Source organism: Streptomyces sp. NPDC051662, assembly GCF_040681655.1.
In the GTDB taxonomy this organism is placed as follows: domain Bacteria; phylum Actinomycetota; class Actinomycetes; order Streptomycetales; family Streptomycetaceae; genus Streptomyces.
Genome location: NZ_JBFAZD010000010.1, coordinates 1 through 55,736 on the forward strand (window position 1 = coordinate 1; position 55,736 = coordinate 55,736).

Consider the following 55,736-nt stretch of genomic DNA (forward strand, 5'->3'; position numbering starts at 1 on the left):
CGGGGGCGGACGCGGCCCTCCTGGTCGCCGTGTGCTGGTCGCACGTCGCGCTGACGCACCACTCCGTCACCCAGACCGTGGCTGGCGTATCCGCGGCCGCCGCCTAGAGCGGCCACCGCCGCGGCGTTCCTCCGGCACCGGACTACGGGGTGTGCATCATCTGCGCCCACTCGGGGAGCTGCGTCGGTGCGCCGAGGGCGGAGTCGAGCAGGAGCGGGTTCCCGATCGAGACGCGCACCGGCCGGAGCGCCATCTTGTACCGGCCTGCAATGACATCCCCCACCCACGAGGGCAGGCCCTGTTCGGTAACGCCCTCGCCTACCGAAACATAGGGCACGGCCTCTTCGGGCAGAGGCTCCAACACCACGCACACCCGGGCCTGAGCGCCGAAGGACCCCGTCGGCGAGGCCGCGGCAACCCAGTCGTCCGAGACCCGCAACGGAGCACCGAGCATCCGCCCGTGCGGAGCAAAGCACCCCAGCTCGTTCTCCTGAACGTGCAACGCCACCGGCAACGGCAAATTCGCGATGTCGTCCTGGGTGTCAGCCGCGAAGATCAGGACCGCGTTGTCGGTGTCCGAGCCGGAACGCTCCGCAGGCACGACAGCGGTTGTGAAGTGGATTCCCATGCACGGACCCTATCCACCGCCTCCGACAGGGCCGGGGTGTGGCCGCACCACCGAGGGCGGCGCACGTGCGCGGCGGCGGCACGGATGGACTCGGCGTGGCCGACAGACGGCACGACGCGGACGGCACGGCGTCGCGGGGGCGGGTCCTCGCGCAACCCGCCGCGACGGGCTGGACTGCCGGAGCAGCAGGCCCCGTACGTCCCGGGGCGTCGATCAGGTCGCCCGGACGCTGTGGGAGGCCGGTTCATGGAGTCCTGCACTGTGCTCCGGTTGGCCGGACAGCAGCGGCCCGACCAACCGGAGGCTTACTCGGACTCTCCGCCGATGAGCGGGATCTGCATGTGAGCCTGCGTGACGCTGATGCCGACCTTCTTCAGGCGGTCAGCGGCCCACGCCACGGCGTCCTCCAGGTGCGGCGCCTCCACCGCGCAGGGGAAGACCACGTTCTCCCTGCCGCCTCTGGTCTCCCACCCGATCTCGCCACTGGCGAGATCGTCGCAGCGGTCGAACGCGTCGGACTGCTCCTCAGTCGGCCGCTCCTCGGGAAAGAGCACGAACGTCCACTCGGGGTCACTCGCAACTGCTGTGTCGGCGGGTGAACTCATTGACCTTCCTCGCTTCTGTTCCGGTGCTCTTGGGAGTACACCAGACCTTCAAATCGTCCTTGCACGGACAGCAGATGACGTAACCCCACCTGTGGCCATTTTGGTCTCGCTTCACCTTCAGACCAGCGGCCTCGGCCTTCCTTAACGCCGCCTCGATGTCCGACTTGGGGTGCCTGTCGCCCTTCAAGCGCTCTCCTCCGGGTGTCATTCGGGCTGCACCGTAGCGACTACGACGCCCTCCCGCACCGCTTTCCCCCGATCTCCACCCCATCCGTCACTCTTGCCCCGGAAACGCGAAGTATCGCTATCGAACGCGCTCTTCGTGATGCACCGCGAACAACCACGGGCCCGCCAAGGAGCCGGCATGCGGGCGAGGCACGACGCTGGCGACGGCACGACCGGACGGCGGCGGAGCTGCGGTCGCCGCGGGCCGCGGCGGCGCGGGGCGGCACGGGCGGCCGGACGGCGCCGGGGCGCGGCCGGCGGCACGGCGGAGGGGCCGGACGGTTCTGGACACACGCGGACGGCGGAGGCGAGACGGGCGGCGGCCGGGCTGGGACCACGGGCGACGCGGACGGACGCGCACGGTGCAACGGCGGGCGGCGGGGCGCAGGACGACGGTGCGGCGCACCTCTGCCTCCAGCAGAGCCTGGGCGACACCCCGTCGCCCAGCGGTTCGACGGCGCGGACAGCGAACTCGGTGTCGATGACGAAGCCCCCATGGCCCTGGCCGCCGCACTGCGGGCCGCCGCCGAACTGCCCACGGCACTCGCGGCGTGCATGGCCGGGTACGGCATCGATGCCTTCCTGCTGCTGACGGCCGCCGCGACCGGACCCGTGATCTCCGTACGAGTCGACGAGCCCAAACGGCATGCGGCATCCTTCGGCCATCTACCACCAGGCCGTGCCGGTGCTGCTGCACCTGACCGCCAATGGAGCCCGCCGTCCGCTCCGCCCGGCAGCGGCCCGGTCGTCTACCGGGCCGCCGATCGCCCGCTCGTGCACGACCGCCTTCAGACCATGCTGACCACGCTGGACGGTCTCGCCCCGCCCCTGGGCGGATACGATGAGTCCCCCTGGCCGCAGCCCGTGGCGGATGCCTGGCACGCCGTCAACTCCGGTACCCCGGCGCCCGATGCGGCCCTCCAGCTGTGGCCGCACTACCTGCGCCGTGTCCGCGGATGGCTCGCCAGCGGACAGCACGCACGTCACCACCCGGCAGCGGGCCCGGATGCTCGCCGCCTCGCACGCCCGTCTGTACACCGCCCTCATCCCAGCAGGAGATTCGCGATGACCGCTGCCCCCACCTCTGGTTTCAGTGCATTCGCCTTGGAGCCGTTCGGCGAACTCCAGCCCGGCGATGATCTGGCGACCGCCATCACCGACGTCCTCACGCGCACCGGCACCGATCTCCAGGACGGGGATATCGTGGTGGTGGCCAGCAAATTGGTGTCCACCGCAGAGAAGCGATACGTCGACCTGGCCAGCATCACCCCCTCACCCGAGGCCGTGGAACTGTCCGCGAAGACGGGTAAGCCCGCCGAGGTCGTGCAGCTCATCCTCGACGCGTCGAACGGGCACTTCCTGGCCACCGAGCGGGGCCCGATCATCGCCCGACACCACCTGGGCCTACAGCTCACCTCTGCCGGGATCGACCGCGCCGGAACCGAAGGCGCATGGCTGCTGCCGGTAGACCCGGACGCCTCCGCCCGCGCTCTGCGCGATGCCCTGATCACCTACACCGGCGCACACGTGGCGGTCGTCATCGCCGACTCCGACGGCCGCGCCGACCGGCGCGGGGCCACCTGCATCTCCATCGGTGCTGCCGGGGTGGCACCCCTGCGGATCACCGAGCACGGTGACAAGCAACAGGAAGAGACTCTCACCGACATGATCGCCGCCGCCGCCGGGATCATCCTGGGCCAGCGAGGCCGCGGCGCCCCGGTCGCCGCCCTGCGCGGCATCGCCTACGCGTACAGCGATGAAGGCGTGGCCGCGATGCTCCACCACACCCCCCGCCCATGAGCGACAGGGAGTAAGCACCTCCGCTCCACGAACGAGTCCACAGCCGCACCGCGCAGCTGCTGGGAGTGCGGCGTGGCGTCCATGTCCGGCACACTTGAGTGGCTCCGCGTACGGCGGATGTGGCTTGACGTCGATCGCGGTCGCAGCGGCGGGAGCGGACCTCGGGGGTAGCGTGCGCGGGCCCGGCGGGGCGGCACGAGTCAGCTCAGGGACACCGCCTCGGGCGGCACGGACCGTCCCTCTTCGGTAGCGTCCGCGTACGTGGTGGCACACGACAGCTCGCCCGGGTTGTCGATCCACGTCACGACACGGCGCGCCCGCTCACGCCAACCCGGTACGGCCTTCACCTGGTCGCCCCACCGGCTGCGGCCTTCCGCGCAGACCGTGCACTTCAACCGGCCGCTGATCTCCCACACCTCCGGGTCGGTAGTGAAGCACGTCGGGCAGCACCCTTCGGACCAAGCCGGGGGGTGGCACGGCTTGGTCGCCCAGGCCGTGATGATGATGTGGCCGCAGTACGCGCACTCGATGCCGTACAGGGCGTTCCGGTCGCAGCGGGGGCAGTGCTTGCCAACCGGGATCTCCGCCGGAGTTTCGGTGTCCTCGGAACTCTTCGTCGAGGCAGGCTCGACAGCATGGGCGGGCTCCGTCGGAGGGTCGGCGGGCTCGGCAGCCAGCATGCGACCGCCCTCCGACTCCCATTCCTCGACCGGGTCAGCGGACGTGGTCACCATGTCGAACAGGCCGTCGGACGCGAACTGCGGGGCGACGACCTCGACCTCGGCGTTCCCCCCGTGCCCAGTGGTGACGAAGGCGTGCGCGTGCTTCCGGCCATGGACGAGCGGCAGGCACACCGCCTCGTCACGCCGTGCCCGGCGGCCGCCGACCGTGGCCACCACAACCGCCGAGGTCTCGCCGCGACCGCCGTTCCAGCTCCCGGACCGGACGCGGTTCGCCCAGATCTGCCCGGTGTACGCGACTCCGTCCGCGGTCCATGCCAGCATCACGCCCGGGGCGTAGCCGACCGGCTCGAATTCCTTGAACTCCTGCGGCTCACACGTCCACATAGCCACCGGACGCTCGCTCCACTGCGGCGCGCCCGCACCGCGCTCTTCCACTTCACCGGCCAGCTCCCGCGCGAGCGCCTCGAAACCGTCCCTCGCTCCCTGGTGCGCGTCGTCCGGCACCGTGGGCAGCGTGTATGTCATACGGCCGTCCGCCGACTCGATCCGCATCCGGGTGCCGCTCCCGGTCACGTACACGCGCCCAGTGTCGTTCGCTCCTATCAGCCAGCGCGCATTCTGCGGGGTGCCCTCCGGCGCGGTCTCCGGCGTCTGCACCGGGGCCAGGGCCGGGTGACTGTCGTGGTAGTCCATTGCGATGCCTTCCATGCACGCGGCCCAGCCGTTGCGCTCGCCGATCCGGACCCCGGCCCGGGTAGTGACTGCCTCGTGAATCTGCTCGACCTTCATCGCACCTCCCGATACTCGACGACCGGTTCCGCTACCAATAGAGCTAATTTAATCTCAACAGCTTTCGATGTCCAATATTACATGTCAATTGCCGAAGAGGACCCGCGCCTCACACGCGACCGGACGAGGGCGACGGGCGACAACTAGACCGGCGGCGGGGCGGGCGGAGGCGCGACGGCGGGACGGACCAGGGATGGCGAGGCCGCGCGCTGCACCCGGGGCCCGGCAAGGCGGCCGGGACCCGGGCCGATGAGCGCGGACCGAGCCCGCCACTGCGCGACCGACAGACGGCGGACACGCCGGCACAACGGACGAAGCGACGCCCCCCAGAGGGCCGGGCGCAGCGACGGACCTGCGAGCGGCGCGCAACGGGCAACGGACGGGACTCGGATCGAACGGGGCAGATTCCAGGGCCCGTCGTGCCGCGATCAGGCAGCGGCGGCCAGGGCCGCGATCACCAGCGCCCCGAGGTGGGCGGCCTGGTCGACGGTGGCCGTACCGCCGATCTTCACGTACTCCCTCTGGCCGGTGTGCTCCATCCACCACACGATCGGCCAACGGCGGTCGATAACCGCGTGGGAGCACCCCAACCAGGCCACCACCGCAGCAATCGTCGACGGGGTCAACTGGAGGTCCAGAACGACGACACCCGCGCCCAGCGCGACTGCGGACACCAGGACGTGGATTCCGGCGTGTGCCAGGTTGTAGATCCACCCGGCGGTCGTCCGGTCGGCTTTGTGATCTGCGATTTTGTCTGTCTGCAAGGGGTAGTCCGCAAAAATGTGCGCGACGTAGAGCAGCACGAAAACGGACGCGAACATGGCTGACCTCCTGGTCAGGGGATGCGGGTTGAAGGCGCCGGCCGCGCACCGTGCCTTCACTGTTTCGCAGGCGTACGGCGGCTTCTGCTCCCGGAGCGCACACCGGCCGTGACGCGGGTCTCACTGTTCCGCGGACGTACGGAGGCTTCCGCCTCGCCCTGTGCACACCGGCCGTGACGCGGGTCTCACAGGGCGCAGCGGGGGCGGCCGATACCGGGGCGAATCGGCTCACATGGAAACGGAGTTGGAACCGGCCGAAGCGGACAGGGGCGGGGCAGCAGCGGGCGAGCAGCAGCCGGGCCGCGTGCCACCTCTCCCGGCCGGGTGGTGGCCGGTCCCCTGGCCGACCGGCGCCCCTGGTTCAGCGGGGCGCCGCGGCAAGGCCCCGGGAGATGTCGCTCGCGAGCTCAAGGTGTTCACGGATCCGGTCCGCTCCGGCGGGCCCGTAGGTGTCCAGCAGGTCACGGTAGGCGGCATTGGCGCGCCGCAGGTACTCGCTGCCCAGGTCCACGCCCAGGCGCGGGGGCATGTCGCCGAGCACGGAGACGAGAAACCCCATGGCGGCGCGCAGGCTGTCGGCGCTGGCATCGAGCAAGGGGCGGACCTGCGGGTCGTCCCCAAGCTCGCCGGTCAGAACGGTGAACTCGCCAGCGAGCTGGTCGGCCAGCTCGTGGAACTGCTCGTGGAGCGGGACCTCCTGCGCTAGGTAGTGGCGTTGGGCGCGTTCGAGGCGCGCGGAGCTTTCGGGGGCGCCGCAGGTCACCCAGCAGGCCAGCCCGTAGGCGGCCCAGAGGCAGGAGGCAGCGACGTCCAGCCGCGGACGGGCCTGAGCATCGTCGAAGATGCTTGCGGTCAACTTGCGGCAGAGAGCGCGGACTTCGGTCAGAACCTCGACGCTCGTGTCCTTCGGTGGCTGCGGCATCCGCTCTTCTCCTTCGGGGGGACCTCTAGGGACAATACTGGCGGCACGGGTCGGCCAGGACGGCCACCCTGATTCGGAAATCACCGGTCACGGACGAACGGCGCAGAGGCGGGCCGGGCGCCCGACAAAGGGGGCCAGCACGGCGGGCAGGTCCGGCCGTACGCCATGGGCGGCCCCGGCTACACCACGAAGAGCGCGATGCCGAGGAACAGGACACCCATCGCGAGTTCGTAGTTGAGCTCACTCTGTCCGCTCAACCATCTGAACAGCCCTTTCCAGCGGGCCCGGTCCTGGCCCCAGCGCTCACGCCGGGACCAGGTGAGCCAGGCTTGCCCGAAGAAGCAGACCCCGAGTACGGCGAAGATCACCATTAGGTTGTCGCTGGACACGAGCAGCCACGCCTCCTCGGGGTGTGGGTTGAGCAAGGACGGTACTTCAACGCCCTGACACCGCCGACCGGTCCCGCCCCGGACGGACGGCGCGATGCGGCGGCGCAGCGCGGTGGGACGCTGAATCAGTACTTCGCGAACAGTTCCTCAAGGGAGTCGGGCCACTCGCACTCGTTCTCGCACAGCTCGAAGAATCGGCCACAAGGGCACTTGGGGGCACGGGAGGTGATTTCGACCCTGGTGAAAGCGTGCCGGTCCATGTTGTCGCCACCGCCGAAGTCAACGCGGGTGCCCTGAAGCATGTAGTCACTCTCGGCGCAGCGGACGGGGCCGTAGACCGTGCCGGTGATGTCGCCGGGGAAGCGGAAACGGTCTCCCATCATCAGGTCCTTGATGAATGTGTCCCGATCGTTGACGATCATCTTTATCGTGCCTCCCGTGCTCGCCACCCGCTCCGCATTAAGATGCTAATTTACACGCACATGCGCCATGTTGTCAAATAATACATGCCAATTGGGTTGTTCCGCATACGCGGCGTACGGACAGCCGAGAGGCCGCCCGTACGGTGTTGCGGAACGAGCACGCGACACCGTACGGGCGGCCCGAAACCGACAGAGCTGGGCGTACGGACGCAGGCTCCAGGCATGCGGCCGGGAGCCCAGGTCAGGAACGGCCGTGCTCGGGGTGGTCGGGGTGATCGCGGTAGCGGGAGCGGGCAGCGAACTTCATCACGACGGCGAGGAGCGGTCCGATCATCGGGCCGGTCGTGGTCGTCGCAGTGGTCCAGCAGGTCGACGAGCTCCGCCAGGGCGTCGAGCTCGACCAGGGTATGGAGGGGCTGAGTGCGCACCATATGCAGCGCGACAACATGGTCGGCCCAGGGGCCGCGGCCGGTGCAGACCGCGGCAAGGGGCGCACCTGCGGCCCGCACGCCGAGTTGGGTACCCGGCTCGGTGAAATCCCACGGATGCGCGTGGTCGCCGCCGGGGGCGAGAGCAGCGCCCTCGGTCGCCCACCGTTCCTCGGCGATCCGGGCCCGCAGGAAATCACAGAAGATCGCCCCTCGCACACAGCCGTCGCGCCGACCGTCTTGTTCGTACGGGTGCCGAGCGCTCCGGACAGGTACGTCCACCGCGCAGCTACCACCTCAAACATCCCCGGCCCAGAGCGTCCTTCACACCACGCGCAGCAGCGGTACGGGCGAAGGGAAAGCAGAGGTAGTCGGCGGTGCACGCACCGCCGACTACCTCTCCTACTGACGTAGCAGTCCTCGTCTACTTGGGAATCGAAGGCTTGGGTGCCGGGTTCGTGCCGTACGGGTTCGCGCAGTCGTACAGCATGTATCCGTGGACCTTCTTGCCGTCGGACGCACGAGTGACCGTTCCGCGCGTGTAGAAGGTTTTTTCCGACTTCTTGTACACCCACTGGTCGTACGTCACCTTGTCGTGGCGGTAACCAATGCCGACCGCCGGCGAGCTCTTGGCCGGCGACTTGTGGATCTTCGCGGCACTGCACGAAATCGTGGTGTGCCCTGTTGAGGAAGCCTGGGCCATCGGCGCGATAGCAACGGCCGAGCCGGCGATGGACAGGCCGAGGACTCCGATGGCAGCGGCGCGGCCAAGTCGGCGAGATATAGGCATGCTTGCTTCCTTTCCGTGAGCGGGCTACCGAGGCGAAGCCCGACGTCAGGACGCTAAGCCGGTTGGCCTGTGGACATTTTCTCGCGGACGGGCTGACCACGAAGACGAATCCACCGACCCGATAACTCGGCCTATACAGCCCAAACGGTGAATGAGAGGCAAACAGCCCCAGACCACAACAAGGAACGCCCCTGTAACGACCAGCCCCTCAGCCCTCGGCAGCCGCCGGGGGCTTCTTCGTGCTGCCCCGGGAGGCCAGCGTGCCCACCTTCGAGACCCTCCCCCGTTTCGCCGTCGACCTCCAGCGCCTCACGTCTGGCCAGCGTCAGCGCTTCCACCACGTCGTCCTCGACTCCTTCGTCCCCGATCTGCGTACCGGCTCCCCTTACCGGTTCCGGGCCGGCTTACGTGTAAAGGGTGTACGCGTCGCCCCCGGCGTGTACGAAATGACCTGGGCGCCGGACGGACGCGCGACGTGGTCGTACGGCCGAGAACGGATTCCAGGGAACTGCCACATCGTGTGGCACCGGATCGGCACCCACTCCGTCCTCACCCGCCCCTGACGAAAACCACCCCCCAGAGGCGCGGCACCGCCGAAGGAGGAGCGAAGGCGGAGGGGCGAACGGGCGCCCTGGGCCGAGCTGACCGGACGTCGGGGCGCTGCAGGGGCGGTCGAGCCGGGAGCGGACGGCGACGAGCGAGGGGAGGGCGAGCAGGCGCGAGTAGCGCGGGCGCGGTGGCGGCCGGAGAGACTCTTGGGGTTGAGTAGAGGGCTCTTGGTGCGTCTGCGACACACGATCTTCGGGTTGCTCTAGAGTCGGGACGACCTTCCCGGTGGCGTCCCGCTGCCGGGATTTCGTGTTCTCCGGGCGGAGTTGGATCTTGCGTAAGGCGCGGCCGCACGATCGGAATCCAGCGGGACCCGTCCCACGGATCAGCTGGGCGGCCCGGGTCCGGGAGGCAGGCGCTCCACTCGCCATCAGGCCATACCGGCTGCACTTCACCGCCCGTCTGCTTTCCTGGACCGGCTCGGCCGTGGCGCCAATCGGTCTGGCCTTCGCCGTCCTCAAGATCGGCGGCGGGCCCGGCGCGCTGGGCGCGGTCCTCGCGGCGAGCGTGGTGCCGCAGATCCTGCTCCTGCTCGTCGGCGGGGTCGTCGCGGACCGGCTGTCCAGGGCCCGCGTCATGGTGTGGTCCAACGTCGTCTGTGCGGTCGCGGAGGCGGCGGCGGTGCTGTTGCTGGTCTCGGGCACGGCCCGGGTCTGGCATCTGGTGGCGATGTCGGCCGGCTGCGGGGCGGCGGGAGCCTTCTTCACCCCGGCGGCCGGGGGCATCGTCGTGGAGGTGGTCCCGGCCGAACTCCGGCACGCGGCCAACGCTCTGCTGAAGATCGGCCAGAACACGGTGAAGGTGGCGGGGCCCGCCCTGGGCGGCGTCCTGATCGCCGTGGTCGGCCCCGGCTGGGCCCTTGGATGGGACGCGCTGACGTTCGCCGCCTCGGCCCTCCTCTTCTCCCGGATCAGCCTCAAGACCAAGACCGTGAAGGTCCGGACCGGGTTCACCGCAGATCTGCGCGAGGGCTGGGACGACTTCCGCTCCCGCCGCTGGCTGTGGGTGATGGTGTGCCAGGCCGCCGTGATCGTTCCCGTGTGGCTGGTCGGTTACCAGCTCCTCGGCCCGGTGTACGGGCAGCAGGTTCTCGGCGGCGCTGCCCCGTGGGGTCTGGTGGTGTCCGGCTTCACCGCCGGGCTGGTGGCCGGGGCGGCGCTCGCCCTGATGTGGAAGCCGCGCCAGGCCGGAGTCGTCGTCTGTGCGGGCACCGGCTCGATGGCGGTGCCTCTGGCGGCAATGGCCACGGCCGTGCCGCTACCCGTGCTCGTGGCCGCCACAGGGGTGGCGGGCACGGGGCTGGCGGTCAGCACGACCGTCTGGGCCTCGCTGGTGCAGGAGAGGATTCCGGCGGACCGACTGGGCCGGACCCTGTCCCACTCGACGCTCGGACAGTTCCTGCCCGTGCCCTTCGGCTACCTCCTCGCCGGCCCCGCCGCCCACCTGGTCGGGCTCCGCACGACCCTGGCGACGGGCGCCCTGATCATCACGGCCGCCGCCATCGCACCGCTGGCCAATGCTCAGGTCCGCGGGCTCTGCCTCGCGCCGCACGCCACCAAAGATGCCGACGGGACCGTGACCACGGCGGGGGCGGAGAGGTAGAACGCTCGGGCCACACGCTCGGCCACTTCGACGGCACCGGCGAGCTCGCAGAGCAGCTGGCCGGACGCCCACCTCGGCCGGGCGCCCGGCCTCACCGCTTCCCTCCTCGCGATGGACACCGCCGCCTGCTTGCGACTCGGCGGCGCCCCAACCCCCGCGGCCGAGATGGCGGCGGGCGTCTCGGATGGCCCACTTCCCGCCCGGGGTGCTACGGATTGTCAGTGGCGAGTGCGACCGTGAACGACATGACCGCCACCGTCGAGACCGGACCAGACAGCCTGGTCGCCGTGCTGCGCCTGCCCGTGTGGAACGCGCTCGCGGATCGGGCCAACTCGCTGCGCCGCTCCCTGCCTGCCCGACCGGACGACGCTGCGGAGCGGTGGGCATGGTGGCAGGGCATGAACGCCGATCAGCAGCGACGCGCGGCCGTCTTGGATCGCCTGGATGCCCTGTGCGGGCACATTGCCGGACGGCCCGCCCCCGGGTACGCCCCAGATAGCCCCATGCCGCTCGCCGCGCTGGAGGAAGCCGACGGTTTCACCAGCAGCTACGTGGCGGACACGATGAGCCGGTTCCGCGCCGCTCACGCAGCGGCGGCCACCGTAGCGGCGAGCAGTAGCGCAGTGACGTGAGCCGTCGACGCCGTCTCGCGGACGCCGACGTTCACATCTCGTGGGGAAGCATCAGGGTCAGGACGGAATCGCCCGTACCGCCGGGCTCGGTGATGGCGATAAGCCGGTCGACGCCGGTGGGCGCTCGGCCGGACGGCAGCTCCCCGGCAGGCACCACGAAGCACACTTCGTGCTCGGGCGCCTGCTCAACGGCCCTGGCCACCGCCGACAGCACCACCTGTAGCCGCCTGTCGTCCTCACCGTCGTCGCCTGCCACGAATGCTTGCCGCGCGCCTGCGGTGATGATGAGCGGCATCCCGATCTCAGCGGCCGACGCCGCCACGTGCGGGATTTCTATGAAGGTGCCGTCCTCGAAAGCCTCTGCCCTCGTGTAGGCGGCGACGACGGGCCCGCGTTCATCGTCCATGCTGCATATCCGATCTCTCCAGTCCTGCTTTCTCTGTGTCCTGCTGAGCCTGCCCCCATCGGCTCATGAATGCTGTCCCTCGAACGGGTGAGTACGTCGGTCCTTACTCCGGCTTCCGTGTCGTCGCCGTAGCCAGGGAGGGGGGCCGGTCGTTGACTCCTGGGGCTACCTGGCCAAGCACGAGATGAGGCACCTGGATGAGCACGACAGAGGCAAAGATCAAGGCATGGTCAGCTGGGATGTCACAGGACAAGATGAGCTGGTACGCCCTCCAGAATCCGCACGATGAACTACGCCTCGATCCAGCCGGGCCGCTGATGCCCAAGCTGCTGGCCGTACTACTCGCAGCCGGCCTCCCCGTCGTCAAGGCGGGCTACCCGATGCGGGTTCGCGAAGCGCACGGCTGGCGAATGAACCTGCACCGGGACACCCAGGAGATCAGGGTGCACATGCCAGGGGAGGACGAACCGCTGCTCATGCTGCCGGGTGATGTCCCACCACGGTGGGACTACCTCGCGCATCAGGTGGGCTATGTCGCCCTGTACGTGGCGGACGACCTGGGTCTGCCGCTTCGTGGCGGTGAGCAGGAGCTCCAACGCCAGCTGATCGCAGCGGCAGAGCGAGGTCGACTGGTGGCAGCCTCCATCGCCTACAGCACCACGTAGCACCGACTGCCGCCAGAGGAAACGAGATGAGCGGCAGGGCAGAGTTCAGCCCTTGCCGAGGAAGTCCCTGGCGCCGCGCAGCCTGGTGTTCAGCCGAAGTTGCGAGGCGCCGCTGTCGAGCCGTACGTCAAGCCCGCCGAGCAGACCCGTGTCCGCTCGACGGCCAACCGGCAGCAGGGAGGGCTCGATGCCGTCGCGCCGGGCGATGAGCACGCCGAGTTCGTGACGACTGAGGGCATCTGGTCCCGCGAGGTGGAAGACGCCGGCCGCGTCGGATACCGCAAGTTCCCAGAGTGCAGCCGCCAGGTCCGCGACATGGACAGGGCAGCGGATGTCGTCCGTGAAAAGGGCCCCTTCCCGGCTTCCGGCGGCCAGTTCGTGCACCACTCGTTCGTGGGCAGATTGGCCGTCGCCGATGATCAGCGAGGTGCGGGCGACGACTGCGGCAGGGTGCAGGAGGCGCACGGCGGTTTCGGCGGCGGCCTTCGCGGCCCCGTAGGGGGTCACCGGGTCGGGGAGAGCCGTCTCGGCGTAGCGGGCGGCGCTGCTCCCGGAGAAGACGGCGTCGCTGGAGACGTGAACCAGGCGGATCCCTCGCCGCGCCGTCGCCTGGGTGAGGCGCACGGGGCCCTCGGCAGTGACTGCCCAATCGGCCGCCCCGCTGGAGGTGTTGATCACCACGCTGGGCTGCACCGTATCGATGATCTCGTCGAGACGATGGGGATCTCGCAGGTTCAGGCGATGCCACCGGGTGGTGCCAGGGGAGTCGCCGGGGCGGGAGTTGTACGTCGCGGCTGTGACGCGACCGGCCGCAGTTACCCGGCGCACCAACTCGGTCCCCAGGAAGCCACTGCCGCCGATGATCAGCACCGTCATGCCGATACACGGTAGTGGGGCTGCACGTTCCCAGTGGCGGAACGGGGAAGCCCGCCGTTGCCGGGGTCCGCCGACCCGGCTGCAGCAGCCGTACGTGCGAAGGAGGAAGCGCTCGCCCGTTGCGGCGAGCGAGCGGACGCCTTCGTTGCATGTGGGCGAGTCGACCAGAGCCGGCCAGGCCGACGCGGCAGCACCTTACAGATCCTTGCGAAGGGCTCGGTTGACGTCGGGGTTCCTGTCGGGCCGGTATGAGGTGATCGGCATGTATCCCTGAGCGCGGTAGAGCGCCAGGGCCGCGGTGTTGGCGACGCCGGTCTCCAACTGCGTGGACGTGGCGCCCCTGAGTTTCGCGCCGGCTTCCAGATGCAGCAGGATCTCCCGCCCCAGGGACTGGGCACGGGCTTCGGGGCGGACGTACATCCGTTTGATCTCTGCGGTCTGCGCATCCAGGAACCACCATCCGCCGCACCCGAGAGCGTTGCCTTCTTCGTCTTGCACCAGCAGGAACGACCCGCGCGGGGGCACGAACTGGGAGACGGGGGTGTCGGCGGGGTCGTCAGCGAAGCCGTACATCGAGCGCTGTTCACCGTGAAGGCCCAGCAGAAGCTCCTGGACCACGGGGTCGTCGTACGGAGCGGGAGTCATCGTCCACGCGGACTGGAGACCTGGGCCAGCGGTGTGTGTCATGGCCTGATAATGCCCGGTCGACGGTGTCCAGGACATCGCTGCGCCCGGCGGATCCCAGGGGCCGGGCCGCGCTGCGACGGACACTGCGCAGGAGTGCCCGGCATCTCGAATCCAGTGGCGCGAGGGGCAAGAGCTCCTCGGTTTAGTCGCGGCTCCCGAAGCGATCGTTGATGTAGGCAAGCACGCGCCTGCGCCCGGCGTCATCCAGAGTCTTGAGGAGGCCGACGCACTCTTCAAGGACCTCGACCTCGTCCCGGGGCTGCGGCCGGGGAGCTTCCACGTTCGCCAAGGTGATCTGAGCATCGTCGGGGCGGTGGTCCTCGCCGATCAGAGAGACAGCGCGCGGCGCCTCAATGGCCTCTGCGAGATCGGCGCGCGGCGGGACCTGCCGCTTAAGGGAAGAATTAGTCATGCGAGGACAATATCTCTTGACACTGACAGCGCCGCGCCAGCGACATGGCTACCGTCGGCAGGTCCGACCCGCTTCCTCGGCCGGCTTGCCTCGGTGCGACAAGCCAGTGGTCAACTTAGTTGGCCAGTTGAGTGCGCTCCCGGCTGTAGCGGAGCGCAAGGTCGAAGTAGCCGCGGGCGAGCAGGGAGACTTCTCGGCCAAGGTGGGCGCTCTCTCCGCCGATGGGGTACCAGGTGCCGCACCCGCATTCGCTCTCGACGCCGTCCTGCCCGGACCGGCCACGGCCGGTGGGGAAGTGACCAGCGACAAGGGAGGCCGCGCGCCAGTCGAGGTCGGCCGGAACGACGGGCGTCGGATCGGCCTCCGTGGCGTAGTGCCAGGTGACCCACTCGCCCGCGTCCGCGGCTTCGGGGTAGTCATCCGCAGACTGCCACTCCTGGGTATGCCGAGTGCCGAGGACTGAGCGGAATCGAAGGATCTGTCCGGTGCCAGGGTGGACGGTCCAGTGCCAGGTTTCGTCATGACCAGCCAACTGGGTGCACTGTGCAGGCAGCGAGTAGTGGCTGACGGGGCACGGACGGTTGCGTTGCTGGTCGGCTGACATGTATTCCTCAAAAGGATTGGTCAGTGGGGGTGTGGCCGGGCACTTCCGCTAGCTGGCTCTGTGGCGAGTCTCCTACTCGGCTGACCAACGCGACGGGCGCCGCCACTCAAGCTGCGGTGCGTGCGACCTGGTGCACGGCTCGCAAGGTCGTGTCGCTCAGGCCCTCGCCCTTCGCCTCACGGCAGACCTGGCGCGAGAAGCTAGCAGATGCCCGGCGGGCACCTTGGTGTTGAACGCGGAGGAGGCCGTTGCCAACTGCGAGCCGTGTCGTACAGCTCGATGCCCAACCATCCCACCCCGCCGGCGATCAGGACGAATCCCGCTGCAGAGCCCCATGCGGCCAGGGCGAACCTGCGACGCACGGAACCTGAAATGAGCCGTGGCATCGAATCTGCATGAACATCGTGCTCGGACATGAGGATCATGATGCCTGGTCGCACTGACGGCGCAGCGCGAGTCGGCGGCCAGTCCTGGGCGAGAACGAGCAGGCGGCGCGAGGTCCGATGTCGTCGATGCCGAGCGCGGTGAGAGCCTGCTGCGCATCTGCGAATACCGCCGGCGTGATCACGCCGGGACGGCAGAGGGTGCGGAGGGTGCGGAGTGCGGCGGAGCACACGCAAGTTGGCCAAGTAAGATTTTACAAAAACCGCCTGTGGGAGTAAAATAGCTCGAAGAGAGACGGCCCGGCCCTGTAGCCGCGCCCGCGCGGCCCCGGCGTTCTTCATCCGCCGACCGCGCCACCTGACCAACACCCGCCCTCGTCACACAAGGAGCGACCGCAGGTGACTGACAACGGCTCCCTCAGCTTCAACAGTCCGGGCGTTCCCTCGGCTGACGATTCACCGGATGAGTCCTGCGGAGACCTCGTGTACGGCTACGACGAAGATGGCCGCACCACGTACGAGTGCGGCGCCCCGCTTCATCACACACCGACCGGCTACCACTGCAACAAGGGCCACTCCTACACCTACGCTGCCGTCCGCCACGATCAAGGCTGGGACTACACCGACGATCCTGCCGAGGCCCAGCTCCTCGCCCAAGCCGGAGTCCTCGGCGTTCCTCCGGGCAGCACCTCCGGCTGACGCCGCCCAGGCCAGGATCATCAGCTGCCCGGCTCGGCGTGCCCACCACCGCTCTCCCCCGCACCTCGCGACGGACCCTTTGGAGGGCCAAATCACCAAGATCAGTCACGATGCCTTCATGACCCTGCTCCGCGAGCAGTACGAGGCGCACCTCGTCGCCGCAAGGGAGGGGCGTGAAGAGCCCTACTCATTCCAGCCCGCTCCGAGCATCGACTACAACGGCTATCTGGAGCACCGGCACGGGTGGCCGATCACGGCGGATGGGCTGTGCGGGCCGTCCCTGTCCTCCAGGTGCTGCGACGAGCACGACGACTCCCCGCACATACCTGCGGAAGAGTGCACCACCTGCACGGGGTTGAAGGGGCTCTACGAGAAGCTCGCCTCGTCTGGCACCTGGCATCTGCGCGGAACGCACCTTGTGTGGTCCGCACAGCCATATCACCGGCCCCGGCCAGCCGTCGCAACCGCAAGCTGGGCCCCGGCGAAGCGCCCGCTCCGGGCCGGACACGCAGCGGTTCACGGTCCGCACTCCACACTCCAACAGACACCAGGAGCCACCATGGTTGAACCCCCGTACACCTCCGCCGACCTCCGTTCCGAGGCCGCGCGTCAGCACTTCGAACTCACCCAGGATCCCGACCACATGGGCGTCGGTGAATCCATGGGCACCGAGGCCGTTCCGTCCACCAACCGGACCCGCACGTGGGAACAGTTGCTGCCGTACGACGCCGACGACGGAGGGGCCTACAGCACAGCGACTGACGCGATTCACGACCTGATCGGCGAGGCGGCCAACCTGTCGTCCTGGGCGGTCGAGTTGGGAGCGGACGGGCTGAAGCCGTCAGAGACCGCCATCACGATGGGCGGGGACGAGCAGCCCGTCGCCCGCATCCACCTCGCGTTCGGACCCGGCATATCTCATGAGATGCAGTCCGGTCTGATCGCGAGCATCAACGAAGCGGCCCACACCTATGTCCGGTCTGCTCGGAGCGGTGCCTCGCAGCCTCCCCGGTCATGATCCAGACCGACACGATCCCCCAGCTCTCACACCACGACTCCCATGAGGAGGAACTCGTCGCTGAGGACAACGCCCCTCCCATGCCCGGCACTCTCACACCGGCCGCCGAGATGGATGACGACCAGATTGCCGCGGAGAGTGCCGCGCTCCTTCAGTGGTGCCGGCGACACCTGCTGCACAACGGTGCCGGCCCCCATATTCCCCCGGCCGAGCGGGCCCGCGCCCTGAGTGTGCTCGCGGGCCGACGCAGCGAGCTCCACCAGGTGCAGAAGCAGCGCGACGAAGCCGTTGCCGACGCCGCGCTCAAGGAGCGTGCGGCGAAGGAGAAGGCGGATAACATCGCGCGGGCCCGCTTCGGAGAGCGTCGGGAGGACGGCTCGTATCCGGTCTCCGCCGACAAGCTCGGCGACCTCGGCACGGTGAAGAAGTCACGCAGCAAGTGGGCCTACAGGCCGACTGGTAGTGGCCCCTCCGCTCTGGAGTACACCACCCGCAAGGAGGCCGCAGGCATGCTCGTGTGGGTCGGCGACCTTCGCGCCGCAGCTGCCGCTCGACAGATCCAGCAGGACGCCGCCCGCCACCGGGTGCCGACCGGATGGGAGTTCGGCGACTGGGACGACCTGGCAGACCACGACATCATCCGCTCCCCCATCTACGGACGCGCCGAAGACGACACGCTCTACCCGCGAGCCTGGCGACGGCCTGTCGAGGTGCGTCGTGTGAGCCGCCCGAACAGCCGGTTCCTCGTGGTGTCCGTCGCCCAGCTGAATGACGGCTACTGCGATCCTCTGGTCATCTCCGGCCAGGACATGCTGGACGTGGGCTTTCTCTGGCCCACAGGACGTGTTCAGCCCCGGGCTCAGCCGCACCGCGAGAAGCTCCGGGTACGGATGAGCAGCATCCTGGACGACGTCTCCTTCGTCTCGAAGGCGTTCGTCGGGAACGCTGACCGCATCGGTCACCTGATGGACCTGCTCGACGAGCTCTCACGCTCGCGAACCGAGGACCTCTTCGCGGCGTTGCGCTCCGTGGTTGCCGAAACTACTTGGCTGGCGGAGGAAATCGAGAGCCCTGCCCAGTCGTATGAATCCCGGAGCCGTACATCATGGGCACGCGTCGCGCGCGTGAAGTCCGAGCAGGCGATCGAGGAGTTCGCCGCGGATCCCGACTTCGCCTGGGCCGCATCGCCCCACTGAACAACGCTCGCCGCCACCCGCCTGCGGATACGTCCTGGGCGCGGCCCGCGGGCTCCGACACCGAAAGGCGCCCATGCTCTCTTCCCTGTACGACACGGCCCCTCCGGCCGCGACCGGTTCCCCGCGCCTGGACGCGGATGCGGTCCTCAGCGCCGGTCGTAACGCCGTGGACGTCAGCAGCTTCCCCGGATACACCGCGTTCACGAGCGGGGCCGTCAGCCTCGAAGAGGCACTGGCTGACCGGGTCACCCTGCGCACCGACAACCGGTGGGCCGCCAGCGCGATCCGCCGGGCCCTCCTCGATGTGGGTCACGCCGTCGAGGGAGACATCGCCCATGAGGCCGTCACCGTCGTGGTCCATGCCATCTCGCACGACAGGAGCCGACCCGTCCCGGCTCTGGCTGTGGTGGAGCACTTCGACGCCTACGAGCGCAGCACCTTCCGGATCGACGGCCCCGACGGGACGATCGAGCAGCAGTGCGGTCATGGCGGCCACAGCGACCTCATCGTCCACTCCGGCCACCCCTTCCCGAGCTCAGTCCGCGTACCGTGCGATCTGCACGATTCCGCCTGCTGGCTGCGCTCACAGTGGCCGCACCGAAGCGGCGCCCGTCACCTGATCCGCAACGTCTTCCTCGGCGCGGGCCCGGTCTGGGATCTCAGCGAGGACGCCGAGCGTCGCCTTCGTGATGTCTATGCGCTCCACGTCCACCAGACGCGACCTCTGTCCGGCCCATCGAGCAGCGCCCGCTGACAACCCCGTCCCGCCTGCCCGGGCCGCAGCCACGGATCTCGGAGACGCCCGACGTCTTCTCGATGGAGCCGGCGTTCCGGCCGGTCTGGCCGCCACCGTCGGATGACATGGACTTGATGTCGTCGTGGTGATCCTGGTCAGGTAGCCCGAACTGCGCGGAGCCACCGGTTGAAGGCTGCCCTATACGCCCGTCCTGCCGCAGGGTCGAACGCCTCGCGGCAGGACGCGTTCGGCGTCGGCTCGGGGCCGGCGTCTCCAGCCCTCCAGATCGGCCCGGCCGGAGGATAGGCGGGGGCCGTGCTGGCGACACCGTCCCAGTCGGCGGCCACGGTGAGGCCGGCCGCGGCCAGGGCCGGGTCGTGTGTGGCGTCCACCAGTACCCAGGCCGTCCCGATATGCACCTCCACCGCGGTGTGCACGTCCTCCCGGGACGGCAGCAGGACGACCTCCGCGGGCTGAGGCGGCAGGTGGTAGAGCCAGCGGACGCGACGGGCCTGGAGGCCGAGTGCTGTGAACTCCCTGAGCAGGTAGGCAGATTTCGCCAAGCAGTCCCCGCGGCGCACCGTCATCAGCGAGTCAGCGTCGTGCGCACCGTCGGTTCCGTACGGAACCGAACGGACATTCCGAAAAAGGCGGATGCCCTCGGCGAGGGTCATAGCAGGATAGTACGGGCATGAGCGGGAGATACGTGGATGGCCCGTACGACGGCGGGCCCCGATCGGCTCGGGGCGGTGCGTACGGACCGTGAACCCGGTACAGACGTCTACCGTTGGCGGCTGAGGTCGCTTCGTCGGTGGGGCGAGACGACTCCCGTCGATCGCTCGCGCAGCGGGTGGAGCAGACCTTCGGTCTGCTCCACCCGCTGCGTAAGAAAGGTCAGCTGATGTGGCCCTTCAGCATGTCGGCGAACTCCTGCTCGTTGACGATGGTGGTCCCCGCCTGCTCGCGGGCCTTGGCCAGTTTGGAACCGGCGTTCTCGCCCGCGACAAGCAGCGTGGTCTTCGTCGAGACGCTGTCAGAGGACTTCCCGCCCGCGTTCTTGATCAGTTCCTTCACGTCGTTCCGGTTGAGTCCGGCCAGCGCACCGGTCATGCCTCCGGTGACCACGACGATCTGTCCGGTCAGGGGGCCGTCTCCGGTGCTTTTGACGACGGGTTCGGTCATGTTGACCCCGGCGGCGCTCAGCTTGTCGATGACTTCGCCCATCGCGGCGATGTGGGCCACGATCCTCGGAGCGTTCGCTCCGGGGAGCTTCGGCACGGCGGCCATGGAATCGGCGTCGGCCGCGCGGATCGCGTCCATCTTCGTGAAGTGGCGGGCGATCTCCCAGGAGAGGGTCCGGCCGGTGCGCACGATGCCCAGCGCGCAGAAGACACGGTTGAGCGGCTTGTCCTTGGCTGCGGCGATCTGTTCCAGCAGGGCCACCGCCCGCTTCTCGCTGCGCGCGGCCGTCGCCAGCTGCGCGCGGGTGAGGGTGAACAGGTCTCCGACGTCGGCGACGTCGCCGTTCTCGACCAGGGCCTCCAGGAACGTGACGCCCAGGCCGTTGATGTCGAGCTGGTCCCGGCCGACGGCGTACTTGAGCGCGGCCAGCAGGCCGCAGCCGCCGCCCGCGCCGTTGACGCACTCCCAACGCTCGCCGGACTTGTCGATTCCTCCGGCGCACTTGGGGCACTCTTCGGGGAAGCTGATCGGCGTCGCGTCCGGGCCGCGGAGATCGACGACCGGGGCCTCGACGCGGGGGATGACGTCGCCCGCTTTCCACACCGTGACGACGTCGTTGAGCATCATGCCGCTGCTCTTGATGAAGGACGGGTTGTGCAGGGTGGCGTACTGCACGACGCTACCGTCCACCTCGACCGGTTCCAGTACCGCGCGCGGCGCGATGATGCCGGTGCGCCCGACGTTCCACTCCACGCCGATCAGCTTGGTCTGCCGCTCGGCGGGGGGCAGCTTATAGGCGATCGCCCAATAGGGGTGGCGGGTGGCGAGCCCGGCCTTCTGCTGGTCGTGGAGGCTGTTGGCCTTCACGACCACTCCGTCGATGTTGAAGGGCAGTTCGGGGCGCATCGTGTTGATCTCCGCGATGCGGGCCTGGACTTCCTCCAACGTTCCGTACACGCGCAGACCCACCTCGGTCGCGGCCGTGGTCTGCACACCGAGTTCGGCGACCTGCGTCATGACGGCCTCGTGCGTGTCGCCCTGGAGGATGTCCGCGCCGTCGAGGGGGACGGCGGTGAAGCCGAAGAAGGTCGTCTCGATCACGTAGTCGCGGGACCGCGCACCCCGCAGGGTGCCCGCCGTTCCATTGCGGGCGTTGGCGAACAGCTTCGCTCCATGCGCCCGCCGCTGTTCATTCGCCCTCTCGAACTGCGCGCGGGTCAGGAGGACTTCGCCGCGGATCTCCACGGTCGCGTCGGTCACCAGCTGCTGGGGCAGGCCGATGATGCTGCCGATGGCGCTGGAGTAGTCCTCGCCATGGCTACCATCCCCGCGGCTGACGAGCTGGACCAGGCGTCCGTTGCGGTAGCGGGCCGCGACCGGCATGCCGTCGAGCTTCGGCTCTGCGGCCCAGCCTCCGCGCACCGGCGCGGTGAGCCGGCGGGTAAGCGAGTCGCCCCACGCCGTGAGATCTTCCGGGTCTTTGATGTTGTTGAGGGAGAGCATGGGGACGGTGTGGGCGACGTCGCCGGTCGTAGCCGCGCCGCCACCGACCTTGCCGATCGGAGATTCGGGGCGGATGTGCTGGGGGTGCTGCTCTTCGTAGTCCTGGAGCTGGCGGACCAGGGCGTCGTACGAGGCGTCGTCGAGGGCGGCCTCTCCGTCGTCGTAGGCGGCGCAGGCGGCCAGGGCCGCGTTTACGGCGGTGGTGTAGTCATCGCGGGTGGCCAGGGCGGCGGGTACGGTCGTTATTTTGCGATCCTTACGTAGGGGATTTGCATCGCCGGACGGGGCGGAGCGTGAACTTCGTGCGGGCGGAGGGAGGCCGATCACGAGCGACCTGATCCACTCTCGGCGAGTGTCACTAGTTTACACCCATCGACCTTTAACGTCAAATCTTACATGTCAACATCCGGACTGCTGCCACATCAACGCCAGTGCACCGTCACGGCCACGGAGATACGCCCGCTCGCCCCCGCAAGCCGGGCAGCGGAAGGCGATGAAGAAGGCGGGTGGATTTTGAGCATGCCCGTGAGTCCACTGCCCCGGCCCAGCGTCTCCACAGCGCTCGCACACGGAGGAGATGTGGGACAAAGAAGGCTGGTCCTCCCAGTCCTTCCACGAGACGGGCGCCGCCCGGTGCATGGCCGGCAGCCGCGAGGGGCGCGGCCCTACGGGGGCAGTCGGTGCGCTTACCGGCAGATAGAGGGCCGTCGACGCCGCCTGCGGCATCTCGGCGCGGGAGATGGCCAGGCAGGTTCGACACGCACGCCGCTCGTCCCACGCTCCACGGTATGGGCGCACAGCCGGCGCGGACTTGGTAGCCGAGCACAGCAGATCCGCGCCGGAGGTAAGGCGGCGGGGCGGGGCGGCTCCCACCGGGAGCAGATGAAGCTCGCCAGTGGCGGGCGCTCGGACCACGCAGGCAGAAGGCTGACGCGAAGGCGTCGCAGGAGCGGGAGTTCCTGCGACGCCTTCGCTCGTCTGCTCGATGCCGTCATCACGCTGCATCTGGACGGCTCCGGGCTTACCGCTGCGCCAGAAAGGTCGGGTTCGGGTTCTGCCGGATGTGGATGGTGGGGTCGGTCGCCACCGTCAGCGAGGGGAGCGAGTCGATACGGCCGTCCTCCTTGTAGACGACGGTTACGCCACCCGGCACAGCGAAGGACGCGTCACCGCCCTCGATGTGCTCAAGTGCACCGACCTCGAACACGAACAGCTCGTCGTTCTCGACGATCTGCCGATCATCGAGGCAGAAGGTGCCGTTCGTCCAGTCCGGCTCAAGGGTCGTGCGGACCAGGTCGCGCGCCTGCTCGTACGAAACATTCATTTGGGGCTCCCATCCTCGATGTCGATAACTCTAATTTACCCGCATTCGCGCGCATAGTCAAATCTTAGACGTCGTCGCGCACAGTTCCCGTCGCTTGCTCGGTCAGGCGAAGCCGGTCGCCAGCAGATGTCAGCTCTCCAGATACCTAGCGAGGACGCTTCGATCGGGGGTCGGCTTGTCGTCCACTCGCATGTACCGGCAGTCCTTGCTCCGCGCGAAGTAGTGCGACGCGTCGGTTTCGTGCGGCGTCGGCTGCCCATCCACGAACCGCACCTTCCCGCCGACGTTCTCCACGTTGAATACGTGAGCGCCGCCGCTGTTCCAGGCCACATAGACGATGCCCCGAGAGCCGTGCTCCTTGAACGCCTCCTCAACCTCCGCCTTTCCGTGATCCGCAGCCCTCCTGGTGACGGCGTACTTTCCGCCCCAGGTGGTTTCCATGACCGATAGCGGTATGCCTGTCCGAGGGCCGGCCTGCACGTCGAGCCCGCGGCGCTGCAGCTCGTGAGCCTGCACGACGTTGCTGCAGTTGTGCGTGTAGTTGTAACCGCCGGTCGCATACTTGGGATTGACCGTCGAGAGGGCCTGATCGATTTCCTGGTTGGCCTTCTTGTCGCGAGCCAGGCGCTTCGCCTTGTCACGCGCGGTCGCCTTGGTGAGCCGCGCGGCCTGATTCATGTCGTTCTTCGCGTCGAGCGCGGCCTGGACGGCGGCGTCGTGGTCGCCTTGCCGGGCGGCCATCTGCGACCGCTCTGCCGAGAACTGCGCCCGCCTGTAAGCGCCGTAGGCAGCGGAGTCCCGGTCGAGCTCCCCGTCGGTCAACGACTGGTTGAGCGTTCTGGCAGCGGCTGACTGTGTGACGGCGTACCTGGCTCGGCGCACGGCCAGGTTGCTGCCTCTGCATCGTCGGCCGCCCTGGGCAAGCGATCGGCACACCCTGTACTCCCTTCCTCCGAGCCACGGGATGTGGCCGTCCAGGGAGAGGCTGCGGCAGGCGGCCTGTGGACAGAGGGAAACCGCTCGGCGGCGCCCGTGCGACGGGTCGGCACCGCGAGCCACGCCTAAACGGGGCAGCGGCCCAGCCAGTGCCGCTCGATGACCGGAGCGCCTTCCTTCCACCGGTGCCGCAGCAGGGGGGCCGACGCCCGGCCAGGCGGGGATGCCGGGCGCGGGAAGCGGCGGGCGGCCGGCCCGCAGGGCGTCTCCCGGATCAGCTGCTGCACACCGACAACGCCACCGTCCTGGTAGCCGACCTCGGCTCCTGACCGCACGGGGCGCCCAGGGGCTCTCCGAACTTCACGGGTCCGCCACCGTCATGGGTGCCAGCGGGTACCAGCGGTGCCGCAGCCGCGGACGGCGCCGTTTCGCATCCCTTCATGGATTGCCTGGACCTGTCCAGACACCGGCGCCGAGCGGCGCGGAGTGGTTGTCGAGGAGCCCCTGAGCCGGTCCAAGGTAGTGGCCGTGCGCATCCTGCCCGACGATGGCGGCGATGAGGTGGACGCCCATGTGGCGCGCGGCATGGCAGGCTCAAGACCTGCGGGAGAACCCGGCACCGTCATCCCGGCGCCGGCACCATCACCGGATGACTCCGAGTGACGGTCTCTGGTGCTGGCCGCCCTCATAGGGCGGTCGCCCCAATCAAACGGTCCGCGCCCACCCCCGAGCATGCGAAGGTCCCCGGCGTCCTGGCACGGGGATGTCCTTCGGGGGTGGGACGCGATCCTCGGGCAAGCCGAGGCAACTGGAGCTGAACCAGGTGCAGAGCGCGGGTCGCGCCGACGAGCTATCCCGCCTCGCGGGAGTAACGGATCGCTGCTCGCCGGGCGCCCCTGCGGTCCCGCTTCCCCTTGGTCCCGCCCACGTGGAATCCGCTCGCGTGGGAGCTGCGGCGTCCCTGCGCCGCCAAGGCGCGGGCCCGATTCCCGGTGTGATCAATTATGCGGGGCGTCATTCGGTCGCCTTCCTCTCGCGTAGGGATCGGCTCTGGGCTTTGAGCTGAGGTCAATTCATGGTCGTGCCGGACGGGGAATGCGCTCCCGCGCTCTCGACTTGTTGACAAGTAAGATGTTACGCCTTTTTCGCTGTATACGCAATGCCTGGCGCCCGCCCGGCGGGAGGCGGCCCCACCGTCGACCCGCCTCGTCTTGCCGACCTGGGCGCGGCGACGCTGCGACCGGTCGCGACATGGCAGCAGCCCCGTGCAACGTGCGAAGTGGACACGGGGCTGCTGTGTGACCGCCGTCCTGTCTGAGCGGCATGTCGACCGTACTGCGGAGTTCCGCCTCTCAGCGCGCAGGCTGGTCCGTGAGTGACCCGTATCCGGCGGCCAGCGGAGGTAACGCGGTTCGGGGCCGCGGGCCCCGCGCGGCGCACTTCAGTGTTCGGGATCCCAACCCAGCACCTCGGCGACGGTCCGGACGCCGACATCCAGCGTGAAACCGACCCCGAGGCTGTCGGCGTCGAGCTGGCTTCCCATCTCTTCGAAGTGATCGGACAGCGTGCCCGGCTCGAAGGAGTCGGACAGCACATGCCACGGAGGCCGGTGGCCGGAGCGCTCCTGCGCCTGTGTTCCGAGGGCGACCGCGTACGCCACGACCGCCGGCCAGAGTTCTTCCACGAGGTGGTCCTCGGAGACCGTCCCGGTCTCCTCAGGGTCGTCGTCGAGGTCTTCGGCCAGGCGGGCGCGGAACCGGTCGCGCAGATCTGGGTGGGCGGTCTCGACGGCGGCAATGACGGCGGCGAGGCCAGCTCCGGGGCCCAGGGCGGCCAGGGCGGCTGGGCGGTCCTGCGGGGGGAGCCAGATCCACAGCAGTCCTGGGTCGGACCAATGCTCACCGGGGATGCTGAAGGGGCCCAGGTCGTTCAGACGCGCAACGAAGTTCTCGCCCCCGGCACAGGCCAGGAGGGCGGCGACGGCCGCCCATCCCGCAGGGACGCTCAGATCCTCGTTGAGGAGGTGGTCGATGTCGGAGGCCAGGCTCACCGGGTCCGCGTCGGCGAACAGGTCGCCGTCGAACACGCACGCGGGGCAGACGGTGAGTGTCTCCGTGGTGGTGGGCGAGAGAAGGTGATCTGTGGGGTAGTTGTCTCCGCAGATCGCGCAGGAGTCGTCGTCGGCGCGTTTGGCGATCTCTTGACGCCGTGCCGTCGCCAGCGAGGCCGACACCGCCTTCACCAGTTCAGCCGGGTTCGCGCTGCCGCTCTGCCTGAGCACCATCGCCTCACCGGAGTTGATGCTGATGCGGGGTGCGATGAAGGTGAATTCCGGCGCGATGGTCAGGTCGTGCCTGTCTGCGTCGTCGGGGTCCGCTTCCAGGGGCGCTTCGCCCGGCCGGGAAAGCAACGACCAGACCGGCCCGGGGTAGCCGGACCACTGTCCGCCTTCTGGGAAACCGTCGCTCTCGGCGGGCCAGCCGGCCTCTCGGAACGCGGCGATCATGTCCCGTTGGACGTCCGCGGTCAGGATGGACCGGACGGCTTCCTTGTTCATCCGATCCGCCCGGGCGTAACGTCCGTCGGCGGTGGCCCTGGTGGCCTGCTTCCTTGCCCGATCGCGAGTCATGGTGCTCGTTTCCGACGCAGCCCCACGTCCCGCGCCTCGTTCGTTCAAGGTTCAGGCAGGCTTCTTGGCCGTGAGATTCGGGGAACCTTGTCCACCCGGGCCATAAGCTACGTGGGCGCTCAGAGCGAGGAGTCAGGCGATCACGACCGCCGCAGCGAGCGTAGCGCAGGAGGGTGCGGCGTCTCAATCGGGCTATTCCCGGTCTCGGCAGCCCACGTTCCGCTCTGGCGGGCGACGCGACCCGCACGGTTGTCGAGTCAGATGGACGCGCCGGCTGCGCGCTTCAGAATGGGGACGCCATCGGGGTGATCGTGTACCGCTCGCATGACCTCGTCGTGCCATCTGCGGACACTGGCAAGCTCATGGCGCGTCTGCGCGAGCTGCTCCCGCACGTCTTCGAGTTGCTGTTGCAGTGACAAGCAGGTGCACGCCTCGGCGTCCGGATCCAGGAGGCGGCCCAGGCACCCGGGGATCAGGTATCTGGACCCGTCCGCCTCTTCGAACCAGTGGCATGGCGTCGGGGTTCGGAACTGGTCTGCTTCGCGCGGGGCCTGGTGCAGAGGTCCTCCCTCCGGGGATGTCCGGGTGACCGATGCCGGAGGATGGCTGGCCGGCCACGGGGGTGTCAGCGCGTGCGCCGACGGCGGAGCTCAAAGACGGAAGTCCACTGCGGGTTGCTCTCAATGAGCTTGCGCGCGTAGAGGCTGGTGAAGGAGTTGTTGAGGCCGGAGACTCCGAGCGGCATCTGCCAACGGAGAGCCTCGAACAGGGCTTTGACGCCGATCCGCGTGGCCCCCGCCGCGAGGCGCTCGGCAACGAGGCGTTCGAGCGTCCTGTAGACCCAAGGATTCTCCTCGTCGAACGCGAGGAACTGCTCAGTGATCGTGGGGCGCCCGGTTGCCCGGGGGATGATGTCCAGCTCAAGTCCGGGCAGAAGCTCCTGCTGTTGATTTTCGGATATCTGAGTAAGCATCGGGTTCCTCTCCGAGGGCTGTGGGCGGCTGGGCAGCCTGGTAGCTAAGGGGGGCCCTCACGGGCGGACGATGCCGAGCGGGCGAGGCCGGGATGACGCCGGGAGCTTGGCCCTCCTCGGGTACAGCGCGGGGCCACCGCGGTCTGAAGCGCCGGACCAGATACGCGTCAAGGGCGCATGGCAGCGGGAGGAGGGGGCCACATGCATGGCGGTCGTCGAGGTCCAGGTGCGTTCTGTCTCAGCCATGAGGTGAGCCTGCGTCCGTTGGCCTGTGGACAGAGACGGGCGCTTTCGGACTCGCGTGGCGAGAAGGCTTTCGGTCAGTCCTCGACGATGTCGGGACGCAGACGGCTCAGGGTCTCGACCTGGGAGCTGCTGAGGATGTCGTCCGGGTCGCCGTAGGCGTCGTACAGCTCGATGGCGGTACGCATCGCGCTTCGCGCGTCCCACTGGTCGATGTGTTCCGATCCGGGGGTCACAAGCGTTGCGGCTGTGGCTCCGTCGGCGGCGTACAGGTCGGTGATGTGGACGCCGTGGGGGTCCTGCACCCTGATCCGCCTGACGGAGCGATCGGGGGCGTCGTGCTCCGTGGCCGGAATGTCGGCGCCGAGGAGTTCTCGTTCGATGACGAGCAGTACAGCTTCATCGTCGGTGTAGAGGCACGCGAAAGGCGTGTCGGCCGTTTCGTACAGATCAGCTCGGTACAACTCGTCTCCTCGCAGCAGGGGATGTGTCTTCGTCCGTCGGTCGTAGGTCCAGCTCGGCCTGCTGATTCGTGGCCGAGAGGGTGCGCACCCACACCGTTTGACAAGTAAGATTGTATCTCGATTCACGCCTCTGAGCAACCCGACCATCGTTCACGGCACCCAGCCGACGCGCCCACAGCCGCAGACCAGGCCGGGACGCCCCGCCCGCGCAACGGCTGGAGCGCGTACGGGAGATCCACGTGGGTCCGGCCCTGGCGGGTACGCTGCGGGCCGCTGCCCGAGCGGTCGCCCACGACGGCGTGGGGATCTTCGGGGCGGCCATGGGTACGGACCGGGACGTCCCAGGACAGGGCTTCGCGGAGGAGCCCACTGGTCAGTTGGCCAACTGACCAGTGGGCTCGCTGCCTCGTGACTACGATCCAGCGCATGGACATTCCTCGTCAGCCTGACGTAAGCCAGGAAGAGCAGAAATACGTCACCGACCACTTAGTCGCCGCTGGATATCGGCAGGGGTGCCCGGTCGGCCCGAACGTCCCGATCCCGGGACCGAGCTGGGCAATGCACCACGTCGGGCGAGAACGCTGGCCCGAGGGCGCTGTGGAGTGCAAGGAGATCCACTACACCCTCGACGACTCCTGGGCTCGCCGCACAGCAGCGCTGCGGGACCAGGAGGCCGCTGACCAACTGGCCATCGACACGAAGGTGGCGTACGGGGAGCTGACGGCAGTCCTGCAACGAGTCGGCTACACGGTGGAGTACGTCGAGGAGCCGTGCCACTTCGGGACGGTGGAATGGCTGTTCGTGCACGCCCTCGCGGGCGATGTGGCGCCGCCTCCGGCCGAGGTCCACGCCGCCGGATGACCCGCGATGGACCGCCCGGTGCGGCTCCTGGGGGTGGTGGGAGCCGCACCGGTCGACGTGCGTGCCAACCTCTACTCACTCCGGAGGGATTTCGGGGCCCTCCACCGCCATAGACGGAGTGGGCGCTCCGCGCGCACGGGGCGCCCCCGCCGATGGAGTTACCGGCGGGGGCGCCCTGCAAAGTCGCGATACCAGTGGCGGGTCATGCCGTGGTCGTGCCGGTGCATGCGCATCAGCCCGATGGTGCGGCGGGCGATGCTGAGGCGGCGCCGATGGTGCGGGCCTGGCCGTCGTCGTGGCTGCGGATGCGGCCGACGGCGAGCCGGGAGCGTCACACCAGCCCAGCCGCGCAAAATCGGGCCACGGAAGGAGTGGAGGATCGGCTACTACTGTTCAGCCTTGGTGGCCTCGTCCGCCGCGGTGGCAGTCGGTCGCTTGCCCGACTGCACTTGCTGCAGGCGCGTCAGCGTCGCGGAGAGCATGTCGTGGGCGTCAGTGACGTCACCGCCGGCGTCCTCGACCTTCACCTCGACGTTGACGGTTCCGGAGCGGGCGTAGGCGTACGCGGCGCCGCTCTCCTTATTGAGGAGGAACGCGGTCTCGTCGCCGACCTTCGCCTTCAGCTCGTGCTCGGTGAGGCCATCGCGGTGTGTCCATCCGGAGTAGGCGCTCTTCGCGTGTGCCGCGGTGTCGAACTGGCAGATGTTCAGGTCCATCATCCTGGAGCGCGTGGAGCCCTGGTAGTCGTAGCTGGTGTCTCCGCCCCTCGTCCAACCCGCTGGCTTCTCGCCCTCCGTGTGAGTGCAGTCGTCGGCCGTCCCGGGGAGGCCCTTGCCCAGGTTGCCGAGCTCGTAACCTGCGGGCGCCTCGCGGCCTTCCGGGATGGCCTGAGTGATCTCCCCTTGCGTGAACTGTTTCGTTAGAGCCTGCTCCGTGGCGTCCTTCGCTGCCTTGCTGTCTCCGTCGTCGGAGGAGGAGCAGGAGGTGAGCGCCAGCGCGAGGGCCGTCATAAGAGCTGCGGGGAGGGCGATACGACTCCGTGTCATGAGCACACACTAACTTCCTGGGGATCATGTTCGTGGGGGGTATGTAGGGGCCGGTGGTCATTCGTTGCCGGCGGAGGGGCGCGGGCAACCCGTTCGCCTGGTGGCCTCGGGCGGGCGTTCGGGGTCTGTGCACGCGAAGGAGGTAGGAGGCAGCTCGTCGCTGCTCTCCCACCTCCGGGCGCTGGGCGTACTGGGATCACGGGTCTGACTAGCCCAGCGAAGTGGCGACGTCCGACGCGGCCAGGAGGCGCACGTTGGCCGTGTCGAGGCCGGCCGGATACAGGGCGAACACCTCGCCGTTCTTCGGCAGGGGGGTGTCGCCGCGCAGCAGGAAGGCGAGCGGGGCCTGAGTGATGTCCAGGTCCGGCAGATCGTCGGTTGCCGGGGTACCGAGACGGCCCGCGAAGGCGACGGTGGTCTCGTCGGTGCGTCGCCGGTAGGCGCTGCGGGATCCGTCGGTGTGCCGCACGATCACGGCGTTTGCCCGGGCCGCGGCGTGCCAGGTCGCGAGCTCGCCGAGTCCGACGCGCGCGCCGGAGGTGAAGAGGCCGGTGAGGCCCTGGCCGAGCGTGGCGAGGTCATCGACGTAGCGGTGCACCGCGTGGTTGGTCCCGGTGACTCCCTGGGCGACGTCGAGCCACCGCATGGTGCGGGCGGCCACGTCGACGACCATCGGGACGCTCGCCTTGGCCTGTCCGGTGAGGTCGAAGCGCTGCTCGACCTGTCGGGCGTCGAAGACACCTCCGGTGGTTCCCGGCTCGTCGCGGACCATGAGTCCGGCGAATGCCTCTTCGAGGTCGTCGAACGCGACGTTGTTGAAGGAGTAGACGGTAGCCACGAGGTATCGGACCCCTGCGGCGGCCAGCTGGTCCAGGTCGAGGTCGACGAACTCGCTTGCGCCCTCAGGCGCGGGCGCGCTGGTCAGGTCGCCCGAGTGCACGGCGGCGTCGTGGGCGTAGCGCAGGCTGGTGTAGTCGCAGGTCCCGATGTGCTGCCAGTCGGCGTTGTACATGGCGGTGGACAGGTCGAGGTCGGTGCGGCCGGAGGTGTCGCTCTCCATCCAGTGGAGGAAGAGGCGGATCGTCTGGCCGACGGGGACCGGCAGCTCGCTGCCGCGCGGCAGCGTGACCAGGGAGCGGGACGCGGTGCGCTCAGCGAACGGGGCGATCACTCCGTCGAGTGCGGCATCGACCACTGCGAGGTCAACGTGCTCCAGCTCGCCCGCCCGGCGGAGGATCTCCGCGGTCAGGACGGCCTCGGCACGCTCGACCGCGCTGGCGGTCAGCGGACTCCGCTCGTCGGCGACGATGTGGACCCTCGCGTTTCCGCCCTTCGGGAAGAACACGCGCTGTTCCGGCGCCTTGCGGGCACGGGTACGGATCTCACCGAGCGCGGAGAGCAGGACGGCCGGGGCCACTCGGGGAGCGACACGTCCGAGCGCACTGAGCACCATGTCGGTGTCTTCGTCGTTGGCCGTGCGCAGCAGATGGTCCAGTCGGCGCAGCAGTTCGCCCGGGCGCTGTGTGAGCAGCGTGAGGGCGTGCCGGATGTCGGAGCGGGTCAGAGCGCCCTCCACCTCGGCTGCCCAGGTGGTGACGAGGACCTTGGCGCCGTTCGTCGTTGCGGCCGGCACTCCGCTCGCCGTGGTGTTCAGCCGCGTGGAGAGGAAGTCTCCGGTCAGGCGGAATTCGCGGAGGGCGGCGAAAGCGAGTGCGGCGTTCGGGTAGCGGTTGGCGTGCTCGAAGGGGTGCAGGCGCTCGGCGGCGTGTTTCCACGCCGTGGTGTGCCGGCGCATGTCCTCGGCAACGAGCTGGGGGTCGAGATTGTCGAGGATGGCCAGCAGCGCACGACGGACGGGGCGCGGCACGACGGTAAAGCGCGGGATGGTGATCATCCCGGTGTCGCCGCCGGAGCGGACGACCAGCAGGCGCAGGACATCGGTCGCGGTGTTGATCCTGGTCGCGACGGCCGGGAGCGTCACGTCGTACGCGGACCGGTCGTCGAGGAGCCAGGACAGGGTGCGGGCCTTCGCCTCGCGGCCCGGGATCGTTTCGGGCAGCCAGGAGAGGTCGCTGCGGCCGCGGGTGTCCAGAAGGAGGCTGAGGTCATCCGAGTCCTGCGGGCTCAGCGCCGTCGGGCGGGAGAGCAGAGTGGTCAGTTCGCGGACCCCATCCGCGGTGCGGGCGGTGTAATCGCCGCCGTGGGCAAGGACTCGGAGGCGGTGCGGCAGCGCGCGGCTGCCGCTGGATGCGCGGCGGGGCCGCTGGGGGCGGAGGAACGGGTCGTCGGTGTCGATCCGGCGGTGGCAGATCGGGCAGGCCGAGATGTCGGATCCGTCGAAGCACGCGCGGCATACGAGGTGAGCGCACGGCGAAACTGCGTGCACGGTGCTGTCGGTGCCGCACAGGACGCACGGCTGCTCCGGTGCCTGGAGAAGCACCGCCAGGACGCGATCGACGTAGAAGGCGAACGTGTCGTCGGGCGTGCTGTCCGGGAAGTTACGGAAGAGCGGGGTGTGCGCTCGGTCGGCTCCCAGAGCGCGGTCGATGTCTCCCAGCAGGGCGCGGCCCTGGGCCGTGAGCGTCGTCGCGTCGAGTTCGGTGAAGGCCCGGCGGAGCTCCGCCGACATCAGGTAGCCGCGATCCAGGAGATCCGCGTCAAGGAGCGAGACGCCCGCGAGGGTCTCGACCGTGGGCCGGCTGGTCTGGGAGGGGAGGTAGACGGTGCCGCGACGTGCCAGGAGTGCCGCGGCGATGCTGCGGCGGTTGGACGTGGTCGTCGAGGTAGTAGTGGTCGTCATAGCCGTTCCTCTCCTGCCCGGTGTTGGCCGGGGGACAGCGAAGTGCCGGCCAGTTCGGCTGGCACATACGCAGGTTTCACGGTGTTGGGGGTCTCGCGCCCGCCCTGCGGGAGGGAGGGGTGGCGGGTACCGGAGTGCCACCGCGGCATGGTCGAAGGGCGATCGGTGGTTGAGCAACACGCCTGTGACCGGGCCCAGTTGGGGCGAGGTGATCCTCGTCCGGCTGGGCGGCACAGTGGCGCGGCAGGTACCGGCCGGCAAGGCGCGGTGTGCTTGACCTTCGGGTGCGGGGCGGGAAGTGAGCGCGCTGAATCTATTCCAAGAGGTGAGAAGGAAGCACACTGCGGAGCCGCCCCGCAGCCCGAGAGTACAAGCTGCGTTTCGCGATCGCACCGGATTTGAGGCCGGCTGCTGGATCACCCCGCGCGTACCGCTGTACGGCGTCGCGCGGGTGGACGGCGTACCGCCCGTTCCAACAGAAGCTAATTTACCGACCATCACCCCCATTGTCAAACCTTACGTGTCAACCGCTCTGAGGCGTCAGCTCGCCGAATCTGGCGATGGGGTTTCAGCGCAGGACGAATGACCCCACCCGGATGTGCCCTTGGTGATCGGCTCGCCCTGCTTGTACGGCTTCCCGCAGTGGCAATTCCCGGCGAACCGCGCCTTGACTCCGCCGCTTCGGCTCCGCCGGCTGTGGCGGGTGCGGGCGCGCTCATCACGTCCCGGCCGGTGCCGCCGGTCTCCGGTTTCCTGCGGTTGCTGGGCGGTTGGCGGGTCGGACCCGAGAAGCGTTCCTGCTGGCTGCTGTCTCCGTGCCGCGCGACTCGCGGCCTGGTCTGCGACCGCGTTGTACGGATCTCCGCCGACCTGGTGAGCGCGCACGTGGACGAAATCGACGTCGCGGCCGTTCAGTAGTCCGTCGATGTGGACCACCAGGTCGCGGTTGGCGATTGGTGTGCCCGCGGCGGTCTTCCAGCTTCTGCGGCGCCAGCCGGGAAGCCAGGTGGTGGCGGCCTTGATGGCGTACTGCGAATCCATCCGCACTTCGAGCGGCACCGCCGGGTCCGTGGCCTCCAGGAGCTTACGCAGGGCCATGAGTTCGGCCACGTTGTTGGTAGCTGTTCCCAGCGGCCCGGCCTCCCAGCGCGCGACGGTTCCGTCGGCCGCCGCAGTCACCCACGCCCAGGCTGCGGGCCCGGGGTTGCCCTTGGACGCGCCGTCGCATGCGGCAATGAGCTTGTTGGTCATGTTGGGCCCCTCACCGCTCAGTTCAGCCATGTGGTGTGCCGGCCACTCGGTACGGCACGGGTGCGGGCGGACTCCCGTGGAGCTGGACGTTGATGCGGAGTTCCGGGAGTCGAGCCTCGGTGGCGGCCGCGTCCGGTCGCCGCAGCCTCATCCCACGCCACGCGACGGCTGAGGCGGCGGACCAGGCAAACAGTGCGATCCCGGCGGCGACCGCGCGGCCCGTGTCCGGTGTCCCTGCCCAGACCATGGCAACGGAGGCGACTCCCCACAGGCCCCAGATGGCTCGTCCGAAGCCGCGGCGGTAAACGGCGAACAGGAAGGAGAGGCAGCCGGTGAACTGCCAAACCCTGTAGGCGGTCTCGGCGGAGATCGGCACGGCGGCGGTTTGGGCATCCAGGTACGTTCGCACCGGCTCGGTGAGGACGGCGAGCAGGCCGGTATGGCCAGGAGCTGCCGTCGCACCGTCGACCCATGCGAGGAGCAGGGCCATCGTGACGTACAACGCCGCGAACGGAGCGATCGCGACGGCGACCGCGCGAATGAGGGCCCGCGCCCAGGGCGCTGCGTCGTAGAAGGCGTCCACGATGCCGTCCCAGCGGGTTCCGAGCCAGCTGTCCGGCCACCAGTCGCAGAGTCGGCTCCAGCGGCCTCTCAGCGTGCCGCCTTGTTCTGGTACATCGGTGGAAGCGGGTGAAGTGTTCATCGGGCTCCTCGTCTCTGTGCTGAGCCGCGAGAGTATGGAGCCGGTCCTGTGGACAGAGTCAGTCGCGGCCCGCCCCGACCCTGGCCCTGCCTGCTGTGACTGTTCGCGGCAGGTCGCGGGTGTGCAGGAAATACGGCGGCCCAGGCGAAGCGGTCTGCATGGTCGGCCCGGGAGCCGAAGCCGATCACTGGACCCCACGTCATGACGGGTGATGCCGGAGCTCACGATCGGGTGCTGGAATGGCGCGCTCCGCGCTTCTCTGCTTCCCTGGTGGCACCGCTGCGGCAGTATCGGCACATGGAACCAGAACTGACGCTGACTGCTGCTGACGTGGAACATCTGACCGACTGGGGCGCCCCGCCGTTGGACGCGGTCCCCCACGAGATGCGTCCGGACATCGTGGCCTACTACCTCGCCATCGCCGGCATTCCTGACTGCTTCGACTCGCTGGACGACGGGGACTTGGCGCTGGCCGCCGGGTGTTCCGCCACGGATGGTCACGCCACGCCGGCCACACCGAGCTCCATCGACAGCTTCGTCCGCGCTCACCTGGCGATGATCGACACGTGGTGGCTGGCGATCGACTCCCTCGATGCCGCTGTGCGCGGCCCGTACGGGCCGCCTCCGTGGGCGCAGAAGTTCGTCAAGGGCGAGCTGCAGAGCCTCTTCGACGCCACGACCGCCCTACAGCGCGCCGTCATCACCCATCACCACGGCAGTGCCGGGCCCCAGCTTTCCAGGGCATACGGATACCAATACGCCCTGTCCAACGGCACGGTCGCGCCCTTCTGACAGCACGACCGATGCCGAACCTCTTCCGAGAAATCAGGCACTGCGGCGACCTGCACAAACAGCCCATCGCATTGGCCCTGCCGGGTTCTGCGGCACCGTCCGTTCGCGCTACGCCCTCGTCCCGCTGACGTGCTCCACGGTTCGCGGCCGGCCTCTCTCCACAGTCCAGTCCGTCTAGTTTTCAACGCTCCGGGGCCTACAGATGGCTCCATCCGAGCGCAGAAGAGGCGGACACATGCGGAGGCGTGCGAACCCGAAGACCGAACCCAGCACGTCGCCTTGCCGAGTCTTGGAGCCGGGGATCTGTGCTGAGGTTCCTAACACGGCAGGGCTGCGGATGTCTGGCATCGGTGTCACCGCTCTCGTGGGCGACGCATCACACAAGCCGCTGGTCTATTTCGCTCAGCTGGGTGACTTCGTCAAGATCGGGACCACGACGAACTTGAAGCGCCGCATGTCGACCTTGGCCCTGCACGTCGAGTGGGTTGTCCTCGTGATGCCCGGGGACAAGGAAGTCGAAGCGGAGTTCCACGCAAGGTTCGCGCCACAGAGACTCGCGCCGAACCGGGAGTGGTTCCGGCTCGCCGGCGAACTCCGGCGCTTCCTGTCTCCGTCTCTCGAGGCCCGGCCCGTCCGGCCCCGGTGGCGTCTGCTTGGCGGACGTCGGCTCGTGCAGAAGCTCTCCCGACTCCCTCTGGGAGAGTCTCCGGGGGGCGGAGACGCCGCCTCCGCCCCCCCCCACCTCTGCGGCTCGGCCGATTCTGACCGGCCCCCGCCGCCCAGCACTCCGACATCTGCCGCAAACGATGAACTCCGTTCTGACCTGCAGGTCGCGGGACCTACTGAACACCCGCCCAAGCTCCCTCCCCCCGGCGGGCCCGGGTCCGGGGCGATCGCGCGTCGACCGGCCGCCGCCAGAGCCGAGCGCCGCCCCGAGCTCCCCATCCCCGCCCCGAACGGGTTGAGCCTTGCGGAGATCGCACGTCGGTTGTCCACCGAGGGACTGGACGTCTCGAACGACCTTTTGCGCCAGCACAAAAGGCGGCACGCGTCCTTCCCGCGTCCCACCGATTCCGTAGGCGGGCGTGACTACTACGCGTACGAAGAGGTGCGGGACCACTACACGGCGCGCTCACGTCGTGCCTGACGGCCCGTCGTCGGACCGTGGCGCTCCGGCTTCGGGGCTTATGTCGCCGGTCTCTGTCCACAGGGCGGCGCTCGGAAGATCGGTCGGTGGGCGCACTCGCTCACGCAAATGGGAATGGGGCGCCGCCTGGTGGCCTCCATTTCGGCAGACCGAGGCAACACCGTGAAAGGACACCGATCCAATGAACTTCAAGCGCCGAGCCGCCGCTGTCGCTCTCTCCGTATCCCTCCTTGCAGGGGGAGCTGCCGCTCTGGCACCGACCGCTTCAGCGGCCAGCAGTTCCAGCTGCAGCTACAACATCGGCGACCATGACGCCATTGTCGATGGGAACGGCATCAACTATCGAACCGGACCGGGCACTTCCTACTCCAGCAAGGGGTTCCTCTACGACGGTGACGACCTGCGCGTCTACTGCGGCAAGGGGAACTGGTACTACACGAAGCTGATTCACCGAAGCAAGAGCGGGATGAAGACCGGCACGTACGGCTGGATACGTAGCGACATGCTGCTGCAGCTCGCCGGCTAGCCGGCCCCCGCGGTCCCCTCCGCGGAAACGGGGCGGTCCTCCGGCGATTGCCGGAGGACCGCCCCGTTTCGGACGCCAGGACGGCGAGCACAGCCGTGGCGACAGGTTTCGACCGGACAAGCGGCCCTGGCTCCGGGGGCTCGTGGACGCTGCGGGCACCGCCGACAAGGAGCAGATCGAGGATCACCCCCATCCTCCGGCCGCTGGGCGCCTCGGTGTTCCCACGAAAGGTCACCGCGCCCTCACCGCGCATTGACGCGTAAGATTTGACATCTGACCTCAAGGTGAGTAAATTAGTCACTGTGATCGTGTCTGCGCAGATCCCGACGGACGGCACACCCCGATAGCGGCGCGCACCGCGTGCTGTTCGATCCGGTCATCCTGGCGACGCCACCGCTGAGGACCGCAAGGACGGCGCTCCTCGCGAGGCATTCGGCTGACGCGTTGGCCGAGAGGTTCAGCTGCCGCTCGTCCATGCCCGCGGCGCAGTTCCGCGACGTCGACTTTCCCAACTACGAGTGAGGTACGAATTGCCGCACGAAGCGACCACCGAGGTGTCGAACCCTGCACCCAGCGCTGCCGAAGTGGCCCTCTACGAAGCAATCTGGCGTGGCGAGCTCGACGGCTTCAGCGAGCGTGCGCTGCGCGAGTCGCTGAAGGAAGCCCGGACACTTCTCGCCGGACTCCGCGCCCGGACTATCCGGCCCTCCGCGGTGGTCGGCACCTCGTACAAGCGGCACGTCGTCCGACGCGTGGCCGAGGGCTATCTGCTCGCCCGCATCACCACGGACGAAGCGGCGATCGCCAGCCGCGGCCGCAGCCACTTCCTCAATCAGGGCAATGTGCGCTTCTACACGGCGAGAGCCGAGCGCTCCGGGGAATCCGTCGGCAACTGCTCCCAGATGGAAGGGGTACGGACGTCGTGAACACTCTCCCGATCGCCGGTCATGCCCCCCTGCTGCTCCAGCCCACCGCTACGAGCGGTGAGGAGTCCTTCAGCATCATCGGACCCGGGGGCACAGCAGTCGGCCGGGTCATCTTCCATGTCCGCCGGCACCGGTGGACTGGGCATGTCGACGGAGGTGTCGGTCCGGAGCGCGATGACCCTCTTCGCGCTGCGGCGGACGCTGCTCTGCTGTGGTCCTACGACAATCCGCACCGTCCGGCTGGGACAACGCCGTTCCCCGGTGAGGGTGAGGCTAGGAAGGCTCTCTACGCGATCACCGGACTCCGCCAGGGGCTCGTCGACGCGTCCGCGCGGGCGTTCTACTTTGAGGCCCTTCGTCAGCCGCAGATGGCGCTCCTCCTGCCCGCCCTTGAACGTCTGAGGGACCAGCGGTACGTCGGCTGCATGGCCGGGTGCCGATTGACGATCAGCCTCCTGGACGCTGTTCGAACGCCGGCCCGCGCCCTTCGCGATGCCCTCCAGGGCGATGAACGCGACTGGATGAACTTCCCTCTGGTCGAACTGCTGAGCCTCGTCGAGCATGCCCGGGACCGCCTCAGTGCAACGGCGGCCTCTTCACCGGCTCCCCTGCGCGGCGGATTCGCCGGGCGATTCTCCGCGCGCCATGAGGGCGACGAGGCGTTGGCGGCACTCCGTCGTGTCCGCGACTGGGTCACCGAGGCGGTCGCCCCCCTGCCGGTTTTGCCGGGGCCCCTGCACGCTGCCTCGTCGACCGTCGCCGAGTCGGTTTCCGGGCTGCCTGTCCACAACCCCGCCAGTTCGGCCGAGCGCTGCCGCGCCACGGCAACGCAGCTCAGCACGGTGGCCCGTGCCGTTCGCACATTCTGCGATGCCGCGGACCAGGTAGCCGCGGCCGTCGTGCGTGGCCGCGTTGGTCTCCTGCTCGACCTGACGCTTGAGCTGCGCGCCCGGTTCGAGGCCACGGCCGCGGTACTCGATGACGCCATCGCGCAGCATGGCAGCATGCGCGGCATCGCCGAGGCCGTTGCCCGGGCCGAGGTCGGCTACGTCCGCGCGACCGACCGGATCTCCGTGCAGCTCGGCGGGCAGGACATCGGTCCGGCCTGGATCGTCCCTGATGTCGGCTGGACTGCCGCCGGCGTCGACGGCCCCTTTCGCTCGTGGGAGGGAGTTGTCGCAGCACTGGTTCACGGCGCAGAACCAATATGACAGGAGGTCCTGGTCGGCGGCATCGGAGATGAAGGCCCTGTGACCAACGGCTGTACAGTGCGCGGGCATCGGGAGGGCTCCTCATCGGCGAGTTCCCCCACGCCGAGGAGCGACCACTCATAGGCTTCCGCTTGCGGATCACCTCCGTCTCGACAGCCTCGCCAAGGAGTACCGCCATCGCTGCCACGGACTCGAGTTCCGTCACCGCGTGGGTTCGTCGGGGAACTCGCACCCGGCTGACTGATGCGCTGGGCGCCGAGAAGCGCCGTTCGATCATCATGTCGACGGACGTGAAAGGGAGGGCGCTGGAGCTTCCCCGGAACGAGGCCGCCGCGCTGCGTGCCAGTTGGCGGGCGGAGGTCTCCCGGCAGCGGACGGCCGGGGAACTCCTTGACGTGGCTGACGCTTTGGCGGTGTTCGGCATCGAGGAGGAACTGCGGGCGCGCGGCTGGGACCGCCGCTGGCGGCGGCCGCCTGGCGAGGCTCGCCAGCCTGGCCGCTGGCCGGGATCTCGGCATGGCGGCTACCCGGAGAGCATCACGCTACGGTTACCGAGCAGGGTGGCCGAGCGAGTGCTGTCGGCGTGCTGGTGGACTTCCGCTTCGTCCATCGCGCGCCTGCGGACTTGGCGAGATGAAAACCCGGGCATCGCCATCCCCCTGCGGTCGCTGGACGGCCAGCGCCAGTCGGAGGGTCCGCTCGCCGAGTACGAGCGGCTGTCAGGGCGGGTGACGACCGTCGGCGACGTCTACCGGGCGGCTCTGGAGCGTGGAATCACGGCTGCCGTCCAGCTCAGCGCCGAGGCCCTTCCGGAAGTAGGGGGCTGGTCCGGGCGAATCCGAACTCCCGAGACGCAACACAATGACAGGTTACAGACGGAAAGACTGACGAAGGAGTGAAGGTGACCAAGGCGACCTCTGTCCGTGAGATCGAGATTCTGGCCGACGGCGCGCATGCCGGACAGACCGACAAGATCGGAGTGCCGTACGTCGAGCACGTCCGGGCAGTGGCCGCCGGGCTCACCCCGTTCGGCGACAAACTCGTCATGGCGGGCCTGTTGCACGACCTCCTGGAGGACACCGACTGGACCGCCGAGCGTCTGCGGAAGGCGGGGGTGCCGGCCCGAGTCGTCGAGATCGTCGAGGCGGTGACCAACCAGGCGGGGATGTCGTACGACGAGAAGATCCGCCGTATCACCGCAGACCCACAGGCGACACTCGTGAAAATCGCCGACAACGCACACAACTCCCACCCCGACCGGGCCGCGCAACTTCCCGCCGACAAGCGCGAGCGCCTCGCAGCGAAGTACCGCTCCGCACGCGCCGCCCTGTGGCCGGCCGCGAACCGGGACGACATCGAGGCCATCGTCCGCATCGTCAACCCGTCGCTGCTCGCCGAGTTGGACGCCCACCACTGATTCAGCGGTCTGGGCCGGAACCATCCCGTCTCTCCACGGTGAGAGCCTGGGAGAGCTGACGGGGCGCCTGCGAATCCCATGTTCTCGCACCGGCTTCTCACCAGTTCGTGGTGCGTCTGAGGACACTCCGGGACTGATCGGGTGCTCTTCCGCCTGATGCAGCGGCTGCGCCCGAACTCCCTAGTACGGAACAGTCGTTGGGGTGAGGTCGAGCCGGGACCACTCCTAGGCGGCGCAGTCTTCGCCCAGGTGTGCCCGCCGGAAGCGGCTGCCCCTCCACCGTCGTCCTCGCCGAGTGCCTTCTGCTGGGGAGCTGGGCCGGCAAGCCCGCTCGGGACGCAGACGATCACCCACCAATCCGTGGACGTGCTGGCGAGAAGCACCGTGATCCGTCAACCCCTTGAGATCGTCCCGCCCCGCTGAGGCAGGTCAGGTGAGCCGGAAGTCTTCAGGTGCCCATTCGAAGTCGTCCCAGTGGAAGCCGGCGTATCCGCCTCCGCCGTTGAAGTACCTGGCCATCGCCTTGCCGATGATTTTTTCCGCTTCTGCATCCGAATCTGCCCGCGTGAGGGCCGCTACCTCTTCGGCCGACAAATGCAGCGGGACGTAGCTGGAGCGGACGGCGCCGGAGCCGCGGATCTCGAAGGTGGTGGCGCGGTCGACTTCCGCGTTGGCCCCGACCTCGGCCTTCTCGATCTGGCGGGCTCGGATTTCGCGTCCCCGTTCCGTCGTCTGGACTTCGGTGGCCTCAGCGCGGAGCCGGTCGGCGTGGTCACCCTGGGGGGTTCTCGTGCCTTTCAGCCACCGGCCCACGGTCGTTGGGGTGACTCCGTACGCGGCGGCTATGGCCTGGCGGTTGCCGCCGTACTTCCGCTCCAGGACGTGCGCGGTCTGCGTCGTGGAGCGTACGGGGGCTCGTCCGCGGAAGAGGCTCTCTCGTACGCGCGCGACCGCGCCCCTCTTCGGGTCCTGGGTGGTCATGACTGGGTCGCCTCCTCGGAGTGCGCCTGGTCGTCCTCGCTCACCTGCTGGCCGTCGGTGCCGAAGTCGTGAGCAAGGCGGGAGGGGTGGTCTCCGGCGTCCATCGCGGCGATGACCGCCTGTATGGGGATGCTCGACTCGTGCTTGGACGAACCGGGTGCGATGCCGAGTCGGAGCGTTCCGGGCACGGGCTTACCTGCCTCGGTGAAGGCGAGCAGTTCGAGGGGCGTGGGTTCCATCGCGGCGTAGAAGCAGGCGTCGACGTTGACGGCGAAGGGGACGCGGCCTGCCAGTTTGAAGGTCTTGCGCATGCGCCGGTGTGCCGCGATTCGCGCTGCGGCGATGATGACGAAGCGCAGCTCGGGCCGGTAGTGCCAGGTGGCGACGACCTTCTTCAGCCACACGTCGTCGTCTTCGATGGACTTGCGGGCGCTGTCCGTCCACTTGCCGATGCCCCCTTTGTAGAGCTCCTTGTAGAGGGTGGCGAGCACCAGCGCATCGGCTGCGGCCGGGTCGTCGCTGGTCTCCTTGTGAGCGGCGTAGGCGTCGAGGAATTCCTGTGGTTCCTGGCCGTCGAAGAGTCCGAGGTCGGCGTAGGCCCGCTTGTAGCCGTTGCGTACGCGTCCGGTCCACTCCTTGAGGAGGGGGACCGTGTGTGTGGACAGGTAGGCGTCGGTGATCCCGGTGGGGTCATATCCGTATTCGGTGACCATGTAAGCGACGGTGGGCGTCGCGTACCAGCCGGGCCCCTGCGGGACTTGCCCGTCGAACGTGGCCGGGTGCGGAAGGAAATCGTCAACGGCTACCTGGGTGAAGTCGCACCACCACAGGCCGGCGACCTTGGAGTCCCAGACTGCGTCGGCGTGGTATTCGAGCGGGCCGGCGGGCAGGCGCAGGGATTCCGTCACGGCCAAGTAGGAGGCACAGGTGTCGACGACGACCGCGTACGGCATCGCCTTCTCGTCCTCCGTCAGGGGGCGGGCCCAGAACTTGAAGTCCTCCTCCTGGCACACCGCCTCGTTCCTCTGCATGAGGTCGCGGGTGAGGGGGTGGCGGGCGCCGGCAGCTGGCGGAATGGTGACGTCGCCCGACGGCAGGGCACCGTCGCGCGGCTGCGGGCTCCATTCGCCAGTTTCCTCGTCCTGGACCCACTGCTCCCGAGGGCGCACCGCGTCCAAGAGCAGCATGCCGGTAGTTGCCGGTGTAGAGCCGGGCGCGACGCCGAGCTGGGCGACGTACTCGCGGGTGCGGCGCGCGAGCGCCGCTGCGTCGGGCAGGCCGGCGACGGAGGCCAGTCGGGCGGCCTGCTCGTTGGTGGCCTTCTGCTTCTCTGAGCCCTGGCCCAGCCACGGTGTGAAGACGATGCGGACCGATGTCTTCGGCCCGCCGGGGGCGCCCTTGCGGCGGAAGACGTGCATGGTCGGGCCGACGTCCTCCGAGAGCTCCATGCCGACGCTGGCCGCGGCGGTGGCGAGCTTTCTGTGGAGCTGGGAGCGGGCTTTGTCCGTCGTGGGGAGGACTGCGGGCAGTCCGAGTGTCTTGAGGGCAGCTGTGGACAGGCACACGATGCCGTCTCCGTTGCGGCCGGCGTCGTGGACGCGGTCGACGCGTACGGGCAGTCCCGTGCCCAGCCAGGCGAACCAGTCGGTCAACTTCTTGCCCGCTGGGGCTGGGCACTGGGCGATGTCCAGTGCCCAGCCGTCCGGGCCGACGTCCAGGGCGACCGCCGGCCAACGGCGCGGTGCCGGGGCTGCAGGGGTGGCGGCAGCCGCCGCGGTCGGTCGGGAAGGTGTGGCGGCGCGGCGCGGCGTGGTGGCGCGGCCGCGGTACGGGGCCTCGGTGCGGGGAGCGGCCGTGTGGCGCCTGGCCTGCGGTTCCGGAGTCGCGGACGTCGGGGAGGTGGGCTCTGCGGGCGCTGTGGCCGCGCCCTGGTCACGCAGGTCTTGCCGACCTTGAATCTTCGCGGCACGTGACTGAGGCGTGCACTTGTCGGGGCAGCGTTTCCAGACGGGCGTCCAGCCGGTCCGCTCTTCGCGCACGAGGTTGTAACCGGGCCGGTCTGAGCCCACGCATCCCCCGCAGCCTCCCAGGCGTACTGCTGTCATCGTCTCGCCTTTCCTTTCTGGTCAGTCAACTCGGCCTGCGGAAGATCAGTTGCGGGGTGCTCCGAAGATTTGCTCGACCGGGTCGAGATCGCGCCGGGCGACCCGTGCCGCGGCAGTGCGCCGAGCTCGGTCGTCCTGGACGATGGTGCGCAGCTCGGTCTCGGCCGCGCGTGTGACGGCCGCCGCGGTCAAGGTGCTCTCGTTCACCGTGGCGCCGGTGATCTCGTCTGCCATACGTCGCAGGAGTTCGCGTACCGGAGGTGTCGCGCTCTGCTCGTGTGTGGCGAGCCGCGTGACCATGGTGAGGAAGTCGACTCGTGCTGATGTACGTGTGTACAGGCGGCGTTCTAGGGGCCAGTCGCTCAACGCGTAGAGACCGCGCACAGGGGTGAAGGTGTCCGCGTTCAGAGCTGGGCAGATGTAGCTAGCGGCTCCTGCGGAGGTGGCGTATCGACGCTTCTCATCGCGCCGGACGCTGGCCAGTCGTGACCACGGCAAGTCCATGCCGGTGAAGGCCAGGGTGACCTTTCGGATGTCCTTCGGCGCCGCGGGAGCGCCGATCATCGCCAGCGTCAGGCGCATCTGCTCCTTGCTCCGGAGTGGAGGCAGTTGAGCAGTCGCGGATTGCCGGGGTGGTTGACCGATTCGCGCGTACCACGCGCTCTCGGCGAGGCGGAGCTGCTCGCAGGCGGCGCGCACGGCCGGATGGTCCTGATCTGTGTGCGCCGTTCGCGCGTCACGGCGGAGCTGTTCCATCTCCCGCTCAAGGGCGGTGAGGGCTTCGTCCATGCGTACCCCCTCCTTACTCAACCATGGTACCAAAGTTCACCATGGTTCTTCCAAACTTTGTGCGACGCATGACGCACCATGACCGCCCTTTCGGAGCCGGGATACGCTGCTGGGGCGGTCGCCTCAACGACCGCCCCAGCAGCGCGAACTGGCCCTCACCCGAGGGTCATGCCGCCTTGGGCTAGCCCTTGGCGGCCTCCTTGAGCTTGGAGCCCGCCGAGACCTTGACGGCGTAGCCGGACGGGATCTGGATGGGGTCGCCGGTCTGGGGGTTCCGCGCGGTACGAGCGGCACGGTGGGTGCGCTCGAAGGACAGGAACCCGGGGATGGTGACCTTCTCGTCGCCCTTGGCCACGACGTCGCCCACGATCACGGCGAAGGCGGACAGGACTGCGTCGGCGTCCTTGCGGGACACCTCGGCGCGGTCGGCCAGTGCGGCCAGCAGTTCACTGCGGTTCATGAGGTAACTCTCCTGATGTGCTCGCGCCTGATCGGCGTCTTGAGGATGGATGTTGCTACTGCCAAGGGCTTGCCGCTGACAGCCGTGGGAGACGGACGTTCGCGACCCGAGGCCAATGAGCGCCGTCTCGGTTCCGGCATGCCAAGCCCCTCCGTTCGACCGGGGCGGGCCCGCACTGGACGAGTCACGATCCGGGCCAAGAGCCCTTCCGGGCTATCGTTCGGGTCGCGTCCGGGTGCGCCAAGCGTCATGGGCGAGCCACGCCGTGACGACGAGCGTGATCACCACGCCGCCGGCAAAGACGATCGGGTACCCCGCCTCCACCGCGACGAACGCGGCGACGAACGCGATCGCACCGAGGGCTACGAGAACCGAGACCCTCATCGTGCTGCCCGTGCCCGGCTCCACTCGCTTCAAAAGCGTTCACACCCTTCGAACTGTTTCCAGCGGGTCCGGGCGATATGCCGCATTCGACTCCGCGACGCAGGTTAAGGCATTCCCGATCTGCGGGATGCCATCCCTGCTCGACTGACAAGTAAGACCTTACCATGATCGCTCGTTTTGTAAAATCACACTTGCCTTCCCTGGTGGCTCGACACCCCACGCGGAGGCGCGACTCGCTGCAACCATACGGCCTCGCCCACCCTCAGGAACTGGCATCGAGACTCCCGGGATTACGCTCCAGACACCAGTGACGACCAGTAAGATTTGACTTCGCCGTACCTCATATGTAATATCTTAGTTGTCAGAAAGTGGTGCGGGTTACATCCCTCTAGGAGGTTCGCGCGTGGACGATCTCACGTCGGTCTCCCGGCGCGGCCCCCTCGACATGATTGAGGACCGCCTCGGCAAACTGCTGCCGTACGCCAACCTGGTCGCGTCGACTCGACGGGCCGTACCCGGCGCCCTCCGCCTTCACAACTGCACCGACGGACAGGCGGACAGGACTCCTGCCCGGCTTACGACGCCTTCGACCATCGCGAGGCGTAGGGCTCGGAGACTCTCCAGGTGCTCCGACGGCTGCGGTCTCCAGCCGTCCACCTGCCCGGCCACCCCTCCCCCGGCTGCCCGGCCCGACTCACCCCGGTCGGGCCGGGCAGCACCTCTACCGGCAACGAAATGGAGCAGCGCACGAGCAGGAAGATCCCTCGAAGTCCCCGCTTCATGGCCCCAGTCCCTCGTCCACTCGCCATCCGACGGACACCGTCCGGCCGAACCGGCACAGTTCTGCGCTTCCGCGCTCCGGGCCCGGGCCTCCCCACTGCGGCGCTCGTGGCCGCCAGCCATCAGGAGCGGTGATGCCCAGTACATCCGAGACGCTCCACTGGGTGCTCGTCATCTGGAAGGCCGGCGGCACCGGGTACAACGCCGACGAGGAGACGTTGCTGCACTACCTCAGCGGCCACGACCAGGCCGCTGTCGAATCACTGGCCTTGCTCTGGGTCGAGAGACATCTCCACCCCGAAGCCCCGTGCACGGTCATCTACCTCGGACCATCGGCGCTCCCCCTTCGAGCGCCCCTGCACGGCGCGTAGCCGTGCACCGCGTCGGCTACCGCGCGCCCTTCACCCAGCTCCTCAGCCCCAGGAGGCACCGATCAGTTATCCCCCGAACTCGGCCGACCCTGCGATCACCGCCTTGCGTATCGCACTGGAGCAGGCTGGTCACGACCTGGCCGAAGTGCTCATGGAACGAGTCGCACCCGAAGACCAGTCCCACTACATCGTCGTGCGCTACAACCCGCTCAACTCAGATGACTTCGCGCACGAGGAAACGATGACCACCTCCTACACCGGGACTCTCCAGACGGCCGGTTGGCGGGCAGCTCTCGACCTGGGCTCGCTGGTTCTCATCCCCGGCATCCCGCCTCAGGACACGGCTCCGGACAGTTTCATCGCCACCTGGAGCATCGCCGTCGAGTGCGCCGTCGACGGCCAGGGCGCTGCTGACCAGGCGCGTGAGCGCCAGCTCGACGCCGCTGTCACCGAGGCTCTCTGGGAAGTAACCGACGCTGCGGGACGCACCGCGGAGGTACTCACCCAGGACCCGGACCTCTCGTGAACCGCTCGGCCACCCGGCCGTCATTCGCCAGTCGGTGACCCTCCGAGGCCCGTTGGCGACCGTGCGGCCAGTACGGAGGGCCACCTCACCCACTTCCGAAGGGAGAAACGTGCCTCCTGAATCCCACGGGGACCTCGCTGAGCTGCCTCTGCGCGGCTTCGGCACCCTGAAGATCCAAACAAGCGTCCTGGACCACGGCCAGAGCCGTTACATCATTCGCGGCCCGCACATCCGGGGCACCCTCGTCGTCGTCTCCAGTACCCCGCACGGGGGCCCGGTCCTTCCCACTGCCGTGCGGGTCCGGTTCGGTGACGGGCTGGACGACCTCAGCTGGTCGGCTCCACGGTCCGACGAGCCGGTCGTGCGCGGTGTCCGTCTTCACGGGTTCACCGACGCCATCAACCCGCGCACTGTCTCGCGGCGCGATCACTTCCTTGTGTCCGATGCGGTCGTCCGGCGCGACAACGGGAGCACCCGTCGTATTCCTGACGGGGCGAGAGCTCTGACCGAGGCGGTTGTCGTCGCAGTGGTCAAGCACTGGTACCGGCGCTCTGATCGGGCCGAGTTGGTTCGTGCTGCTGCCCGCAGCAGCGCCACTGATCAGGTCAGGTACGAGGAACGCCAGATCGGAAGGTTGGAGGCCGAACTGCAGACGGTCCGCGACGACCGCGCGGCCGCTCGACGGCGCATCAGCCAGGTGGCCGGCCTGGTTCGGCGACGTCAACCGGCCGTCCAGCCGCCCGTGAGCGAGGCCGTGCGACTGCCCTTCGTCGGGCGGGACGGAGCCCCGATGGGCACTCTCACCGTCCGGGAGAGGGAGGTCGGTGTCCTGCCCGGGCGCGTCGTCTACGAGGTCGAGGGCGGTCGGGTACGCGGGACATTCACCGTGGGGCCCGACCTCTACGACCGCTCGCAGGCAATCCCGCGGGGCATCTACATCTCCTACGGCCGGCCGAAGGACGGGTTCTGGTCTCGGGAGTGCACCGATGAGCCGTCCATCAACGGAGTCAAGCTCAGCGGTGGCTGGAGTCACGGCGGACGGACCCACGACATCACTCCCGCGTCCCCCGACTACCTTCCCGCTCAGATCCGGCTGGGCCCGACTACCTCGACATCCGCTCCGGACGCGACCTCTCGACGGGCGTCCGCCGTGTTGCGCGCTCTCGCGCTCCACTACCTGTCCCGGCCTGACGAAGAGGCCCTTCGCATCGCCGCGGGCAAGCAGCGCGCCGAAGTGACTCGCGCGGCCGCACAGGAGAAGTTGAGCCGTCTGCGAAGACGTGAGGCAGTACTCGCGTACCGGTTGCGCCAGCACCGAGCGCGCAAGCAGCAGTACCTCGGTCTGCTCGCCGGCGACGGTGCGTGCAGTCCCGGTCCGTTGGTCGAACTGCCGCCGCTTCGCCGCGCGCTGGGCTTGGCGGCCTGACCAACCTGTCCGGGTGACTCAAGGAGCAGCCGAAGCCCCGGACATGAGCGAGCCCCAGGCCGCCACCCGGTAAAGGGTGGCGGCCCGGGGCTCGCTGTGCTCTGCCCCGGACAGTGTGCCGGGGGGGGTGGCAGTGACTGCTACCCGGGGCGTACTCCAACATGTTATCGACGCTCTTGGGTCTTTTGCCATGGGTTTTCACCCGAGGTCGCGCTCGCGCTCACACGGTGTGGAGGCCCTGACGTTCCCATTCCCGCAGGCGGGCGTAGTCCCGTTCCACCGCGTCGCGGTCGTCGGCCGCGAGGTAGGCGTAGCCCGGGGAGCTGAGCAGGCTGCCGGTCGGATCGATGAGCTCGCCGGGGTCGACGGCGGATCCCACGGCCACGGCGCTGGGCAGTTGGGCGACCTTCTGGGCGGCGTGGGCGTCGGCCTGCCCCTGCCGGTGGTTGACGAACTCGACGTGGCGTACGGCTCCGGTCCAGATGGTCCGGGAGTCGTCGAAGCCGAGCAGGTTCTGCGGGTCGACCAGGGCGGCGGCGGCCAGTGAGGTCTGGGAGACACCGCAGTAGCGTTCGACGACGTCGGGGACTGTTGCGCCGCCGAGCCGTGCTCCAGTCTCGATCAGCACGGGGCCGCGGGCGGTGAGCATGACCTCGGTGTGGGCGGGCGAGGACCTTATGCCGAGCGCGTCGAGTACCGCGAACGTGAAGCTGCGCAGGGTGCGCGCTTCCTGGGTGGTTGCCGCCACCGGCTCTTCGTAGTCGTAGACGGGGGTGGACACCGGGCTGACCTGTTTGGTGTAGCGCCAGATCTCGGCGACGCGGTGGTGGCCCTCGTGCGAGACGGTGTTGATGTAGTACTCGGCGCCGACCAGGCGCTCCTGGACGAGGGCGGCGCGGTTGGGCTCGCCGAAGATCGTCGGGGCTGCCAGGACGGAGGCACAGGCCGCCTCCACGTCTGCGGCGGTGCGGCAGAACCACACGTTGTCGCTGCCTGCGGAGGCCAGGGGTTTGACGACGGCCTCGGGCAGTCCGGATGCCTCGAACCAGCGACGGCCCGCGGTGGGGGTCCGCGCTACGTTCGTCCTCGGTGTCGCCAGGCCGCTCGCGGCGACCGCCTGGCCCATGAGTCGTTTGTCCCGTCGCGCCGCCAGATGCTCGGCCGAGTTGGTGGGAAGGCCGAGGTGGAGCGACAGCTGTTCGGCCAAGGTCACCCCGGATTCCGCGCCGGCCGTGATCCTGCTGACGCCGAGTTTGGTCAGTCGGTCCGCCACCACCTGCAGATCGGGTTCGTACCCGAGGTTGGCGAGGTAGGTGGCGGCGTCGAAGGATCGGCGGAGGTGTTCGTTGGCCTGCGGCTGGCTCTGGACGTGGGTGCAGGTGACGCCCAGAGCGTGCAGCTGGCGGGCCAGTGCGGCGCCGGTCGAGTATCCGTCGACGATCGCGATGTGCATGGTTCGCTCCTCGTAGGTAGGGCGGGGACGGGTTCGGAGTTCGTCAGTTCGGGCACGGCCGTCGAACGGCCGGTCCGGGGCGGCGGGTGGGAGTGCCAGCCCACCGAGCCGTAGAAGGACGGGGCGCGGAGCGCGGGGAGGGCTCGGCAGGTCATGCGGCGGGGCGCAGTTGCTGGTCGGCGAGAAGGGCGGCCTGGCGGATGCGGGCTCGGTTCCAGCCGGGTTCCTTGGGCAAGGACCGCAGATGGCGGCGCAGCTCGGTGGCCTGGATGATGGTGACGCCGGCGCTGACGAGTCCGCCTGGGGGTATGGCGGCGTGGTGGACGGCGATGATGGCCCGTACCGGGTGGCCGAGTGTTTCCGCGGCGCGCTGAGCCTCCCAGAGCACGGTTTCGACGGCACGTTGCTGCGGGTAGCGCCCGTACCAGAGGCTCCCGCGGGCGTCGATGCGTACCTTGGAGGTCTTCGACTGCCAGGTCTTGGTGTCGACGTACGCAGGGCCGCAACGCCCGATGATCAAATGATCCAGATTTGCTCTGGATCGCGGTATTTGGCGGTCGTGGAGTACGGCCCATCGTCCGAGCCCGCACCAGACGAGCGGGGCGAGGATGCGACGGGTCCGTCGCTCCCCGGCGGCGCCGGTGGCCCAGGAGCTGCCCTTGCTTCGGTAGATGCGGCGGAGAGCAAGGACGGTGGCGATGACGAGCACCGTGGCCCCGACGTACCGGTTCGTGGCGGCCGCCGTCATGTAGGCGGCGGCCGCCGACGGGACGAGGGAGGCGGGGAGCGCCCATGCGGCGGTGCGGTGCTGCTTGCGCCGTTCGTCGCCGCGGATGACATCTGCCATGGCCTGGGCGCTCGCGCCGGCGCCGCTTCGGCGCTTGGAAGGCGTCCTGGGCATCGCGGGTCTCCCTCTGCATCGGTCGAAGAGCTGTGGTCGTGATGTTGCGGAACCGGGCCTGTGGACAGAGGCGGCGATCCGGCCGGGCATCACCGCTGGCCGCCGTGTCAGGGAGAGGGGGCGGCGCGCGGGGCCGGGTAGGCGGTGCCGAGGAGGCGAGTCCGGCGCCGGCCGATGCTTCGGGCGTAGCGGTGGTTGCCGGGGTGGTGGATAGTTGTGGCGCCGATCTCTTCGAGCGCTCGGGTGAGCCAGCGGGCGCCAGCTTCGCCGGCCTGGCGCGGTGGCGCCCCGAGGTTTGTCAATCGCCTCGCCGCCCCTTTATGACCCACCTCGTCGCGCCGGATTTTTTGCGCGGCTCTCTCGGAGAGCACTGTGGCGTCCGGCAGGATGGTGAGTCGGCGCGGGCGGGTGCGCCCCAAGTAGAGGAAGTCCTGGGCGACATACACGTGGCCGATGTGCCCTGGGCTGATCAGCTCGGGCCCGTCAGAGGTCTGCCGCGTACGCGGTTGAGGGTCTGAATGTGCAACGACACCGCGTATGCCCTGGAGGGCGGCTGCCTTGAACGCCTTGGAACAGAACCAGGATTCGGCGTTGGATTCTGCGCGGTCGAGCAGTACGAGCCTGTTGAGCTCAAGGGTCTCCGCGTATCTGCGGGTTCCTTCGAAGATGTCGAGGACGGCGCCGTTCATCGGGATGCCGAGTGACAGCACTCCCAGGAGCCGTCCGCCTGCGGGCTCGCCGGGGGCCGCTGGCTCGTCGATGCGCTGCAGGCCGTAGGCGAAGCGGACAGCCGGCCTTATCTTCACGGTGATCTTTTAAGCAGCCACGTCAGGCATGTACCGGCCGACCTGGCTCAGCCATCGGTATCCATGGGGTGTTCAGCATTACAGGCACATTCGTCACGTCCTTCCGCGCCGAGCGGGCGGAGGTGACAGAAGACCGGGCCGCATGGGTCGTCATCGGAGCCGACGACTACGCCCTGCACCGGGAGGGATCGCTCTTCCTCGTCGGACTGCGGAACGCGGGCCGGGCGTACAACACCGAGCGCACGTACGCCGGCCGCACGGCCCTGTACCTCTCGTACTGCGCCCACCAGCGACTCGACTGGGCGGCGGTGACCGTCTGGCAGCTGTCGCGGTTCCTGCACTGGCTGGTCGAGGAACCGCTGCCGTCGCGGAGCCGGCGAGGTGGCGGACCGGAACGGTTCCGCGGGGACAACACCGCGAACGCGATCGTCGGCACGGTCTGCGAGTTCCTGGCGTTCGGCGTCCGGATGGGCTGGGTGCCCCGCGAGTTGCTGGGCCAGCTGACGGAGCCCAAGTACTTGCGCTACCTGCCGCCGGGCTACGACCCGGGCGAGGACGACCAGCACCGGACGATCCGGTCCCGGCTGATCAAGCTGGCATCGCTGGACGCGGGGATCGAGTGGCTGACTATCGAGCAGATCGTGCGCCTGGTGGAGGTCGCCCGGCACGCGCGGGACCGCTTCCTGGTGCTGCTGCTGTGGTGCACGGGAATGCGGATCGGCGAGGCGCTGGGGCTTCGCCGCGAGGACATGCACCTGCTCCCCGACTCTCAGGCGTTCGGCTGCCAGGTGAAGGGCCCGCACCTGCACGTGCGGCGCCGGCTGAACAGCAACGGCGCCTGGGCGAAGTCGCGGCGGCCGCGGGTCATACCGGTGACCACCGAGCTGGTCGCCGGCTACGCCGACTACCTCTACGAGCGGGCTGCGGTGCCGGAGGCCGAGTTCACCGAGCAGGTCCTGGTGAACCTCTTCCGGGCTCCGCTGGGCCGGGCAATGACCTACTCCAACGCCAAGGACCTCTTTGATCGCCTCGCCCGCGCGGCCGACCTGATCGCCCGCCCCCACATGGTCCGCCACGGCGCGGCGACGCACTGGATCCGCAGCGGCACCGACCGCTCCGTCGTATCCGACCTGCTGGGACACCTGTCGGACTCGTCGATGAGCGTGTACGTCCATGCCTCCGACGACGACAAGCGGGCCGCGGTCGAGCGCGCGGATGCCCGGCGTCTGGAGATCGCCCGATGAGCCTTCCCACCCTGGCCGTCCCTGCGGCCGATCCGACCGTGGTACCGCTGCCCTTCGACCGCCCGCGGTGGCAGGCGTGGCTGGACGAGCACACCGACCCGTTGTGGCGACCCGACGAATGGGCCGGTGAGCACTGGCTGTTCACCGGCGACCCGGACGAGTCGACGACGGCGATCTGGCGCTGCAACAGCGCCGGCTGCCACGTCGCGGTCCGCGCGAGCCGGCACCTGTGCCGGTCCTGCTACGAGCAGTTCGTGGAGAGCGGGCTGAGCCGAGAGGAGTTCGCGACGGTCGGCCGCCGGGCCACGGTCCGGGCCCTGCCCGGATCGCGCCCGCACTGCTCGGCGGAGCCCGAGGGGATCCGCTGCGCACTGGAAGCGGCCAGCCGAGGCAGCTGCACCCCGCACTACGTGAAGTGGCGCTACGAGCACAGGAGCGGGCAGACGCACCTGGAGCTCGCCGACTGGCTCGCGACCGTCGCCAGGCCCCTTCCTCCCGGCCGTCCGTGCCTGGTGGGGGCCTGCGTCGGCACCGCGCACGGCCGCCGGACGGCGCTGTGCACCTACCACCGCGAGCGCTGGCGCCTGCACCGAAAGAAGCTCGGCATGACGGACGCGTCCGGCGAGGACATGGCCGGCTGGGCGGCGGTGCAGAGTCCGTGGCTGAGCGGGTACCAGTTCACTCTGCTGCCGCTGAACCCGCTGCTGCGCCGCGAGGTCCTCTACGCCCTGGTCCAGCGTGATGCCCAGCGGCCGACGCTCAGCCCGGTCGCGGTGCGGCTCCTGGTCCGCGGCCTGGAGGGCGTCGACAGCATCGGCGCCATGCCGCCCCAGCAGCTCGCCGACCTCGGGTACCCCGACCGCAACTGCGAGGCCCACTGGAACGACGTCCTGCGCCTGGTGCGCGCGGCCTTCGACCGGTTCCGCGGGATCGACCCGCTCGACAAACCCGTGTGGGAGCTCGCCGACCTGGGTCTGCGCTCGCGCACCCGCTCCGGGGTCCGTACGGTCCCGCGGCAGTTGGACACCTCGGTGATCCGGCAGGACTGGCTGCGCCGACTGCTGGCGGACTGGGTGAAGGAGACCACCCCGGAGAACACCGACTTCCGGCGGTTCTTCAAGGGCTGCTCCGCCGCGTCTCGCGCCCTGGAGCTGCGAACGGGCGGCGGCCACGACCCGTCCGCGCTGAAGGTCACCGACATGGACGCCGTCGTCGAACAGATCCGTACCCGCCAGCGGGAGGACGGCACCGGACCGCTGTCCGCAGGCGCCCGCAACGAGCTGCTCACGAGCTTCTGCCAGCTGCTCGACTTCGGCCGCCGCCTGCAGATCGTCGACGACCTCGCCACCGGCTTCGCCCGCCAGCGCCACCACCAGATCCCCTACGAGGACGCCAGCGAGGACATGGCCGGCAAGGCCATCCCCGAGCTCGTCCTCGCCCAACTGGATGCGGCCACCGACCTCATCGGCACCGACTTCCCGTACGGGGACTTCCCACCGGAGGTGGTGCAGGCCATGCTGCGCACCGTCTACGTACTGCTGCGCGACACCGGCCGGCGCCCCTGGGAGGTGCGCTGGCTGCGCATCGACTGCCTGGACACCGACGGCGGCGAGTACGTCCTGATCTGGGACAACCACAAGTCGCGGCGCAACCGGCGCCGTCTGGAGGTCAGCCGGGAGACCGCGTTCGCGATCCTTGCGTGGCTGAAGATCCGGGCCACGCTGAAGCTCCCCGCCCGCTCGCGGACCTTCCTGTTCCCCGCCGCCCGGCACGCCTACGACGCCTGCATCGACGCCAACACCGTGGCGAAGATGATCCGGCAGTGGGTCGACGGACTGCCCGAGCTGGTCACCGACACAGCCGACGAGGACGGCCTGCCGCTGCCGTTCGACCGCAGCCGGATCTTCGCGTACGCCTTCCGGCACACCTACGCCCAGCGGCACGCGGACGCCGGCACCGACCTGCACACCCTGCGCGATCTCATGGACCACCGGTCGGCAGACACCACTCTTGGATACTTCACGGTCTCCCTGAAGCGGCGCCGCGAGGCAGTGGAGATGATGCGGCTGCACGTCGTCGACCGGTCCGGGCACCCGATGCCGACCTCGTCGGCCACCGTGTACGACGCCCGGTCGGTGGGGACGCCGTTCGGCAACTGCACCGAACCGTCCAACGTCAAGGCCGGCGGCGGGAAGTGCCCGATCCGCTTCCAGTGCTCGGGGTGCGGCTTCTACCGCCCGGACCCCTCGTTCCTCCCGGCGGTAGAGGACCACATCCGCGGTCTGAAGGCCGACCGGGAGAGCGCCTTGGCCATGGGCGCCGCCGCGTTCGTCATCCGCAACCTCACCGACCAGATCGAGTCCTTCCAGACGGTGGTCACCGGCATCCGCACCGCGCTCGCCGAGATGCCCGAAGCCGAGCGCCTTCACATCGAGGAGGCGGCCGCCGTGCTGCGCAAGGTCCGTGCCGCGGAGCCACCGAACCTTCTGCCGATCGTCGGCCTTCCCACCAGGAGCACGTGCCATGGATGAGCCCCGAACCTCCGCGCA

Annotated in this window: 57 protein-coding genes (1 of these 57 running past the window's edge); 25 read left to right on the top strand and 32 right to left on the bottom strand. The window is 68.9% G+C overall.

Annotated features, from left to right (window positions below; genetic code table 11):
• Positions 1–142 precede the first annotated feature (142 nt).
• Positions 143–628 carry a hypothetical protein gene (locus tag AB0M67_RS18000; RefSeq protein WP_365746426.1) on the bottom strand — a complete coding sequence of 162 codons (486 nt, stop codon included), beginning with the start codon at positions 626–628 and terminating at the stop codon, positions 143–145.
• 305 nt (positions 629–933) lie between these two features.
• Entirely contained in the window at positions 934–1,233 is a 300-nt protein-coding gene (locus AB0M67_RS18005) for a hypothetical protein (RefSeq protein WP_365746428.1), read from the bottom strand.
• Positions 1,234–1,953: 720 nt separating this feature from the next.
• Here AB0M67_RS18005 and AB0M67_RS18010 point away from each other — a divergent pair.
• The gene (locus AB0M67_RS18010; RefSeq protein WP_365746430.1) at positions 1,954–3,258 is read left to right on the top strand and encodes a coenzyme F420-0:L-glutamate ligase; all 1,305 of its coding nucleotides are present in this window, start codon (positions 1,954–1,956) and stop codon (positions 3,256–3,258) included.
• Between the two features lie 200 nt (positions 3,259–3,458).
• Here AB0M67_RS18010 and AB0M67_RS18015 read toward each other — a convergent pair whose 3' ends face one another.
• The 6 genes from AB0M67_RS18015 to AB0M67_RS18040 all read right to left on the bottom strand — a co-directional run bounded on the left by AB0M67_RS18015 (position 3,459) and on the right by AB0M67_RS18040 (position 8,502).
• The gene (locus AB0M67_RS18015; protein ID WP_365746432.1) at positions 3,459–4,730 is read right to left on the bottom strand and encodes a hypothetical protein; all 1,272 of its coding nucleotides are present in this window, start codon (positions 4,728–4,730) and stop codon (positions 3,459–3,461) included.
• A gap of 428 nt (positions 4,731–5,158) precedes the next feature.
• Positions 5,159–5,551, bottom strand: coding sequence for a DUF3307 domain-containing protein (locus AB0M67_RS18020; RefSeq protein WP_365746434.1), 393 nt, complete (start codon positions 5,549–5,551; stop codon positions 5,159–5,161).
• Between the two features lie 361 nt (positions 5,552–5,912).
• Entirely contained in the window at positions 5,913–6,473 is a 561-nt protein-coding gene (locus AB0M67_RS18025) for a hypothetical protein (RefSeq protein WP_365746436.1), read from the bottom strand.
• Positions 6,474–6,652: 179 nt separating this feature from the next.
• Entirely contained in the window at positions 6,653–6,898 is a 246-nt protein-coding gene (locus AB0M67_RS18030; protein ID WP_365746438.1) for a hypothetical protein, read from the bottom strand.
• 89 nt (positions 6,899–6,987) lie between these two features.
• Positions 6,988–7,284, bottom strand: a complete 297-nt coding sequence (locus AB0M67_RS18035; protein WP_365746440.1) for a hypothetical protein — start codon at positions 7,282–7,284, stop codon at positions 6,988–6,990.
• An 852-nt stretch (positions 7,285–8,136) separates the two neighbouring features.
• A complete protein-coding gene (locus AB0M67_RS18040; protein WP_365746442.1) occupies positions 8,137–8,502 on the bottom strand; it encodes a hypothetical protein in 366 nt (121 codons plus the stop codon).
• Between the two features lie 260 nt (positions 8,503–8,762).
• Between AB0M67_RS18040 and AB0M67_RS18045 the strand changes: the two genes are divergently transcribed.
• The 3 genes from AB0M67_RS18045 to AB0M67_RS18055 all read left to right on the top strand — a co-directional run bounded on the left by AB0M67_RS18045 (position 8,763) and on the right by AB0M67_RS18055 (position 11,345).
• The gene (locus AB0M67_RS18045) at positions 8,763–9,065 is read left to right on the top strand and encodes a hypothetical protein (protein ID WP_365746444.1); all 303 of its coding nucleotides are present in this window, start codon (positions 8,763–8,765) and stop codon (positions 9,063–9,065) included.
• 295 nt (positions 9,066–9,360) lie between these two features.
• Entirely contained in the window at positions 9,361–10,713 is a 1,353-nt protein-coding gene (locus tag AB0M67_RS18050; protein WP_365746990.1) for an MFS transporter, read from the top strand.
• A 245-nt stretch (positions 10,714–10,958) separates the two neighbouring features.
• Positions 10,959–11,345, top strand: a complete 387-nt coding sequence (locus tag AB0M67_RS18055) for a hypothetical protein (protein ID WP_365746445.1) — start codon at positions 10,959–10,961, stop codon at positions 11,343–11,345.
• 31 nt (positions 11,346–11,376) lie between these two features.
• Here AB0M67_RS18055 and AB0M67_RS18060 read toward each other — a convergent pair whose 3' ends face one another.
• Entirely contained in the window at positions 11,377–11,751 is a 375-nt protein-coding gene (locus AB0M67_RS18060; protein ID WP_365746447.1) for a DUF6573 family protein, read from the bottom strand.
• A gap of 197 nt (positions 11,752–11,948) precedes the next feature.
• On the opposite strand from AB0M67_RS18060, the gene AB0M67_RS18065 reads away from it, so the two are divergent.
• Positions 11,949–12,416 (top strand): hypothetical protein, encoded by a 468-nt coding sequence (locus AB0M67_RS18065; RefSeq protein WP_365746449.1) that lies wholly within the window; start codon positions 11,949–11,951, stop codon positions 12,414–12,416.
• Positions 12,417–12,461: 45 nt separating this feature from the next.
• Here AB0M67_RS18065 and AB0M67_RS18070 read toward each other — a convergent pair whose 3' ends face one another.
• The 4 genes from AB0M67_RS18070 to AB0M67_RS18085 form a co-directional block, all read right to left on the bottom strand.
• Positions 12,462–13,292 (bottom strand): sugar nucleotide-binding protein, encoded by an 831-nt coding sequence (locus AB0M67_RS18070; protein WP_365746451.1) that lies wholly within the window; start codon positions 13,290–13,292, stop codon positions 12,462–12,464.
• Between the two features lie 195 nt (positions 13,293–13,487).
• Positions 13,488–13,979, bottom strand: a complete 492-nt coding sequence (locus AB0M67_RS18075) for a GNAT family N-acetyltransferase (protein ID WP_365746453.1) — start codon at positions 13,977–13,979, stop codon at positions 13,488–13,490.
• Between the two features lie 142 nt (positions 13,980–14,121).
• Entirely contained in the window at positions 14,122–14,391 is a 270-nt protein-coding gene (locus tag AB0M67_RS18080; protein WP_365746455.1) for a hypothetical protein, read from the bottom strand.
• Between the two features lie 115 nt (positions 14,392–14,506).
• Positions 14,507–14,995, bottom strand: coding sequence for a hypothetical protein (locus AB0M67_RS18085; RefSeq protein ID WP_365746457.1), 489 nt, complete (start codon positions 14,993–14,995; stop codon positions 14,507–14,509).
• 782 nt (positions 14,996–15,777) lie between these two features.
• On the opposite strand from AB0M67_RS18085, the gene AB0M67_RS18090 reads away from it, so the two are divergent.
• The 4 genes from AB0M67_RS18090 (at position 15,778) to AB0M67_RS18105 (ending at position 19,045) form a co-directional block, all read left to right on the top strand.
• Positions 15,778–16,077, top strand: coding sequence for a hypothetical protein (locus AB0M67_RS18090; protein ID WP_365746459.1), 300 nt, complete (start codon positions 15,778–15,780; stop codon positions 16,075–16,077).
• 559 nt (positions 16,078–16,636) lie between these two features.
• On the top strand, positions 16,637–17,095 hold the full coding sequence (locus AB0M67_RS18095) for a hypothetical protein (protein WP_365746461.1): 459 nt from the start codon (positions 16,637–16,639) through the stop codon (positions 17,093–17,095).
• Positions 17,092–18,291, top strand: a complete 1,200-nt coding sequence (locus AB0M67_RS18100) for a hypothetical protein (RefSeq protein WP_365746463.1) — start codon at positions 17,092–17,094, stop codon at positions 18,289–18,291. Before AB0M67_RS18095 ends, AB0M67_RS18100 begins: the two co-directional genes overlap by 4 nt.
• A 73-nt stretch (positions 18,292–18,364) precedes the next feature.
• Positions 18,365–19,045 (top strand): hypothetical protein, encoded by a 681-nt coding sequence (locus AB0M67_RS18105; RefSeq protein WP_365746464.1) that lies wholly within the window; start codon positions 18,365–18,367, stop codon positions 19,043–19,045.
• A 137-nt stretch (positions 19,046–19,182) separates the two neighbouring features.
• On the opposite strand, the gene AB0M67_RS18110 is transcribed toward AB0M67_RS18105, so the two are convergent.
• The 4 genes from AB0M67_RS18110 to AB0M67_RS18125 form a co-directional block, all read right to left on the bottom strand.
• The gene (locus AB0M67_RS18110; protein WP_365746466.1) at positions 19,183–19,590 is read right to left on the bottom strand and encodes a hypothetical protein; all 408 of its coding nucleotides are present in this window, start codon (positions 19,588–19,590) and stop codon (positions 19,183–19,185) included.
• Between the two features lie 331 nt (positions 19,591–19,921).
• Positions 19,922–22,039 carry an NAD-dependent DNA ligase LigA gene (gene ligA / locus AB0M67_RS18115; protein WP_365746469.1) on the bottom strand — a complete coding sequence of 706 codons (2,118 nt, stop codon included), beginning with the start codon at positions 22,037–22,039 and terminating at the stop codon, positions 19,922–19,924.
• A 694-nt stretch (positions 22,040–22,733) separates the two neighbouring features.
• Positions 22,734–23,036: a hypothetical protein gene (locus AB0M67_RS18120; protein ID WP_365746471.1), complete on the bottom strand. Its 303-nt coding sequence runs from the start codon at positions 23,034–23,036 to the stop codon at positions 22,734–22,736.
• 129 nt (positions 23,037–23,165) lie between these two features.
• Positions 23,166–23,918, bottom strand: a complete 753-nt coding sequence (locus AB0M67_RS18125) for a toxin glutamine deamidase domain-containing protein (protein ID WP_365746473.1) — start codon at positions 23,916–23,918, stop codon at positions 23,166–23,168.
• Positions 23,919–24,500: 582 nt separating this feature from the next.
• Between AB0M67_RS18125 and AB0M67_RS18130 the strand changes: the two genes are divergently transcribed.
• Positions 24,501–24,635: a hypothetical protein gene (locus tag AB0M67_RS18130; protein WP_365746475.1), complete on the top strand. Its 135-nt coding sequence runs from the start codon at positions 24,501–24,503 to the stop codon at positions 24,633–24,635.
• A 778-nt stretch (positions 24,636–25,413) separates the two neighbouring features.
• Here the strand turns inward: AB0M67_RS18130 and AB0M67_RS18135 are convergent.
• The 3 genes from AB0M67_RS18135 to AB0M67_RS18145 form a co-directional block, all read right to left on the bottom strand.
• Complete coding sequence (locus AB0M67_RS18135) at positions 25,414–26,529, bottom strand: hypothetical protein (RefSeq protein ID WP_365746476.1); 1,116 nt, start codon at positions 26,527–26,529, stop codon at positions 25,414–25,416.
• 697 nt (positions 26,530–27,226) lie between these two features.
• Positions 27,227–27,574 carry a hypothetical protein gene (locus tag AB0M67_RS18140; RefSeq protein WP_365746478.1) on the bottom strand — a complete coding sequence of 116 codons (348 nt, stop codon included), beginning with the start codon at positions 27,572–27,574 and terminating at the stop codon, positions 27,227–27,229.
• A gap of 320 nt (positions 27,575–27,894) precedes the next feature.
• Complete coding sequence (locus AB0M67_RS18145; RefSeq protein ID WP_365746480.1) at positions 27,895–28,281, bottom strand: hypothetical protein; 387 nt, start codon at positions 28,279–28,281, stop codon at positions 27,895–27,897.
• Between the two features lie 239 nt (positions 28,282–28,520).
• Here AB0M67_RS18145 and AB0M67_RS18150 point away from each other — a divergent pair, with 239 nt between their 5' ends.
• Both AB0M67_RS18150 and AB0M67_RS18155 read left to right on the top strand, forming a co-directional pair.
• Entirely contained in the window at positions 28,521–28,670 is a 150-nt protein-coding gene (locus AB0M67_RS18150) for a hypothetical protein (RefSeq protein WP_365746482.1), read from the top strand.
• Positions 28,671–28,839: 169 nt separating this feature from the next.
• Entirely contained in the window at positions 28,840–29,142 is a 303-nt protein-coding gene (locus AB0M67_RS18155; protein WP_365746484.1) for a hypothetical protein, read from the top strand.
• Positions 29,143–29,528: 386 nt separating this feature from the next.
• Here the strand turns inward: AB0M67_RS18155 and AB0M67_RS18160 are convergent, their stop codons facing one another.
• From AB0M67_RS18160 to AB0M67_RS18175, 4 genes are all read right to left on the bottom strand, one after another.
• Positions 29,529–30,188 (bottom strand): hypothetical protein, encoded by a 660-nt coding sequence (locus tag AB0M67_RS18160; RefSeq protein WP_365746485.1) that lies wholly within the window; start codon positions 30,186–30,188, stop codon positions 29,529–29,531.
• Positions 30,189–30,396: 208 nt separating this feature from the next.
• Positions 30,397–32,988, bottom strand: a complete 2,592-nt coding sequence (locus AB0M67_RS18165; protein WP_365746487.1) for an MXAN_6230/SCO0854 family RING domain-containing protein — start codon at positions 32,986–32,988, stop codon at positions 30,397–30,399.
• Between the two features lie 540 nt (positions 32,989–33,528).
• Positions 33,529–34,239 (bottom strand): ribonuclease H, encoded by a 711-nt coding sequence (locus AB0M67_RS18170; RefSeq protein ID WP_365746489.1) that lies wholly within the window; start codon positions 34,237–34,239, stop codon positions 33,529–33,531.
• A 22-nt stretch (positions 34,240–34,261) separates the two neighbouring features.
• Entirely contained in the window at positions 34,262–34,942 is a 681-nt protein-coding gene (locus AB0M67_RS18175; protein WP_365746490.1) for a hypothetical protein, read from the bottom strand.
• Between the two features lie 297 nt (positions 34,943–35,239).
• Between AB0M67_RS18175 and AB0M67_RS18180 the strand changes: the two genes are divergently transcribed.
• The 7 genes from AB0M67_RS18180 (at position 35,240) to AB0M67_RS18210 (ending at position 40,961) form a co-directional block, all read left to right on the top strand.
• Positions 35,240–35,734 carry a hypothetical protein gene (locus tag AB0M67_RS18180; RefSeq protein ID WP_365746492.1) on the top strand — a complete coding sequence of 165 codons (495 nt, stop codon included), beginning with the start codon at positions 35,240–35,242 and terminating at the stop codon, positions 35,732–35,734.
• A 337-nt stretch (positions 35,735–36,071) separates the two neighbouring features.
• Complete coding sequence (locus AB0M67_RS18185; RefSeq protein WP_365746494.1) at positions 36,072–36,881, top strand: GIY-YIG nuclease family protein; 810 nt, start codon at positions 36,072–36,074, stop codon at positions 36,879–36,881.
• A 181-nt stretch (positions 36,882–37,062) separates the two neighbouring features.
• Positions 37,063–37,407, top strand: coding sequence for a hypothetical protein (locus AB0M67_RS18190; RefSeq protein ID WP_365746496.1), 345 nt, complete (start codon positions 37,063–37,065; stop codon positions 37,405–37,407).
• Between the two features lie 530 nt (positions 37,408–37,937).
• Positions 37,938–38,333 carry a hypothetical protein gene (locus AB0M67_RS18195; protein WP_365746498.1) on the top strand — a complete coding sequence of 132 codons (396 nt, stop codon included), beginning with the start codon at positions 37,938–37,940 and terminating at the stop codon, positions 38,331–38,333.
• Positions 38,330–39,544, top strand: coding sequence for a hypothetical protein (locus AB0M67_RS18200; RefSeq protein ID WP_365746501.1), 1,215 nt, complete (start codon positions 38,330–38,332; stop codon positions 39,542–39,544). The genes AB0M67_RS18195 and AB0M67_RS18200 overlap by 4 nt, the downstream gene beginning before the upstream one ends.
• A gap of 278 nt (positions 39,545–39,822) precedes the next feature.
• Positions 39,823–40,443 carry a hypothetical protein gene (locus AB0M67_RS18205; protein ID WP_365746503.1) on the top strand — a complete coding sequence of 207 codons (621 nt, stop codon included), beginning with the start codon at positions 39,823–39,825 and terminating at the stop codon, positions 40,441–40,443.
• 2 nt (positions 40,444–40,445) lie between these two features.
• Complete coding sequence (locus tag AB0M67_RS18210) at positions 40,446–40,961, top strand: HD domain-containing protein (protein WP_365746505.1); 516 nt, start codon at positions 40,446–40,448, stop codon at positions 40,959–40,961.
• A 429-nt stretch (positions 40,962–41,390) separates the two neighbouring features.
• On the opposite strand, the gene AB0M67_RS18215 is transcribed toward AB0M67_RS18210, so the two are convergent.
• From AB0M67_RS18215 to AB0M67_RS18235, 5 genes are all read right to left on the bottom strand, one after another.
• Entirely contained in the window at positions 41,391–41,942 is a 552-nt protein-coding gene (locus AB0M67_RS18215; RefSeq protein ID WP_365746507.1) for a hypothetical protein, read from the bottom strand.
• A complete protein-coding gene (locus tag AB0M67_RS18220) occupies positions 41,939–44,047 on the bottom strand; it encodes a hypothetical protein (protein ID WP_365746509.1) in 2,109 nt (702 codons plus the stop codon). The genes AB0M67_RS18215 and AB0M67_RS18220 overlap by 4 nt, the downstream gene beginning before the upstream one ends.
• 45 nt (positions 44,048–44,092) lie before the next feature.
• The gene (locus AB0M67_RS18225; RefSeq protein ID WP_365746511.1) at positions 44,093–44,836 is read right to left on the bottom strand and encodes a hypothetical protein; all 744 of its coding nucleotides are present in this window, start codon (positions 44,834–44,836) and stop codon (positions 44,093–44,095) included.
• A gap of 181 nt (positions 44,837–45,017) precedes the next feature.
• Complete coding sequence (locus AB0M67_RS18230; protein WP_365746513.1) at positions 45,018–45,296, bottom strand: HU family DNA-binding protein; 279 nt, start codon at positions 45,294–45,296, stop codon at positions 45,018–45,020.
• Positions 45,297–45,509: 213 nt separating this feature from the next.
• A complete protein-coding gene (locus AB0M67_RS18235; RefSeq protein WP_365746515.1) occupies positions 45,510–45,713 on the bottom strand; it encodes a hypothetical protein in 204 nt (67 codons plus the stop codon).
• 881 nt (positions 45,714–46,594) lie between these two features.
• On the opposite strand from AB0M67_RS18235, the gene AB0M67_RS18240 reads away from it, so the two are divergent.
• The 3 genes from AB0M67_RS18240 to AB0M67_RS18250 all read left to right on the top strand — a co-directional run bounded on the left by AB0M67_RS18240 (position 46,595) and on the right by AB0M67_RS18250 (position 48,783).
• A complete protein-coding gene (locus AB0M67_RS18240; protein WP_365746517.1) occupies positions 46,595–46,831 on the top strand; it encodes a hypothetical protein in 237 nt (78 codons plus the stop codon).
• 103 nt (positions 46,832–46,934) lie between these two features.
• Positions 46,935–47,357: a hypothetical protein gene (locus tag AB0M67_RS18245; RefSeq protein ID WP_365746518.1), complete on the top strand. Its 423-nt coding sequence runs from the start codon at positions 46,935–46,937 to the stop codon at positions 47,355–47,357.
• Positions 47,358–47,466: 109 nt separating this feature from the next.
• Positions 47,467–48,783, top strand: coding sequence for a hypothetical protein (locus tag AB0M67_RS18250; protein WP_365746519.1), 1,317 nt, complete (start codon positions 47,467–47,469; stop codon positions 48,781–48,783).
• Positions 48,784–49,003: 220 nt separating this feature from the next.
• On the opposite strand, the gene AB0M67_RS18255 is transcribed toward AB0M67_RS18250, so the two are convergent.
• The 3 genes from AB0M67_RS18255 to AB0M67_RS18265 all read right to left on the bottom strand — a co-directional run bounded on the left by AB0M67_RS18255 (position 49,004) and on the right by AB0M67_RS18265 (position 51,943).
• Positions 49,004–50,236, bottom strand: coding sequence for an ATP-grasp domain-containing protein (locus AB0M67_RS18255; RefSeq protein WP_365746520.1), 1,233 nt, complete (start codon positions 50,234–50,236; stop codon positions 49,004–49,006).
• Between the two features lie 151 nt (positions 50,237–50,387).
• Positions 50,388–51,137, bottom strand: a complete 750-nt coding sequence (locus AB0M67_RS18260; protein ID WP_365746521.1) for a nuclease-related domain-containing protein — start codon at positions 51,135–51,137, stop codon at positions 50,388–50,390.
• A 107-nt stretch (positions 51,138–51,244) separates the two neighbouring features.
• On the bottom strand, positions 51,245–51,943 hold the full coding sequence (locus AB0M67_RS18265; protein ID WP_365746524.1) for a hypothetical protein: 699 nt from the start codon (positions 51,941–51,943) through the stop codon (positions 51,245–51,247).
• Positions 51,944–52,011: 68 nt separating this feature from the next.
• Between AB0M67_RS18265 and AB0M67_RS18270 the strand changes: the two genes are divergently transcribed.
• The 3 genes in view from AB0M67_RS18270 to AB0M67_RS18280 are tightly spaced (each overlapping or abutting the next) and all read left to right on the top strand, a layout consistent with a single transcriptional unit that may run on beyond the window.
• The gene (locus AB0M67_RS18270; protein WP_365746526.1) at positions 52,012–53,187 is read left to right on the top strand and encodes a tyrosine-type recombinase/integrase; all 1,176 of its coding nucleotides are present in this window, start codon (positions 52,012–52,014) and stop codon (positions 53,185–53,187) included.
• Positions 53,184–55,718, top strand: coding sequence for a site-specific integrase (locus AB0M67_RS18275; RefSeq protein ID WP_365746528.1), 2,535 nt, complete (start codon positions 53,184–53,186; stop codon positions 55,716–55,718). The genes AB0M67_RS18270 and AB0M67_RS18275 overlap by 4 nt, the downstream gene beginning before the upstream one ends.
• On the top strand, positions 55,711–55,736 hold the 5' portion of the coding sequence (locus AB0M67_RS18280; protein WP_365746529.1) for a DUF6262 family protein. 541 nt of this gene lie beyond the right edge of the window; the window shows 26 of its 567 coding nt (coding positions 1–26); the start codon lies at positions 55,711–55,713; the stop codon falls past the right edge of the window. Before AB0M67_RS18275 ends, AB0M67_RS18280 begins: the two co-directional genes overlap by 8 nt.

Bases quoted from the DNA above. Each gene is read 5' to 3' on its own strand.
- AB0M67_RS18015 (WP_365746432.1), bottom strand. From the start codon at position 4,730: ATGAAGGTCGAGCAGATTCACGAGGCAGTCACTACCCGGGCCGGGGTC.
- AB0M67_RS18165 (WP_365746487.1), bottom strand. From the start codon at position 32,988: ATGACGACCACTACTACCTCGACGACCACGTCCAACCGCCGCAGCATC.
- AB0M67_RS18105 (WP_365746464.1), top strand. From the start codon at position 18,365: ATGCTCTCTTCCCTGTACGACACGGCCCCTCCGGCCGCGACCGGTTCC.
- AB0M67_RS18215 (WP_365746507.1), bottom strand. From the start codon at position 41,942: ATGACCACCCAGGACCCGAAGAGGGGCGCGGTCGCGCGCGTACGAGAG.
- AB0M67_RS18170 (WP_365746489.1), bottom strand. From the start codon at position 34,239: ATGACCAACAAGCTCATTGCCGCATGCGACGGCGCGTCCAAGGGCAAC.
- AB0M67_RS18060 (WP_365746447.1), bottom strand. From the start codon at position 11,751: ATGGACGATGAACGCGGGCCCGTCGTCGCCGCCTACACGAGGGCAGAG.
- AB0M67_RS18000 (WP_365746426.1), bottom strand. From the start codon at position 628: ATGGGAATCCACTTCACAACCGCTGTCGTGCCTGCGGAGCGTTCCGGC.
- AB0M67_RS18175 (WP_365746490.1), bottom strand. From the start codon at position 34,942: ATGAACACTTCACCCGCTTCCACCGATGTACCAGAACAAGGCGGCACG.
- AB0M67_RS18260 (WP_365746521.1), bottom strand. From the start codon at position 51,137: ATGCCCAGGACGCCTTCCAAGCGCCGAAGCGGCGCCGGCGCGAGCGCC.
- AB0M67_RS18240 (WP_365746517.1), top strand. From the start codon at position 46,595: ATGCCCAGTACATCCGAGACGCTCCACTGGGTGCTCGTCATCTGGAAG.
- AB0M67_RS18005 (WP_365746428.1), bottom strand. From the start codon at position 1,233: ATGAGTTCACCCGCCGACACAGCAGTTGCGAGTGACCCCGAGTGGACG.
- AB0M67_RS18100 (WP_365746463.1), top strand. From the start codon at position 17,092: ATGATCCAGACCGACACGATCCCCCAGCTCTCACACCACGACTCCCAT.
- AB0M67_RS18225 (WP_365746511.1), bottom strand. From the start codon at position 44,836: ATGGACGAAGCCCTCACCGCCCTTGAGCGGGAGATGGAACAGCTCCGC.
- AB0M67_RS18220 (WP_365746509.1), bottom strand. From the start codon at position 44,047: ATGACAGCAGTACGCCTGGGAGGCTGCGGGGGATGCGTGGGCTCAGAC.
- AB0M67_RS18135 (WP_365746476.1), bottom strand. From the start codon at position 26,529: ATGAACAAGGAAGCCGTCCGGTCCATCCTGACCGCGGACGTCCAACGG.
- AB0M67_RS18180 (WP_365746492.1), top strand. From the start codon at position 35,240: ATGGAACCAGAACTGACGCTGACTGCTGCTGACGTGGAACATCTGACC.
- AB0M67_RS18070 (WP_365746451.1), bottom strand. From the start codon at position 13,292: ATGACGGTGCTGATCATCGGCGGCAGTGGCTTCCTGGGGACCGAGTTG.
- AB0M67_RS18040 (WP_365746442.1), bottom strand. From the start codon at position 8,502: ATGCCTATATCTCGCCGACTTGGCCGCGCCGCTGCCATCGGAGTCCTC.
- AB0M67_RS18010 (WP_365746430.1), top strand. From the start codon at position 1,954: ATGGCCCTGGCCGCCGCACTGCGGGCCGCCGCCGAACTGCCCACGGCA.
- AB0M67_RS18020 (WP_365746434.1), bottom strand. From the start codon at position 5,551: ATGTTCGCGTCCGTTTTCGTGCTGCTCTACGTCGCGCACATTTTTGCG.
- AB0M67_RS18205 (WP_365746503.1), top strand. From the start codon at position 39,823: ATGTCGACGGACGTGAAAGGGAGGGCGCTGGAGCTTCCCCGGAACGAG.
- AB0M67_RS18055 (WP_365746445.1), top strand. From the start codon at position 10,959: ATGACCGCCACCGTCGAGACCGGACCAGACAGCCTGGTCGCCGTGCTG.
- AB0M67_RS18255 (WP_365746520.1), bottom strand. From the start codon at position 50,236: ATGCACATCGCGATCGTCGACGGATACTCGACCGGCGCCGCACTGGCC.
- AB0M67_RS18065 (WP_365746449.1), top strand. From the start codon at position 11,949: ATGAGCACGACAGAGGCAAAGATCAAGGCATGGTCAGCTGGGATGTCA.
- AB0M67_RS18190 (WP_365746496.1), top strand. From the start codon at position 37,063: ATGAACTTCAAGCGCCGAGCCGCCGCTGTCGCTCTCTCCGTATCCCTC.
- AB0M67_RS18075 (WP_365746453.1), bottom strand. From the start codon at position 13,979: ATGACACACACCGCTGGCCCAGGTCTCCAGTCCGCGTGGACGATGACT.
- AB0M67_RS18160 (WP_365746485.1), bottom strand. From the start codon at position 30,188: ATGACACGGAGTCGTATCGCCCTCCCCGCAGCTCTTATGACGGCCCTC.
- AB0M67_RS18085 (WP_365746457.1), bottom strand. From the start codon at position 14,995: ATGTCAGCCGACCAGCAACGCAACCGTCCGTGCCCCGTCAGCCACTAC.
- AB0M67_RS18230 (WP_365746513.1), bottom strand. From the start codon at position 45,296: ATGAACCGCAGTGAACTGCTGGCCGCACTGGCCGACCGCGCCGAGGTG.
- AB0M67_RS18035 (WP_365746440.1), bottom strand. From the start codon at position 7,284: ATGATCGTCAACGATCGGGACACATTCATCAAGGACCTGATGATGGGA.
- AB0M67_RS18140 (WP_365746478.1), bottom strand. From the start codon at position 27,574: ATGCTTACTCAGATATCCGAAAATCAACAGCAGGAGCTTCTGCCCGGA.
- AB0M67_RS18275 (WP_365746528.1), top strand. From the start codon at position 53,184: ATGAGCCTTCCCACCCTGGCCGTCCCTGCGGCCGATCCGACCGTGGTA.
- AB0M67_RS18095 (WP_365746461.1), top strand. From the start codon at position 16,637: ATGGTTGAACCCCCGTACACCTCCGCCGACCTCCGTTCCGAGGCCGCG.
- AB0M67_RS18120 (WP_365746471.1), bottom strand. From the start codon at position 23,036: ATGAATGTTTCGTACGAGCAGGCGCGCGACCTGGTCCGCACGACCCTT.
- AB0M67_RS18025 (WP_365746436.1), bottom strand. From the start codon at position 6,473: ATGCCGCAGCCACCGAAGGACACGAGCGTCGAGGTTCTGACCGAAGTC.
- AB0M67_RS18080 (WP_365746455.1), bottom strand. From the start codon at position 14,391: ATGACTAATTCTTCCCTTAAGCGGCAGGTCCCGCCGCGCGCCGATCTC.
- AB0M67_RS18185 (WP_365746494.1), top strand. From the start codon at position 36,072: ATGTCTGGCATCGGTGTCACCGCTCTCGTGGGCGACGCATCACACAAG.
- AB0M67_RS18155 (WP_365746484.1), top strand. From the start codon at position 28,840: ATGCACCACGTCGGGCGAGAACGCTGGCCCGAGGGCGCTGTGGAGTGC.